The sequence below is a fragment of the Mycobacterium neumannii genome (assembly GCF_002245615.1).
In the GTDB taxonomy this organism is placed as follows: domain Bacteria; phylum Actinomycetota; class Actinomycetes; order Mycobacteriales; family Mycobacteriaceae; genus Mycobacterium; species Mycobacterium neumannii_A.
This window is the reverse complement of record NZ_NKCO01000029.1, coordinates 1-56,782: the sequence shown is the minus strand read 5'-3', so window position 1 is coordinate 56,782 and position 56,782 is coordinate 1. Positions and strand designations below refer to the sequence as shown.

Genomic DNA, 56,782 nt, shown 5'->3' with positions numbered 1-56,782 from the left:
CGGGAGCTGGCTGACGCGCAGCGTGTTCGCCGCGAAGTTCGCCGAGCGAAACTTCTTGTTCTCCAACGTGATCGGGGAGAACAGCAAGCTCCTGTTCAACCGCGACCCGGCCAAGCGGGTCGAGGCGGTGGCGCCGTGGCTGACCACCGACACCGCGGTCTACCCGGCCATCGTCAACGAGCGCATCGTCTGGATCGTCGATGGCTACACCACGCTGGACAACTACCCGTACTCGGAGTTGACGACCTTGTCCTCGGCCACCGTGGACTCCAACGAGGTGGCGCTGAACCGGCTGCAGCCCGACAAGCAGGTGTCCTACATCCGCAACTCGGTCAAGGCCACCGTCGACGCCTACGACGGCATGGTGTCGCTGTACGCGCAGGACGAAGACGATCCGGTGCTGCAGGCGTGGATGAAGGTGTTCCCGGGCACGGTCAAGCCCAAGAGCGAGATCTCCGATGAACTGCAGGAGCATCTGCGCTATCCGGAAGACCTGTTCAAGGTGCAGCGCGCACTGCTGGCGAAGTACCACGTCGACGACCCGATCACGTTCTTCTCGACGTCGGACTTCTGGGATGTTCCGCTGGATCCGAACCCGACCGCGAGCAGCTACCAGCCGCCGTATTACATCGTGGCCAAGGACCTTGCGGCCAACGACCGTGCGGCATCGTTCCAGTTGACCAGTGCGATGAACCGGTTCCGCCGCGACTTCCTGGCCGCGTTCATGAGTGCCAGTTCCGACCCGGACACATACGGCAAAATCACCGTGTTGACGATCCCGGGACAGGTCAACGGTCCCAAGCTGGCGTTCAACGCGATCAGCACGGATACCGCGGTGTCCCAAGACCTCGGTGTCATCGGCCGCGACAACCAGAACCGCATCCGGTGGGGCAACCTGCTGACGCTGCCGGTCGCCGAGGGTGGATTGCTGTATGTCGCACCGGTATACGCCTCACCCGGGGCCAGCGACGCCGCGTCGTCGTACCCGCGCCTGATCCGCGTGGCGATGATGTACAACGACAAGGTCGGCTACGGCCCGACGGTGCGCGACGCGCTCATCGAGTTGTTCGGGCCCGGCGCGGACGCCACGGCCACCGGCCCCGCGCCGATCGCGGGCACCGGCGGCGAGCAGCCCGCGGCGCAGCCACCGGCCGACGGTGAAGTTCCGACGGCTCGCCCGCCGGCCAACCAGCAGGGCCGGACGCCGCAGCCGCCGGCGGCGGCGGTGCCGCCGGGCGGGCCGGTCGAGCTGTCGGGTGCGAAAGCCGCTGCGCTGCAAGAGGTCAACACGGCGCTCGATGGGCTGCGCCAGGCACAGCAGGGCGGTAACTTCGCCGAGTTCGGCGAGGCGCTGCAACGCCTCGACGATGCGATGGAGAAATACCAGTCCGCGAACTGATGCACCAACAGCCGCGTGGGCCCACGCCAAGCCGCGAGCGTCCGTGTTTGCACCGCGACACGCCGACATAGTGCGTACATCTGCGGTCGCTCGCGGGGGGGCCAACGGCCATTCAATCGCAGGCGTGACGCGATTCACCACCATCGGTGACCGCGCGATTTGGAACTGCGCGAGCGCCTTCGGTAACGTTGCGTTCACCCGACGCGGGGTGGAGCAGCTCGGTAGCTCGCTGGGCTCATAACCCAGAGGTCGCAGGTTCGAATCCTGTCCCCGCTACTAGGTGGAACGGCCCTCGGAGGACACTCCGGGGGCCGTTCTCATTGGCTTCTCAATGGCTTCTCACTGGCTACGCCACCCCCGCAACCATCGGCCCGATGCTTGCCGCAGGAGAGCCCCGCACCGCACACTTCTCACGTGGACCCCACCGAAGGATGCTGCGATGGCGTTGGTCGTTGATCCGCTCGACGACATCGGGGTGATCCGCCTCTCCCGGTGGATCTTCAACTGCTACCTGATCCGTGGCGACCGCGGCGTTGTCGTGGTCGACGCGGGCATGCCCGGCAGCGCCGACGACGTCGCGGGCGTGCTGTCGGTCTACCGCGGCACCGTCGGCGCGGTCGCAGCCACCCACGGCCATAGCGACCACGTCGCCGGGGCGCCGCGACTGGCCGCCGAACACAGCGTGGCGCTACATCTTCCCGAGGTCACTCTCAGCTATCTGGACGGTACGCGGCAACCCCGCACCCCGGCGCTGAGCAAGATCGTCCAGATCTGGCCGACCCTGATCAGCCAGCCGATGGACCTGACCGGGCTGCGCGGCTTCGCCGACGGTCCGCGCATCGCCGGGTACGGCGGAAGCAAGGGGATGGTCGGTGACGCCCTTGGCGGGGCGCGACCGCTGGCAGACGGTCAGCCGCTGCCCGGCGCGCCGGGCTGGGAGGTGCTGCACGTGCCCGGCCACACCGACGACTCGACCGCGTTCTGGCATGCCGACAGTCGGACCCTGATCTCCGGCGACGCGGTGCTCAGCGCGGGCGGGCAAGCCTGGTTCACCCCCGAGACCGTCGACACCGCCACCGCGAAACGCAGCGAGCAGCGCATGCGCGCGCTGCCCGTCGAACACCTCCTGCCCGGCCACGGTCTGCCGGTGCACCGGGTCGACGTCTGGGCCGATACCCGCTGAAGCTGGCCTAGGAACGAAGCCTCCCACCCCGTAGGATCACCGCAAATTCCCGTAAGTTAGCTTAGGCGATATTTACTAGACGGAAAATCGCGAATTGAGCGGGTAAGTACTGCGAGGTTATCTATGAAATCGTTGGCTGCGACCTTTGCCGAGCGGTTGACCAGCTCCGATCACAGCCTCTACGTCTTCGACGACGGCACATGGACGCGCCACCCCTGGCCGGAAGTGCACGCCCGCGCGGAGAACGTCGCCGACTGGCTGCTCAACGAGGAAGTCGCCGCGCTCGGCCTGGCCAACGAGCCCACCGTCGAACTCATCGCGGCCATCCTCGGCGCCTTCCAGGCCGGCGTGCCGGTGACCATCGCGCCCGGCCCCGTCCGCGGCGCCGACGCCGACAAGTGGGCGCAATCCACGGTGGCCCGGTTCGCGGGCATGGGCGTCAGCCACGTGCTCAGCCGGGGGCGTCAGCTGGAGCAACTCGGCCTCGTGGACAGCGCTCCGATCGTCAAGGAACTGGATGCGGTCGCCCCGCTGACCCAATCGACGAACTTCCGGCGCTCCGACCGAGCCGCCGACATCGCGATCCTGCAGGGCACAGCAGGCTCCACAGGCGTGCCGCGCGCGGTGCAGCTGTCACCGGGCGCGGTGCTCGCCAACCTCGACGGTCTGAACACGCGGATCGGGGTCGGGCCGGGTGACGTCGGCTGTTCCTGGCTGCCGCTGTACCACGACATGGGTCTGAGCTTCGTGCTCGCCGGGGCGTTGGCCGGTATCGACGTGTGGCAGGCGCCGACCGCGGCGTTTCAGGCCTCGCCGTTTCGGTGGCTGAACTGGCTCACCGAGAGCCGCGCCACGATCACCGCTGCGCCGAACATGGCCTACGGCCTGATCGGGAAGTACTCGCGACGCGTCACCGACGTCGACCTTTCTGACCTGCGGTTCGCGCTCAACGGCGGCGAACCCGTCGACTGCGCGCTCACTGCGCGCTTCGCCGAGGAGATGGCCCGATTCGGATTCGACGCGGGCGCGCTCGCGCCCTCCTACGGCTTGGCCGAATCCACCTGTGCGGTAACGGTTCCCGAACCCGGTAGCGGGCTGATCGTCGACGACGCCGGTCATGCGCTGCTGGGCGAGCCGATACCCGGCATGGCGGTGCGCGTCGATGAGCGCAGGGACGGAAAGGTCGGCGAGATCCTGATCCGCGGTACCTCGATGATGTCGGGTTACCGCGGTGACGCACCGTTGCATCCCGACGACTGGTTCGCCACAGGCGATCTCGGCTACCTCGTCGACGGCAGCCTCGTGGTGTGCGGTCGTGCCAAGGAACTGATCACCGTCGCCGGCCGCAACATCTTCCCCGCAGAGGTCGAGCGGGTGGCCGCCGTTGCGTCCGGTGTGCGCGAGGGCGCCGTGGTGGCCATCGGGGTGGGGGAGCGGTCGATCCGTCCCGGTGTCGCGATCGTCGCCGAGTTCCGCGGACCCGACGAGGCGCGGTCGCGCGCCGACCTCATCGAGCGCGTCGCATCCGAATGCGGTGTGGTGCCCACCGAGGTCGTCTTCGTCAAACCCGGTACTCTGCCGCGAACCTCGTCGGGCAAGCTGCGCAGGCTCGAGGTGAAACGCGACCTGCTGCAGCAGCAGTGAGCTCGCCGACCACGTGACAGGATGACGCGCGTGGGTGAACGCGTCAGCTTCGCAAGCGCCAGTGGACCCGCACTGGCGGGCGTGATCGATCTTCCCGACGGTGACGTACGCGGCTGGGGCGTCTTCGCCCACGGGTTCACGCTCGGCAAGGACTCGCCGGCGGCCAGCCGGATCTGCAAGCAACTCGCCGCCGAGGGCATCGGCATGCTGCGGTTCGACAACCTCGGTCTTGGCGACTCGGAGGGCGACTGGAGCGACGGGTCGTTCTCGCACAAGGTCGCCGACACCGTGCGCGCCGTGGAGTTCATGAACGACGAGGGCCGCGAGGTGCGCCTGCTGGTCGGGCATTCCTTCGGCGGCTCGGCCGTCGTCGCCGCCGCCCACGACTGCCCGACGGTGAAGGCGGTCGCCACCATCGCGGCCCCCTACGAACCCGCCCACGTCGAACGGATTTACGACGCGGTCGTGGAGCGGATCGAGGAAGAGGGGGAGGCGCAGTTCCGCATCGGCGGCAAGGCGCTGACGCTGAAGCGGCACTTCGTCGAAGACGTCCGCAATGCCGACCTCCGCGAGCGCATCCACAACCTGCGCCGAGCCCTTCTGGTGATGCATTCGCCCACCGACAACACCGTCGGCATCGCCAACGCCAGCGAGATCTTCCAGTGCGCGCGACACCCGCGCAGCTTCGTCTCACTCGAAGGCGCCGATCACCTGCTCACCGAAAAGGATCAGGCAGCACGCGCGGCGCGGATCGTCAGCGCCTGGGCCGACCCTTACCTATAGTCACCGGACGGCGACGACGACCTTGCCCTTCGCCGAGCGATCCTCGAGCGCGGCGATCGCGTCGGCGGCCCGCTCTAATGGGAACACCTGCGGCTGCGGCGCCGACACCTTGCCCGACGCCAGAAGCGGTTCGAGTTCGGCCCACTGCTCGGCGAGGTAATTGGGATGAGTGAAAGTCCAAGCGCCCCAACCGACTCCGACCGCATCGACGTTGTTGAGCAGCAACCGGTTCACCTTGACGGTGGGAATCTCGCCGCCGGTGAAGCCGACGACGAGCAGCCGTCCACCCGGGGCAAGCGAGCGCAGCGAGTCGGTGAACCGATCCCCGCCGACCGGATCGACGACGATGTCCACACCGCGGCCCTCGGTCAGCTCCTTGACCTTGTCCTTGAATCCCTCGACCGGCACGACGTCCGTCGCGCCTGCCGCCGTGGCCACCGCACCCTTCTCCTCGGTGCTCACCACCGCGATCACCCGAGAGGCACCCCATGCCGGCGCCAACCGCAGCGTCGACGTGCCGATGCCGCCTGCGGCCCCGTGCACCAGCACGGTCTCGCCCTCGGCCAGCCGGCCGCGGGTACGCAACGCGTGGTGCATCGTGAGGTCGTTGAAGAGCAGGCCCGCACCGGCCTCGAAGGAGACGTTGTCGGGCAGCTTGAAGACGCGCTCGGCGGGCAGTGCGACGACCTCGGCCATCGCGCCGCACAGCATCGTCAACGCCGCGACGCGATCGCCGGCCTTCACATGTGCGCCGTCCGGCGCGCTGCGCACCACGCCGGCGACCTCACCGCCCGGCGTGTAGGGCATCTCCGGCTTGTACTGATAGAGCCCGCGCGACTGCAGCACATCGGGAAACGCGACCCCGGCCGCGTGCACTTCGATGACGACCGCGCCGTCGCCGTCCGGCTCGTCGACCTCGGCGAGTTTGGCGGCTTGTGGTCCGTCGAGGCTGGCAATCTGAATCGCGCGCATGCCCGCAATTTAACTCGACTCGACTGCCGGGCCCCCGCCGCGGCACCGATAGTCGCCAAAACGCGGCGGGGGGTGCCGCAGGAAGCGCACACTGTTAGATAAGCTCACTTATCCGGCAACGTTGCCGAGTTCGAACGGAGCGCACATGAGCAGTGGTCCCCGCAGCCGGTCGAGGGTTTCGGCCTTCGCCCCCGCTCAGTCCCTCCCGCCCGGACACGCCGTGGAGGTGCGCTCCAGGGATGGCATCCGCCTGCACGCCGAGGTCTTCGGCCGCGAGGACGGTTATCCGATCGTGTTGGCGCACGGCATCACCTGTGCGCTGCGGGTGTGGGCCCATCAGATCGCCGATCTGTCCCGGGACTACCGCGTGATTGCGTTCGACCACCGCGGCCACGGCCGCAGCGCGGTGCCGGTGCGCCGCGGCGCCTACAGCCTCGACCATCTGGCCGCCGACCTCGACTCCGTGCTGGATGCGACGCTGGCGCCCGGTGAACGGGCGGTCATCGCCGGCCATTCGATGGGTGGCATCGCCATCACCTCGTGGGCCGAGCGCTACGCCGAGCGGGTGACCGAACGCGCCGACGGCGTTGCGCTCATCAACACCACCACCGGCGACCTGCTGCGCAACGTCAAGTTGCTGCCCGTGCCCGCGCCGCTGGCCAACGTCCGCGTCCGCACCGCGGGGACCTTTCTGAAGACGTTCGGTGCGACGCCTCTGCCGCGCGCCATCTACGGACCGAATCAGCGCTTCGTCTCGATGCTGGCGGTCGGCCGCGACGCCGATCCCGCGATCGCCTCTTTCGTACATGAACTGTTCGCGGCGACCTCGCCGGTCGGCCGCGGCGGCTGGGCCCGCACGCTGGTCGACCATCTCGGACCGCAACACATCGGGCTGAACAACCTGGTCGTGCCGACGCTGGTGATCGGCAGCCGCAAGGACCGGCTGCTACCGCTGACGTCGTCTCGTCGGATCGCCGAGGTGGCGCCCAATCTGAGCGAGTTCGTCGAGTTGGCGGGCGGGCACTGCGCCATCCTGGAGCGTCCCGACGAGGTGAACATGCATCTGCGTGGCCTGATCGAGTCGGTGACCGCCGAACGCCGCGTCAGTTCCTGATCAACTACTCAGCGCGCGATGCACTTCGTCTGCGGCGCGCCTGCCGGACCGGACGGCGCCGTCCAGGAAACCCGTCCACGCGTCAGCGGTTTCGGTTCCCGCCCAATAGATCCCGTCGATCGGCTTGCGCAGCCACGGGCCGTATGTCGTCCACGAGCCGGGCGGAACGGCCGCCGTCGGCCCTCCCGGCGCGAAATCCTCTGCACCCCAACAGTGGTCGAGATAGTCGATCGGGTCCAGCGCGGCGTTGCCGAACAGCCCCGCGAACCCCGTAAGCGCCCGCTCCCGGCGCTGCTCTGCCGGTAGCGAGTCGAACGAGCGTGAGTCGACGAAACCCAGCAGGATGCCGGGTCCGCCCCCGTTGCCGGACCCATCGTCGGAGGGGCTGACGTCGAACGTGATGAACACCGGTCCTTCGTCGGAAAGCGCCTCTCCCGAAAGCCCTTTCGCGCGCCAGAACGGCTTCTCGTACGCGGCGTACGCCTTGCTCAGATTGCCCTGCGGCCAGTGCTGCGCCAGCTTGCCGTACTCGGCGGGCAGCTCGGGTGAGAATTCGATCGCCTGGCGGTGTTCGGGCGGGATGGCGACGACGACGGCCTTGGCGCGCACCGCACCCCGATCGGAGGTCACGGTGAGCGTGCCGTCGCTGTGGCGTTCGATGCTGCGCACCGCGGCGTCGAGTACGACGCGCGAGCCCAACTCCTCGGCCATCCGGATCGCGATCTGCTGGGTGCCGCCAGGGAACCGGCTCTGCTGGGCGCCGCCTTCGACGTCGAGCATGCGGTCGAGACCGCCTGCGGCCCTGACGTAGCGCACGGCGTGCAGCATCGACACCGCGTCGGGCTCACAACCCCAGGTCACCCGAGACATGATCGCCATCAGATCCCGCGTTCCGGCGCTCGCGTGCACCGACTTCAACCAGCCGTCGAGCGACAGAGAGTCCAGTGCGTGCGCGTGCGGGGCGGTCCACGGCGCCTCGACGGCCACCCGCCGACATGCGCGCTCGAAGCGCCACTGGATGCGCGACACGTCGAGCAGTTCGATGATCGACAGCCGGGGAATCGTGCTGCGATACGAGCGGACCCGCCCCCGCCACCGGATCAGGTTCTTACCACCGCTGAAGGTGGGCACCGTCTCACAGCCCAGTTCGGCAGCGAGTTCTTCGACGGCGTCCTGCGTGGGTCCGATGAAGGTACCGCCGAGGTCGACGGGCACGCCGGCGATCGTCGCCGTCGACGACCGCCCGCCGACCCGGTCGCGGCCTTCGAGGACGACGACGTCGTAGCCGAGCCGATCCAACTCGCGCGCCGCCGCCAAACCGGCGAATCCGGCGCCCACGACGACCGCGTCGGCACTGGCTTGGATGGTCACGCGATTAGGCTCTCACGCCGTGAAGGTCATGACAGCGTTGTTCGGTCCAACCGATGCGATCGAGCGGGCGCAAGCACTGCGCGACGCGGGGGCCAGCGGGGTGTTCACCTTCGAAGGACCCCACGACGTGTTCGCGCCGCTCACGTTGGCGTCGACGGTGGGCGGTCTGGACCTGATGACCAACGTCGCCATTGCGTTTCCGCGCAACCCGATTCAGCTCGCCCACCAGGCCTACGACCATCAGGTGCTGGCCGAGGGCCGCTTCACGCTGGGTCTCGGAACGCAGGTGCGCACGCAGGTCGAGAAGCGGTACGGCGCGGCGTTCGATCGCCCGGTCGCCCGCATGAAGGAGATGGTCGCCGCGCTGCGGGCGGTGTTCACCGCATGGGAGACCGGCGAACGTCTCGACTTTCGGGGCGAATACTTCCGGCACACGCTGATGACACCGACGTTCAACCCGGGCCCGAACCCGTATGGCCCTCCGCCGATCTATCTCGGCGCGCTCGGCCCGAAGCTGACCCGCGCCACCGCAGCGGTCGCCGATGGCCTGCTGGTCATGCCGTTCGGCTCGAAGCGATTCCTGCACGAGGCGACGATGCCCGAGGTGCGCGCAGGCCTGTCGGAGTCGGGGCGGTCCTTCGACGACTTCGCGCTGGTGCCCGAGATCATCGTGTCGGTCGGTACGCACGATGCCGACCACGACGCCGCGCGCCGGCTGTTGGCGTTCTACGGCTCCACTCCCGCCTACCGCCCGGTGCTCGACGTGCACGGCTGGGGCGAACTGCAGCCCGAGCTCAACGCGCTGTCCAAACAGGGCCGGTGGCAGGAGATGGGCACCCTGATCGACGACGAGATGCTGCACACCATCGCGGCGTGCGGCACCCCGGCCGAGATCGCCGCCCACATCCGCGACCGCGTCGGCGGGGTGTCCGACCGCGTCTGCCTCTACCAGCCCGGACCCATCGCGATCGATGCGTTGGCCGAGATCGTCGACGCACTGACAGGTTGACTCCTATGGTGGTACTCAGCGGGACCAAAGGAGGTTGCGGATGAGTGCCAATGGGCGCGAAGAGCGTGTTGACGACTACTCCGATGTGCTGATCATCGGGGCGGGCATCTCGGGGATCGGCGCGGCCTACCGCCTGCAGGAGAAGAACCCGCACACGTCCTACAAGGTGCTGGAGCGGCGGGCACGCATCGGCGGCACCTGGGATCTGCACCGCTATCCAGGCATCCGGTCCGACAGCGACATCTTCACGCTGAGCTACCCGTTCGAGCCGTGGACCCGGCCGGAGAACGTGGCCGACGGACCTGACATCCGCGAGTACCTGGTCCAGACCGCCCGCAAGCACGACATCGACGAACACATCCGGTTCAACACCCACGTGTTGTCGGCCGACTGGGACTCATCCACCGATACGTGGACGGTGCACACCGAACAGGACGGGACACCCAAGACGTACCGGAGTCGCTTCCTGTTCTTCGGCACCGGTTACTACAACTACGACGAGCCCTACCGTCCGGATTTCCCCGGCCTCGATGAGTTCAGCGGCGGCGTCGTGCACCCGCAGCATTGGCCGGAGTCGCTGGACTACAGCGGCAAACGCATCGTGGTCATCGGCAGCGGCGCGACCGCGGTGAGCATGATCCCGTCGCTGACCGAGAAGGCAGGCCACGTGACCATGCTGCAGCGCTCGCCCACCTACATGCTAAGCGGACCGCGGATCAACCCGATCGTGCAGGCGCTGCGCAAAGTGCTGCCCGGCCGGGCGGGTTACTGGGGTGCGCGCATCTACAACACCATCTTCACGGTGTTCATCTATGCTTTCGCCAAGGCGGCGCCCAAGCTCAGCAGGCGCTATATCCGCAACTACGCCAAACGCAATCTGCCCAAGGGCTATCCGGTCGACAAGCACTTCAAGCCGCGTTACGACCCGTGGGACCAACGGTTGTGCGCGATGCTCGACAACGACTTCTACGACGCGATCAACACGGGCCGCCTCGACGTGGTGACCGACCGGATCGACCACATCGATGCGTCCGGCGTCGTGCTGCGGTCCGGACAGCGGATCGACGCCGACGTGCTCATCACCGCGACCGGCATCCAATTGCAGGCGCTGGGCGGGGTTTTGATCAGCATCGACGGTGAGGAGGTCAAACCGCAGGACCGGTTCGTCTACAAGGAGCACATGCTCGAGGACGTGCCCAACCTGGCCTGGTGCGTCGGCTACATCAACGCGTCGTGGACATTGCGCGCCGACCTGACCGCTCGGGCTTTCGCAAAGCTGATCTCCTACATGGACTCTCACGGCTATACGCACGCATACCCGCATCTCGGGGACAAGCCCATGGCGGAAAAGCCCGCCTGGAACATCAACGCCGGCTACGTACAACGTGCGGGACATGTGCTGCCGAAGTCGGGCACGCACCGGCCGTGGAACGTCCGGCACAACTATGTGCTCGACGCGATCGACCACCGCCTCGACCGGATCGAGGAGTCAATGGTGTTCGGCCGCGCGCCGGTGCGGGTGACACCGGTCGCCTGAGCGCACAGGCTAGTTCGGCACCCTGACCGCCACACCGGCTGCCAGAAGCGTCGAGGCGGACAGTCCGAACGTCGACCTGAAGCGGTCGGACAGATGCGAGGGGCTGGCGAAACCGGTCTGCATCGCGGCGTCGGTGAGGTTCATGCCGTCGGCCACGGCTCGGCCCGCATCCAGTAACCGCAGCCACAGCCGGTAACGGCGGACGGTGGTGCCCAATTCGTCGCGGAACAGATGAAGGAACCGCGACTCCGAAAGACCTATCTCCACTGCTAGTTCGCGCGAGGAGACCGATCCGGCCGGATCCTCACGAATTCGGTTGGCAGCGCCCATGATACGCGGATCGATACGCCGGTCCGCTGCGGGTGCGGCCACGTCGAGCCAGTGGGACGCACCGTCGTCGTCGAGCGGCACGAACTGCAGGCGCTCCTCGTCGACGTGTCCGGCGCCGACTTCTCCGTTGCCTTCGCCGACCTTCGCGCGACAACTCTGGGCGCGGTCCGACATGGGCTCGAGGTAGCACGACACCAGACCGGTGCCGTGGCAGGTCAGTCGGTGCGTGAGCCGCGGCGGGATGAGCACGCTGCGTGCGTCGACGCGCTCGCGGTGTTGGCTCTCGACGGTGAGCGGTCCACCGATACCGACCGCCAGACACCACACCGAGCCGGAATGCGGCGCGAGCTTGAGGCTCGGTCCGGCGTACAGGGCCTGGCCGGGCCACAACCACACCGTCGGACAGCAGGTTTGTGGAAGCGCGTCAGCCGCGTATGCGGTCATGCTGGCCTCCTGGTCGATTGACGGGAGGCTACCGTGGCAGACGCGGTCGTGGCGATGATCGCCGTGTTCTTCGCCGGGATGGGGATCTATGCGCTCGCCGCACCCGAGGCGCTTGTCCGGCCGTTCGGCACTACGCTCGGCGGCGCCGCGGCGCGGGCGGAGGTGCGCGCGGTCTACGGGGGTTTTGGAGTGGCCGTCGCCGGTGTCCTGGCGTATGCGGTGGTCGACGACGGGGCACTGCGCACGGGTGCGGTGTTCACGGTCGGGGCCGCGCTGGCCGGAATGGCGTTCGGTCGCCTGGTGTCGGCGGTCGTCGACCGCCGAACGTCGTTCTACCCGAACTGGTTCTACTTCTTGGTCGAGGCGCTCGCCGCGGCCGCCCTCATGGTGATTTCGGTGCGCTACTGATCCCGCAGCGACGGTGAGCGCACCGAACCGCTCAGTCGGCTCAGTCGGCCAGGGTCAACCAGTCCTTGAAGCCCGACGGGTCATGTCGGCCGAGTGCACCGTGTTCGAACAGGCCCCACCCTTCGCTGGTCTTGCCGCCTTCGGTGCACTCGGCGCGGCCGACGTGGTCGATGACGCCGAACATGGCGCGGCCGTTGACCGCCGGATCGGTCATGTCGTAGGTGAGGCGCTCGGTGAACTTGTCGCCCTTCCACACCCCGTGCAGCCAATCCGAGTCACCGCCGTATCCGCCGCCGATGTGGATTGGTACCGCCAGCTTCGACTCGACCTCGAACACCACCGGCGACCCGTCCGGGGTGGTCGCTTCGATGGTGGCGCCGTAGGGGATTCGGGTGCCGGAGGTGTAGTGGATCTTCACTCGCGGCCAGCCGAGCTGTTCGACGCGGCCGTCGCGCCAGATGCGGGTGCAGTCGTTGAGGCTGCGGAACCCGGTCGGATCCTCCTGGATGATCAGGCAGATCCCGAAGTCGTCGAACGCCATCGGCACGTAGAGCCACCACATGCCCTCGAACGGGGGATCGGCGGGGCGGCCGGCGGGTTCGGCCTCGCCGATGGGGCGGATGCCCCACGACCGGTCGCGGCTGCCGATCCACACCTCCGGGTCGACGGTGATGTCCTCTCCGTCGATCGAGATCACCCCGCTCCAGGACCCGACCTGCGCGAATCGCTGGGCGTCCAACGTGATTCGGGTGCCGGTGCGTAGGACGTGCCGCTGCTCCTGGATGGCGTCGAACAGACCGTTCCAGGTCAGGTCGACGGCGATGCCCTCGGTCTCCTCGAGCACGATCCGCAGTTTGCGCAGCGGTTCGGTGACCTCGACGCGGTAGCCGAGCACGTGCTGGTTGAGCCGGTCGGAGTCGATGCCGTCCGACAGATGCACGGCGGTCTGGGTGTCGCCGCGCCTGGCCAGGACGAAGGCGTCCTTCACACCCAGGTTCGGGTAGTACCCGATGCCGGTGATCACGAAGATGTCACCGGTGCGGTCATGGGCGTTGAAGTAGGACCGGTCGTAGAAGTTGCGGTCGGACGATCCCGGCCACGCTATCGGTTGGGGGATCTGGTGAATCGGGAATTCGTCGGTGGGACCGAGCATCAGGAGTCATCTCCAATGAGTCGTTTCAGCAGCGCGCCGTGATAGAACAGCGATTCGACGTCGTCGGGTTGTTCGATCTCGCCGAACCGCACTCGCCGCGCGCTGGTGCGCATGAACACACACGCCCAGATCACGCCGGAGTAGACGTAGAACCAGTTCAGGTCGCCGAGTTCGACCCCGGTCAGCGCCGCATAGGTCTTCTTGACGTCCTCCTCGCGCATGAAGTCGGGCAGCCCCGGCAATCCAGCAAGGCCGGCCAGCTCCTGGAAGACGTTGTGCGCGAATATCATCCACGCCGCATCCATCTCGCGCGGCCCGAGTGTGGCCATCTCCCAGTCGAGGACGGCCGCCGGCTGGTAGCCGGAGTACAGCACGTTGCCGACGCGGGAGTCGCCCCAGACCAGGACGGGATCGTTCGCTGCGGCGCCGGCGGGCCAGTTGGCCTCCAGCCAGTCGAGCGCGCGCTCGACCAGCGATGAGCGCCCGATGTCGGGGACTGCGAACTGGTACCAGTCCTGGAGCCAGTTGAGGTTGCGCCGCAACGCATTCTGATCGGATTCGTCGTCGAGAAATCCGAACACCGCCTCGGGTTCGGGAATCGAATGCAGTTTGGCGATCACGCCGACCGTGGCGTCCTGCAGTTCGCGGCGTTGTTCGGCGGGGGAGTCGGCGAACCAGTTCCCGCCGAACGTGTACGGCATGACATCGGGCGGCACCCGGCCGTCGACGTAGTCCATCAGGAAGAACGGCGTACCGAGCACGTCGCCGCTGTTCTCCAGCCAACGCACCTGTGGCACCGGAACGTCGGTCTTCTCCTGCACCAACCGGATCACGTCGAATTGGTGATCCATCCGGTACGACGAGAACACCGGAACGTCCTCGGTGGTGGGCGCCACCCGCGCCACCCATTTCTGGGCCTGCGGTTGCCCGTCGACGGACCATCGTCCGGTCAGGATGATCGTCTCCGAGGACATCCCATTGGCGTCGACGCCACTTTCCACGGTGATCTCCGGTGCCGCCCCGTCCGGCAGGACGGTCGACAGCCATCGGGACATCACACCGGGCAGGGTGGACAGATCGCGACTTGAATGTTCGAGGCGGCTGACGTCTTCGACAGCCGGTTCGTTGGCCACAGCCTCTTCTTTCGCCGATAATTACGATACGGTGGGTAGCGTTATGAAACCAGACGCGTCACCGGTTGACAAGACCCCGGGCGCCGGGCGGCCCCGGGATCCACGCATTGACGCTGCCATCTTGCGGGCGACGGCGGATCTCCTTGCGGAGATCGGATATTCGAATCTGACGATCGCCGCGGTGGCCGAGCGGGCGGGCACCACCAAGACCGCGCTGTACCGCCGGTGGTCGAGCAAGGCCGAGCTGGTGCACGAAGCGGCGTTCCCCGCCGCGCCGACCGCGATCGCCACCCCGCCGGGGGATATCGCCGCCGACATCCGCGCCATGCTCACCGCCACCCGCGATGTATTCGCCTCTCCGGTGGTGCGGGCGGCGTTGCCCGGTCTGATCGCCGACATGGTCGCCGACGATGAGCTCAACGTCCGTGTGATGGACCGGTTCACCGGTGTGTTCGCGGCCGTGCGCGACCGGGTGGCCGACGCGGTTCGGCGGGGTGAGGTCTATCCCGATGTCGACCCGGACCGGTTGGTCGAGGTGATCGGCGGGGCGACGCTGCTGCGGATGCTGCTGCGGCCGGGCGAGCCGCTCGGCGACGACTGGGTTGAGCAGACCACCGCCATCGTCGTGCACGGTGTGGTGGCATAGAGGGCGTGTTTGACGCGTTCCCCTCCGATTGGCGTTCCGCGTTGGTGCTGGTGCCGCACCCCGACGATCCGGAGTACGGGTGCGCCGCGGCGGTGGCGAAGTGGACTTCTGAGGGCAGGCGGGTCCATTACGCACTGGCGAGTCGCGGCGAAGCGGGCATCGCGGGGATGGCCCTCGAACAGGCCGGCCCGCTGCGAGAGCACGAACAGATGCGATCGGCAGCGGTCGTCGGTGTGGCCGACGTCCGGTTCTGGGAGTTTCCGGACGGCGAGATCCGCAACAGCCCCGAACTGCGGGCCAGGATCGTCCAGGCGATCAGTGAACTCCAGCCCGATGTGGTGATCAGCATCTACGGAGGTCCCGAGTGGTCGCCCGGCGCGCCCAACCAGCGCGATCACATCGAGTTCGCCGCGGCCGTCGTCGAGGCCTACGACAGCCTGCCCCACCCGCCGCGCTGGCTGTTTCAGAACGGGCCGCAGGCAACGCACGTCGAGGTGATCGACGACGGAGCCTTCGAGCGTGCGGTCACGTCACTTGCCGAGCACAGGGTTTACCTGTCGATGCTCGACCCGCACACCCCGATCACGGTGCACGCGCGCAAACAGCTGGAGTCGACGACGGCCCCGCGCCCCGAGCTCGGCGGCAGCCGCACAGTCGAATTCATCCTGCTGCGCCAACGCCGCTAACCCCCTGTTGTGCCCGTCGCGCCCGTCCCCCCTCTTGTGGCGCGAGCGTGCGGGTCTGCACACGACACGCCGCGAAAACTCGACACTTTGCGCACGTTCGACGCCCGCGAGCGTGCGAAAACCGTCGCAGAACGCCCGCGTGTCGTCAGCAGACACGCACATTCGCGGCACGGAAGGCACAGAAGGCACAGAAGGCGCAGAAGGTACAGAGGGTCAGCTGTCGATCTGGCGCTTGTTGCGCTCCGAGATGGCCTGGAACCGGTCGCCGAGGCCGGCGAAATCGCGGTGCTGGGCGAACGCGATCTTCTCCTCGGCGGCCAGCGCGGGATCGATCACCGCGGCCGCGCCCGTCGTGTAGATCTCCTTCAGGCCGAGCATGACTGACGCAGGCACCTCGGCGATCTGCACAGCCAGTTCGACGGCGCGGTCGACCAACCGGTCGTGGGCGACGACCTCGGTGATCAGGCCGATGCGCTCAGCGCGCGCGGCATCGACGACCTCGCCGGTCATCGACAGCCGCCGTGCCATCGCCAGCCCGACCACCTGGGGGAGTCGGGCCGTCATGCCGCCTCCGGGCAGGATGCCGACCCTGGCGTGCGTGTCGGCGAACACGGCGCGTTCGGAGGCGATGAGGAAATCGCAGCCCAGCGCCATCTCCAGCCCGCCGGTGAAGGTCGCGCCGTTGATGGCGCCGACGATCGGTGTGCGCATCTTGCCCGTCGCGGCGATGCAACTCTGCGACCGAAACTCCTCGAAATAGCTCAGGCCGTCGCGTTGTGCCTCCTTGAGGTCGACGCCGGCGCAGAACGCGGGGTCTGTGCCGGTGAGGACCACGGCGTTGACGGACTCGTCGGCGTCGGCCTCGGTGAGCGCGCTGTAAGTGGCCTTGATCAGTCCGCGACTCAAGGCGTTTCGAGCCTCCGGCCGGTTGAGGGTCAGCACCCGCACGGGACCACGGTCGTCGACGAGCACCAGCGGTTCGGTCATGGGAACCGAATCTAGCGTGCGGCCGGGTTATCACCTACAGTATTTACGAAACGGTGCCGTAACGGAAAGAGGGAGGCGATGGATTCCGACGTTCTCGTGGTCGGGGCAGGGCCGACAGGTCTGGCGGCCGCTTGTGGTCTGCTGCTGCAGGGTGTCCGTGTCCGGGTGATCGACGCGGCGGCCGCGCCCGCCACCACGTCGCGCGCCAACTTCCTGCACGCCCGCGGCTCCGAGGTGCTCGACCGTCTGGGTGCGCTCGGCGACCTTCCCGAACAGTCGGTGCGTGCGATGAGCATCCTGACCTACCTGGGCGACAAGCCGATCATGCGCATCCGCTTCGGCGACCCCGGTATGGACACCGCCGCACCACCGATGGTGATCTCCCAAGCGGCGGTCGAGGCCGCTCTCCGGGACCGGCTCACCGAACTGGGTGGTGAAATCAGTTGGGACACAGAGCTTACCGATGTCCACCAGCACGGCGGGACCGTCACGGCCGTCCTCGCCGGTGGGAACGACCTCACCGCCGATTGGCTGATCGGCTGCGACGGGGCGAGCAGCGCCACCCGCCGCGCCGCGGACATCGACTTCCCCGGAGTGCGCCTCACCGAACGCTTCCTGCTCGCCGACCTCCGCATCGACTGGAACCTCGACCGCTCAGGCACGACCGGCTGGCTACACCAGGACGGCATGCTCGGAGCGATGCCGATGCCAGACGGTCTGTGGCGCATCATCGCCTACGATCCGCATTCGGGGCAGCAAAAGCCCACGGACGATGAGATTCTCGCGCGGTTGAACCGGATCATTCCCGAGCGCACCGGCCGCTCTGCGCCGATCGAGCACGCGGAATGGCTGTCGATGTTCAGCGTGCACCGCCGATTGGCGACAACCTACCGGCGTGGCCGGGTGCTGATCGCAGGGGACGCGGCGCACACGCATGCGCCGTTCGGCGGACAGGGGATGCTGACGGGTCTCGGGGACGCCGAGAACCTTGCGTGGAAACTGGCGCTCGTCACGGCGGGCGCCGCCGACGAGAAGCTGCTCGACACATACGAGGCTGAACGACGTCCGCTCGCCACGGAGGTGTTGCGCAACACGAGCGCGGTCACCAAAGTCAATGTGGCGCAGAGCAGCATCGGCCGCTTCATTCGCGACCGTGTCGTGGTCCCGGTGATGAACCTGCCCGCAGTGCAGCGTTGGGTGACCTACCGCACCTCGCAGTTGTGGGTGACGTACCGCCGGGGTCCGTTGGCGGATCGGTCTTGCCGGTTGTCAGGCCTGCGTCCGGGGGACCGCGTGCCCGGGATTTCGGGCGACGAACTACACGGGTGCTGGGGGCTTTTGGGGGCCGACGACAATCTGGCGAGGATCGTGACCGAGCACCTCGGCGAGACCCGGGTCGCCGTCATCGATCGGCGCATCGATGGCGATCCCATGCTGGTGCGCCCCGACGGCCACCTCGCCTGGCGTGGAAGACAGCCAAAGGCGTTGCGCCGATGGTTGAGTCGTGCGCTGGCAACAGGCAGCGTGCGATGACGACGCCGGGTCCGGGCCGGCCACGCAGCAAGGACCTCGACACCGCCATCTTGCGGGCGGCGCTCGACATGTTCGTCGAACGCGGGATCGCGGGTATGAGCATCGAGCAGGTGGCCAAACGCGCCGGCGTCGGCAAACCCACGATCTACCGCCGTTGGTCGGGAAAGGAGCAACTCGTCGCGGATGCGATCGAAACGCATGTGAGCACGGACATACAGTGGCCCACCCGCGAGGAGATCACCGCCGGTGGCATCCATGATCTGGTGCGACACAACATATCCGGAGCCGCTCGCACGGCGACCGATGCTCGCTTCCGCGCATTGATCGCGCAGATCTACGGGTCGGCCGTCACGCATCCGGAGCTGTTGCGGACGTACTGGGACCGCTACATCCAGCCCCGCCGTAACCTTGCCTTCGCCATGCTCGAGCAAGCGCAGCGCGACGGCGAGGTCGACGAGGACGCCGACCTCGACGTTCTCGTGGACATGCTGGCCGGCGCGGTGACCTATCGGGTTCTGCAACCGAATCCGCTGACCGAGCGGCAGATGCGGCGCTACCTCGAATCCGCCTACCGTCAGGTCGGCCTGCTGTCCCGCGACTAACGCAGGAACTGGTCGGCGTTGTTGGCCAGATCCAGAAGCGGTTGCGGCAGCGCGCCCAGTGCGAACGTGACCGCCGCGGTCACCGTCACGACCGTCGTGCTGAGCGCACTCGGCACCACCAGCGTCGGGGGGTTCTCGGGCGGATCGGTGAAGAACATCAACACGATCACCCGCACATAGAAGTATGCGGCGATCGCGCTTGCGAGGACGCCGACAACCACCAGCGGCATCGCTCCGCCCTCGCCGGCTGCCTTGAACACCGCGAACTTCGCCACGAAGCCGCTGGTCAGCGGGATCCCGGCGAACGCGAGGAGGAACAGCGAAAACACCACGCCCACAATGGGGTATCGCCGCCCGAGGCCGGCCCACCGGGCCATCGCGGTATCCTCCTCGCCGACACCGTCGCGAACCAGGCCGACCACGGCGAACGCTCCCACGGTGCTGAAGCCGTATGCGAACAGATAGAACAGCGTCGACGACAGTCCCGCCTCGTTCGCGGCAATCACACCGGTGAGGATGAAACCGGTGTGCGACACCGCCGAATACGCCAGCATCCGCTTGACGTCGGCCTGGGTCACCGCTGCCACGGTGCCGACCACCATCGTCAGGATCGCGATCGCCCACAGCACGGGTCGCCAGTCGTCGCGCAGTTCGGGCAGCGCGACGTAGAACACGCGCAGCAACGCGCCGAATGCGGCGATCTTCGTCGCCGCAGCCATGAACGCCGTGATCGGAGTCGGCGCGCCCTGATACACGTCGGGAACCCAGCTGTGGAACGGGACGGCACCGACTTTGAACAGCACGCCGACCAGTACCAGTCCGATCCCGATCAGGGCCAGCGATGTCTTACCCGATCCTGCGGCGACAGCCTCCGCGATACCGACCAGATCCAACGTACCGGCGTATCCGTACAGCATGGCCACGCCGTAGAGGAAGAACGCCGACGAGAATGCACCCAGCAGAAAGTATTTCAGCGCTGCTTCTTGGGATAGCAGGCGACGCTTGCGCGCCAGACCGCACAACAGGTACAGCGGCAGCGACAGGATCTCCAGCGCGATGAACATGGTCAGTAGGTCATCGGATGCCGGGAACAGCAGCATGCCGCCGATGGCGAACATCGTCAGCGGGAAGACCTCAGTCTGGATCACGCCGGCCTTGGTGGCCACTTGTTCGGCGACGCTGCCGGGTACGGCCGACGCCTGGGGGGTGAATCCGTCCAGGCCGCGGCGACCACCGTCGGCGACCTCGGTGCCGACCTGTCGCTCAGCGATCAGCAGGACCCCGAGCACACCGACGAGCAGGATGGTGCCCTGCAGGAACAGCGCGGGGGAGTCGATGACGACCGCACCCATCACGGCCGAGCGGCCGATGGAGCCGTGCAGGGTACGTGCGAGCACCACCACGGCGACCAGGGCGGCCGCCAGGCCCCCGAAGCAGAGCACCAGTTGGCTCGCGTACCGGTGCTTCCGCGGCAGGAACGCCTCGACGAGGACGCCCGCGATGGCGACCCCGAACACGATGAGCATCGGGCAGACCAGACCGTATTCGACGGTCGGCGGGGTGAGGGTCATGGTCTCGGCCCTTCCGCGACTCTGGGTACGGGATCAGGTTGGTCGATGGTCGTCAGGGTGTGATCGACCGCGGGGTTGATGACGTCGAGTGCGGGTTTCGGATACACCCCCAGCACGATCAGCAGGGCGATCAGCGGTGCGACGACGACGAGTTCGCGCGGCACCAGGTCGCGCACCCGCTCGTTGCCCTCGGTGACGGCTCCGGTCATCATCCGCTGGTACATCCACAGGATGTAGATCGCCGACAGCACCAGCGCCGTGGCCGCGAACACCGCCAGCACCGGGTACCGCGTGAATGTGCCGATGAGCACCAGGAATTCGCTGATGAACGGCGCCAGACCGGGCAGCGACAGCGTCGCCAGTCCGGCGACGAGGAACGTGCCCGCCATCACCGGTGCCACCTTCTGGACGCCACCGAACGCCCGGATCAGTCGAGTGCCCCTGCGCGACACCAGGAACCCGGCGATCAGGAACAGGGCGGCCGTCGACAGACCGTGGTTGATCATGTACAGCGTCGAACCGGACTGGCCCTGGCTGGTCATCACGAAGATGCCCAGGATGATGAACCCGAAGTGGGAGATCGACGTGTAGGCGATCAACCGCATCACGTCGGTCTGGCCGATCGCGAGGATCGCGCCGTAGACGATGCCGATCACCGCCAGCGTGACCACCAGGGGCTGGAAATACGTTGACGCGTCGGGGAACAACTGCAGGCAGTACCGCAGCATGCCGAAGGTCCCGACCTTGTCCATGACCGCCATCATCAGCACCGCGCTGGCCGGGGTGGCCTCGACGGCCGCATCGGGCAGCCAGCGGTGGAACGGCCACAATGGCGCCTTGACCGCGAACGCGAACATGAAGCCGAGGAACAGCAGGTTCATCACGGCGGGGTTGACGGCGAACTCGCCGCTGGACACCGCGGTGACGATCTCGCGGAAGTCGAATGTGCCCGCGGCGAACGCGTCGCTCGAGGCCGTCACCACGTACAGCCCGATCACCGCGGCCAGCATGATCAGGCCGCCGAACAGGTTGTACAGCAGGAACTTCACCGCTGCCTTGCTCCGGTTTTCGCCGCCGAAGCCGCCGATGAGGAAGTACATCGGAATCAGCATCGCTTCGAAGAACACGTAGAACAGCAGGATGTCCAGCGACACCAGCGACATCAGGACCATGCCCTCGACGGCCAGCGTCAACGCGAGGTAGGTCTGCACCGACCGACCGCGCAGGCCGGTCTGGGCGTCGGCGTCGTTCCAGCCCGCGATGATCAGCAGCGGCACCAGGACCGCGGTGAGCACCACGATCGCCAGCGCGATGCCGTCGACACCGAGGATGTAGCCGGTGCCGAATGACGGGATCCAGCGGTGGGATTCGACGAACTGGTACTGCTCGCCACCGGGTTGGAAGCCGACTGCGACAACGGCGGTGATCGCCAGGACCGCGATCGAGACGGCCAACGCGAACCACTTGGCCAGCACCCGCTGGGCGGCAGGCAGCAGGATCGTCAGGGCGGCGCCGACGGTGGGCGTCGCCCACAGCACCGTGAGCCAGGGGAAGTTGTTCACCAGAGTTGCACCGCCAGGATCGCCGCGACCACCAGAACCGCACCTGAAAGCATCGAAAGCGCATAGGAGCGGGCATAACCCGTCTGTAGGCGCCGCAGACCCGTCGACAGGCGGCTGACCAGCCCTGCCAACCCGGTGGCCGCGCCGTCGACCGCCTCCTCGTCGATCTCGACGAGCCCGCGGGTCAGCAGTTGGCCGGGCCGCATCAGCGCCGCCTCGTTGAACGCGTCGCCGTACAGATCGTTGCGCGCCGCGACGGAGAGCGCCGAACCGTCCGGGACGTCCTCTGGCACAGGCTTTCTTCCGTACATGCGGTAGGCGATGAGGATGCCGACGGCGACGACGGTCAGGATCACCGTCGTCACCACCCAGACGGGTGCGACGTGGTGTACCTCGTGCGCACCGACGACCGGTTCGAGCCAGTGCTCCAGCGTGCCACCGATCGCGAACGCCGCTCCCGAGCCCACGGAGCCGATGGCCAGCAGGATCATCGGCCAGGTCATCACCGCCGGCGCTTCGTGCGGATGCGCATTGGGAGCCCAACGCTTCTCGCCGAAGAACGTCATCAACATCACCCTGGTCATGTAGAACGCGGTGATGCCTGCGCCCAGGATCGTCACGCCGCCCAGGATCAAGCCCTTCACGCCGCCGGCGCCGAGCGCCGCTTCGATGATCCCGTCTTTGGAGAAGAACCCGGCAAGCGGCGGCACCCCGATGATCGCGAGGTAACCCAGGCCGAATGTGACGAACGTGATCGGCAGCGCTTTACGCAGGCCGCCGTAGCGTCGCATGTTGACCTCGTCGTCCATCGCATGCATCACCGAACCGGCGCCCAGGAACAGGCCGGCCTTGAAGAAGCCGTGGGTCAGCAGGTGCATGATCGCGAACGCGTAGCCGACCGGCCCGAGTCCGGCGGCCAGCACCATGTAGCCGATCTGCGACATCGTCGACGCCGCAAGCGCTTTCTTGATGTCGTCCTTCGCGCAGCCGATGATCGCGCCGAACAACAGGGTGACGGCGCCGACGATGACGACGCCCAGTTGCGCGGTGGGTGCGAGGTCGAACACCGGTCCGGAGCGCACGATGAGGTACACACCCGCGGTGACCATGGTGGCGGCGTGGATCAACGCCGAAACCGGTGTCGGACCCTCCATCGCGTCGCCCAGCCAGGACTGCAGCGGCACCTGCGCCGACTTACCGCACGCAGCCAGCAGGAGCAGCAGGCCGATCGCGGTCAGCACGCCCTCGCCGGCGTTCGGCGCGGCGGCGAAGACGCCCGCATAGGAAATGGAGCCGATATAGGCGAACATCACCATCATCGCGATGGCCAGGCCCATGTCGCCGACGCGGTTGACGACGAACGCCTTCTTTGCCGCCGTCGCGGCCGACGGTTTGTGCGCCCAGAAACCGATCAGTAGGTAGGACGCCAGACCGACGCCCTCCCAGCCGACGTAGAGGCCGAGGTAGTTGTCGGCGAGCACCAGAAGCAGCATCGCCGACAGGAACAGGTTCAGGTACGCGAAAAACCGTCGCCGCCCGGGGTCTTCGGCCATGTAGCCGATCGAGTAGATGTGGATCAACGAGCCGACACCGGTGATCAGCAACACGAAACACATCGACAGCGGATCGAGTTGCATCCCGAAGTCCACCTGCAGCCCGCCGACCGGAACCCAGGAGAACAACGCCTCGTGGATCGCGCGCTGTTCGGCGTCACGGCCCAGCATGTCGACGAAGAGCACGGCGCCGACCACGAACGACCCGATGGCCGCGGCACAGCCCAACAGGTGGCCCCAGGCGTCGGTCCGTCGTCCCCCGAGGAGCAGGATCGCCGCGCCGGCCAGCGGCAGCGCGATGGTCAGCCAGACAGGAATCGTCATCGCGCCTCTAGTTCTTCAGAAGGCTTGCGTCGTCGACCGAAGCCGACCGGCGGGTACGGAAGATGCTCATGATGATCGCCAGCCCGACCACCACCTCGCAGGCGGCGACCACCATGGTGAAGAACGCGACCACTTGGCCGTTGAGGTGGCCGTGCATGCGGGAGAACGAGACGAACGCGAGGTTGGCCGCGTTCAACATCAGCTCGACGCACATGAACACCACGATCGCGTTGCGGCGCAACAACACTCCTGCCGCGCCTATCGTGAACAACAGCGCCGACAGATAGAGATAGTTGTCGGGATTCACTCCCCGCCTCCTCGGCCGTTCGTCACGGTGACGGTCCGCTTCTGCAGGATGGGGCTGACGGACAGGTCCGAATTGGAACCGTCAGGTAGGCGGGCGGCGATGTCGACGGCGTTGTTGCGCGCGAAGACACCGGGATTGGGCAACGTCGTCGGATAGCCGCCCGGTTTGAACCGTTCTTCGGCGAGTTCGCGCTGGGTCTTGCGGCGTCCGAAGCGTTCCCGGTGTGCCAGCACCATCGCGCCGAGCGCGGCGGTGATCAGCAGTGCGCTGGTCAACTCGAACGCCCACAGGTAGCGCACGAAGATGAGCGCCGCCAAGCCCTCGACGTTGCCACCCGCGTTCGCCTGGGCCAGGCCGGTGAAGCCGCCGACCGAGACGTTGCCGATGCCCGCGATGAGCAGCAGACCGAAACCGACACCGATGACGACACCGGCAACCCGTTGCCCGCGAATCGTTTCCACGAGCGAGTCCGACGAGTCGACACCGATGAGCATCAGCACGAACAGGAAGATCATCATGACGGCACCGGTGTATACCACCACCTGGACCACACCGAGGAACAGCGCACCCTGGGCGATGTAGAACACCGCCAACACGATCATCGTCATGGCCAGAAACATCGCGGAGTACACCGCTTTCGGTGCGGCGATCACCCCGAGCGCACCGACGACCGCCACGATCCCCAACACCCAGAACAGCACGGCCTCGGTGGTCGTGGTCTGCCCTGGGTTGTCGGCGGCCACGGCCGCGAGCAGGTCGAGCCTCATCGAACGTCCCCGGTGACCTTCTGGGTTTCCTGCTCGACGGGTCCGATGTTGCCCAGGTAGTAGTCCTCGTCGGTGGCGCCGGGGGCCATCGGATGCGGCGGCGGCAGCATGCCGGACCGCAACGGCGCCAACAACTTGTCCTTACCCCAGATCAGGTCGGCGCGGTTGTCGTCGGCCATCTCGTAGTCGTTGGTCATCGTCAACGCCCGGGTGGGGCAGGCCTCGATGCACAGGCCGCAGCCGATGCAGCGCAGATAGTTGATCTGATAGACGCGCCCGTAGCGCTCACCGGGGGAATACCGTTCGTCCTCGGTGTTGTCGTCGCCCTCGACATAGATGGCGTCGGCGGGGCAGGCCCAGGCGCACAGTTCGCAGCCGATGCATTTCTCCAGACCGTCCGGGTACCGGTTCAGTTGGTGCCGGCCGTGATAGCGCTTGGCGACGGGCCCCGGCTTTTCCGGATACTCCTCGGTGATCGGCTTTTTGAACATGGTTCCGAAGGTGACCCCGAAACCTTTCAGCGCGTCGAGGAACTTAGGCATCGGCTGGCTCCTTGGTTGCGGTCTGCGTGCTGCTCGGCAGGGGCGGGGTGGGGAAGATCTCCGGATCCAGGTTCTGGCGTGGGATGGCGCGAACGTTGCGTCGGCGCGCCGACCGCCACAGCGCCACGGCGATCAGCAGGACCGCGATGGCGCCGAGCGAGGCGAGCGTCGTCGTCACCTGACTGAAGCCCTCGTTGCGGAGCGCGCGCGCCGTGGCGACGATCATGATCCAAGCCAACGAGAACGGGATGAGCGCTTTCCATCCCAGCCCCATGAACTGGTCGTAGCGCATTCGGGGCAACGTGGCGCGCAGCCAGAAGAACAGGAACATGAACCCCCACACCTTGGCAACGAACCACAGCAGTGGCCACCACCCGGTATTGGCGCCATCCCACATGTTGATTGGCCACGGGGCGTGCCAGCCGCCCAGGAACATCGTGGTCGCCAGCGCGGAGACGGTGGTCATGTTGACGTACTCGGCGAGCATGAACATCGCGAACTTGATCGACGAGTACTCGGTGTGGAAACCGCCTACCAGTTCACCCTCGGCTTCGGGGAGATCGAAAGGCGCACGGTTCGTTTCGCCCACCATCGAAACCAGGTAAACCAGGAACGACGGCAGCAGCAGGAAGATGAACCAGGTGCCGTCCTGGGCGGCGACGATGCCGGAGGTCGACATCGTACCCGCGTAGATGAACACCGCCACGAACGACAGTGCCATGGCGATCTCATACGAAATCACCTGCGCGCTCGAGCGAATGCCGCCCAGCAGCGGATACGTCGACCCCGAGGCCCACCCGGCCAGCACGATCCCGTACACGCCGATGGAGGTCGCCGCCAGGATGTACAGGACGGCGACGGGCATGTCCGTCAGCTGCAATGCGGTGCGGTGGCCGAAGATCGAGACCTCGCCGCCCATCGGGATGACGGCGAAGGCGATGAAGGCGGGCACCGCGGCGATCACCGGTGCCGCAAGGTAGACGAACTTGTCGACTCCCGCCGGGACCAGACCCTCCTTGAGCGCGAGCTTGACGCCGTCCACCAGCGACTGCAGCAGTCCCCTGGGGCCCACACGGTTAGGTCCGAACCGCATCTGCATGCGGCCCAGCAGTTTGCGCTCGATCAGGATCGCCGAGAGCACCGACAGCATCAGGAACGCGAAGATCGCGAGCGCCTTCGCGAGGATCAGCCACCACGGGTCATGACCGAACAGGGTGGGATCGGGATGGATCACGGTTCGGCCCGTCCGATCGACACGACATCACCGGTGGACACCCCGAGGCTTCGATGCACCGCCGAACCCGGCGAATTCAGGGGGAGCCAGATCACGCGGTCACCCATGTCGGTGATGGCCAACGGCAGCGTGATCGTTCCTCGCGGTGTCCTCGCGGTGACCAGATCGCCCTCCGCGGCGCCGATTTCGGCCGCGGTGGCGGCGGAAAGCCGTGCCACCGGGGCACGGGCGGTGCCCGCCAGATGCGGTTCGCCGTCTTGTAGCCGGCCTTCGTCGAGCAGCATCCGCCACCCCGCGAGCACGGCTTGCCCCTCGGCCGGCGGCATCCGCTTCGGCGCAGCAACGTTCGGTGCCTCGGGCCGTCGACCCGCCCACATGCCCAAGCGCGATATCTCGTCTCCGGCGGCCGCTGCGGTCGGCAGGTTCAACGCGACACCGATCTCGTCGGCCAGGAAGGTCAACACCCGCAGATCGGGGATGGCGTTGGTCTCCAGTGACGGCTGGAACGGACGAAGTCGGCCCTCCCAGTTCAGGAATGAACCGGCTTTCTCCACCACGGGCGCGATGGGGAAGACGACGTCGGCGACCGCTGTCACCGCGCTCTCCCGCAGTTCGAGGCTGACGACGAACGGTGTGGACTCGATCGCGGCCAGTGCCGCTTCGGGATCGGGTAGGTCATCGACCTCGATGCCACCGACGAGCAGGGCGCCCAGTTCGCCACTGCGCGCTGCCTCCAATATCGCGGTGGTGTCGCGACCAGGATCGGTGGGCAGCTCGCTGACGTGCCATGCCGCCGCGGTCTGCTCGACGGCCACGCTGTCGGCGATCGGCCTGCCACCGGGCAGCAGGTTCGGTAACGCGCCGGCCTCAGCCGCGCCTCGTTCGCCTGCCCGTCTCGGCACCCACGACAGCCGGGCGCCGGTCGCTTCTGCCAATCTGCTTGCCGCAGAGAGCGCTCCGGGCGAGGTAGCCAGACGCTCGCCGACCATGATGATCGCGCCCGGCAGCCGCAGCTGCGGGTCGTCGGCCAGCGCGTCCAGGACGGCGGCCTCGTCGCCCGGGACCGCGGTGACCAGGCGGCCTCGCAGCTTGGTCAGGGCGCGGGTGGCGAAGGGGGCGACGGAGATGACCTGCAGCCCCTTGTTGCGCGCGGCCTTGCGCAGCCGCAGGAACACGATCGGGGATTCCTCTTCCGGCTCGAACCCCGCCAGCAGCACCGCCGGCGCATTTTCCAGATCGGTGTAGGTCACCGTCATCGGCTGTCCCGCGACATGGGCGGCCAGGAAGTCGGCCTCCTCGGCGCTGTGCGACCGGGCCCGGAAGTCGATGTCGTTGGTGTTGAGCACGATCCGGGCGAACTTGGAGTAGGCGTAGGCGTCCTCGACGGTCATCCGGCCGCCGACCAGCACGCCCGCGCTTCCGGCGGCGGCCGCCAGCCCGGTGCCGGCGACCACGAGAGCCTCCGACCACGAGGCGGGGCGCAACTTGCCGTCCTCGTCGCGGATCATCGGGGTGGTGATGCGGTCGCCCTGGGTGGTGTAGGTGAAGGCCCAGCGACCCTTGTCGCAGTTCCATTCCTCGTTGACCTGGGGTTCGTCACCGGCCAAGCGGCGCATGACCTTTCCGCGCCGATGGTCGGTGCGCTGGGCGCATCCCGATGCGCAGTGCTCGCACACGCTGGGGCTCGACACCAGGTCGAACGGCCGGGCCCGGAAGCGGTAGGCCGCCCCGGTCAGCGCGCCAACCGGGCAGATCTGCACGGTGTTGCCAGAGAAGTAGGACTCGAACGGTTCATCCGTCGCGATGCCGACCTGTTGCAGCGCACCGCGCTCGAGCAATTCGATGAACGGATCGCCGGCGATCTGCTCGGAGAAGCGGGTGCAGCGCGCGCACAGCACACAGCGCTCGCGGTCCAGCAGCACTTGCGAGGAGATGTTGATCGGCTTCGGGAAGGTGCGTTTGACGTCTTCGAAGCGAGTTTCGGCGCGGCCGTTGGACATCGCCTGGTTCTGCAGCGGGCATTCGCCACCCTTGTCGCACACCGGGCAGTCCAGCGGATGGTTGATCAGCAGGAACTCCATGATGCCCTGCTGCGCCTTATCGGCCTCCGGTGAGGTGTACTGCGTGCGCACCACCATGTCCGGGGTGCAGGTCGTCGTGCACGACGCCATCGGTTTGCGCTGGCCCTCGACCTCGACCAGGCACTGCCGGCAGGCCCCCACCGGGTCGAGCAGTGGATGGTCGCAGAATCGCGGGATCTGGATGCCGATCAGTTCTGCGGCCCGAATCACCAACGTGCCCTTCGGAACGCTGACGTCGAAGCCGTCGATGGACAACTGGACCATCTCGACTCCGGTGTCTTCCCCGGTGTCAGCGGTCTGCGTCATTGCGCCCCCTTTTCGCCGCGAACGTGCGGCCACTGCAGACAATCGCCCCCATCAGACCCCGACCCCTTCCGCCGCCATCAGCGTGGAGGCGTGCGGATCGAACGGGCACCCGCCGTCGAGGTGGGCGATGTACTCGTCGCGGAAGAACTTGATCGACGACATGATGGGTGCCGCCGCGCCGTCACCCAAAGCGCAGAACGCTTTTCCGAAGATGTTGTCGGAGATGTCGAGCAGCTTGTCGATGTCGGCCTCGGTGCCCGCGCCCGTCTCCAGGCGCTCGTAGATCTGTGCCAGCCAGTAGGTGCCCTCGCGGCACGGCGTGCACTTGCCGCACGACTCGTGGGCGTAGAAGTCGGTCCAGCGGCGCACGGCGCGCACCACGCAGGTGGTCTCGTCGAAGATCTGCAGCGCCTTGGTGCCGAGCATGGTGCCGACGCCGGCCATGCCCTCGTAATCCAGTGGTACGTCAAGGTGTTCATCGGTCAGCAGGGGAGTGGAGGAGCCGCCGGGTGTCCAGAACTTCAACCGGTGCCCGGAACGGACTCCGCCCGCATACTCCAGCAGTTCGCGCAGCGTGATGCCCAGCGGCGCCTCGTACTGTCCTGGGTTGGTCACGTGACCCGACAGCGAATACAGCGTGAAGCCCGGAGACTTCTCCGAACCCATCGACCGGAACCAGTCGATGCCGTTGAGCAGGATGGGCGGAACGCTGGCGATCGACTCGACATTGTTGACCACGGTCGGACAGGCGTACAGCCCTGCGACGGCGGGGAACGGCGGCCGCAACCTCGGTTGTCCGCGTCGGCCTTCGAGCGAGTCCAGCAGCGCGGTCTCCTCACCGCAGATGTAGGCGCCCGCCCCGGCGTGCACGATCAGTTCCAGGTCGAAGCCCGACCCTTGGATGTCGTTGCCGAGGAAACCGGCCTCGTGCGCTTCGGCGACCGCGGCGTGCAGCCTGCGCAGCACCGGCACCACCTCGCCGCGCAGGTAGATGAAGGCGTGATGCGCCCGGATCGCGTAGGCCGCGATGATTGCACCCTCGATGAGGAAGTGCGGGGTCGTCAGCATCAGCGGAATGTCTTTGCACGTACCGGGTTCCGACTCATCGGCGTTGACCACCAGGTAGTGCGGCTTGGCTCCGGCGCCGGTGTCGCTCTGCGGGATGAACGACCACTTCGTGCCGGTGGGAAAGCCCGCGCCGCCGCGACCCCGCAGGCCGGACTCCTTCACCAGGTTGATGAGCTCGTCCGGGTCCATCGCCAGGGCCTTCTCCAGGGCGCGGTAGCCGCCGTGGCGGCGGTAGGTGTCCATCGACCATGGTTCCGGCTCGTCCCAGAACCGGCTGAACACGGGTGTCAGGTCTGTCATGCGCGGGAATCCGTTGTGTCTGGGTCGGTTTCGACGGTTTCTGACTTCGGCGGGACGGTCGCCGACGGGCCGGGCGCGGACGCGTTCCTGGTGGCCTTGACACCCGCCGTTTGGTCGTCGAGCGTCTCGGTGGAAGCGGCGGAGGCGTCGGCGTCGGGCGCCTGCATGCCGCGTTCACGCGCGACCCGCAGCCCCGCCAACGTGGCGCCGCCGACGTTGTTGCCGCCCGAGCGTGGGTCGGGCAGACCCGCGAGCGTGCGCGCGGTCTCCCGGAATGTGCACAGCGGCGTTCCCCGCGTGGGTTCGGGAGGTTGACCCTCGCGGAGCGCGTCGACGAGGTCGCGCGCCGAGGACGTCGTCTGGTTGTCGAAGAACTCCCAGTTGACCATCACCACCGGCGCGTAATCACACGCCGCGTTGCACTCGATGTGTTCGAGGGTGACGCGTCCATCCGGAGTCGTCTCACCGGCATGGACGCCCAGATGTTCCTGCAGCGCTTCGAGAATCGCGTCGCCACCCATCACCGCGCACAGGGTGTTGGTGCACACGCCGACGAGGTACTCGCCGGTCGGCGTCCGCCGGTACATCGAGTAGAAGGTCGCCACCGCGGTGACCTCGGCGTCGGTCAGGCCCAACTGCCTGGCGCAGAACGTGATACCGGCGGGGGTCAGGCATCCGTCCTCCGACTGCACGAGGTGCAGCAACGGCAGCAGCGCCGAACGCGACTGCGGGTAGCGCGAGATGATCATCTCGGCGTCGGCGGTGAGCCGGGCCACGACGTCGTCTGAATATGACACCGGCCCGTTGATCGGCGGGCCGGGTTCCTCGGGTCGCTGACCGAGCTCGAGGAATACGCTCACCTGTCCACGCCTCCCATCACCGGGTCGATCGACGCCACCGCGGTGATCAGATCGGCGACCATGCCGCCTTCACACATCGCGGCGACGGCCTGCAGGTTGTTGAACGACGGGTCCCGGTAATGCACCCGGTAGGGGCGGGTGCCGCCGTCGGAGACCATGTGCACGCCGAGTTCGCCGCGCGGAGACTCGACCGCGACATAGACCTGCCCTGGGGGCACCCGGATTCCCTCGGTGACGAGCTTGAAGTGGTGGATCAGCCCCTCCATCGAATGACCCATGATCCTGGCGATGTGCTCGGGTGAGTTACCCAGCCCGTCCGGGCCGACCTTCAGGTCGGCCGGCCAACCCAGCTTCTTGTCCTCGATCATCACGGGCCCGGGCCGCAGTCGGTCCAGACACTGCTCGACGATCTTCAGCGACTCGTGCATCTCCTTGACCCGGATCAGATACCGGCCGTAGGAGTCACAACCCTCGTCGGTGATCACGTCGAAGTCGTATGTCTCGTAACCGCAATACGGTTGGGTCTTGCGCAGGTCGTGCGGCAGCCCGGTGGAACGCAGGCAGGGCCCGGTGATCCCGAGCGCCATGCACCCGGTCAGATCGAGATAACCGACGCCGACCGTGCGGCCCTTCCAGATGTAGTTCTCGTTGAGCAGGTCCTCGAGGTCCTTGAGCCGCTTGGGCATAAGCTCGAGCACCTCACGGATCTGCGGCACTGCCTCGTCGGGAAGGTCCACCGCCACCCCGCCCGGACGAACGTACGCGCTGTTCATCCGCAGGCCCGTCACCGTCTCGAACACCGACAGGATCTGCTCGCGCTCACGGAATCCGTAAAACATCGCGCTCATCGCGCCCAGTTCCATCCCGCCGGTCGCCAGCGCGACAAGATGCGAGGAGATCCGGTTGAGCTCCATCATCATCACGCGGATGACGCTGGCGCGCTCGGGGATCGCGTCGGTGACGCCCAGCAGTTTCTCGACGCCCAGACAGTAGGCCGTCTCGTTGAAGAACGGCGACAGATAGTCCATCCGCGTGACGAACGTGACGCCCTGCGTCCAGTTGCGGAACTCGAGGTTCTTCTCGATTCCGGTGTGCAGGTAGCCGATTCCGCAGCGGGCGGAGATGACCGTCTCACCCTCGATCTCAAGGACCAGCCGGAGCACACCGTGGGTGGAGGGGTGCTGCGGACCCATGTTCACGACGATGCGTTCGCCTGCGTGGGCCGCGGCCGCATCCTTGGCGGCCTGGACCACTTGGTCCCAATCCTGGCCGCCGACAACGACTACCGTCTCGTTGTTGTCCGACGCGGCCGAGGATGAAGCGCCGCCCTGCGTGGGCGGGACGTGCGAAATGCTCATCAGCTGTAGGCCCTCCGTTGATCGGGCGGAGGAATCTCGGCGCCGTGATACTCCACCGGGATGCCGCCCAACGGGTAGTCCTTGCGCTGCGGGTGCCCCACCCAGTCGTCCGGCATCTCGATCCGGGTCAGGGCGGGATGCCCGTCGAAGATGATGCCGAAGAAGTCGTAGGTCTCGCGTTCGTGCCAGTCGGTGGTGGGATAGACCTCGAACAGCGACGGGATGTGCGGGTCATCGTCGGGTGCGGCGACCTCGATCAGGATCCGCCGGTTGTGGGTGATGGACATCAGCGGATACACCGCGTGCAGTTCGCGCCCGACTTTGTCGGGGTAGTGCACCCCACTGACCCCGAGGCACAACTCGAAACGCAACTGCGGATCGTCCCGCAGCGCACGGGCCACGATAGGCAGCTGATCACGCTGCACCTCGAGGGTCAGCTCGTCGCGGTGCACCACGACCCGCTCGATCGATGCCGCGTAACCGTCCTCGCCGAGCACCTCGGCGAGCCGATCGACGACCTCGTCGAAATAGCGGCCGTAGGGACGTGGCGAGCTGCCGGGCAGCGCGACGGGCCGCACCAGGCGCCCGTAGCCGGAGGTGTCGCCCGATCCCTTAACCCCGAACATTCCGCGGCGGACACTGATGATCTTCGGTGCGTCCGCTTCGGCGCCGTTGCCGTTCGTCGCGTTCTGCTCTTCACCCGGGCCGCTGGTCATCGCAGCAGCCCCTTGAGCTCGATGGTCGGCGTGACGGCCAGCGCGGCCTGCTCGGCCTCGCGGATCGCCTCTTCGCGGTGCACGCCGAGCGGCATCTCCTGAATCTTGTCGTGCAGCTTCAGGATCGCGTGCAGCAGCATCTCGGGGCGCGGCGGGCAACCGGGCAGGTAGATGTCCACCGGGACGACGTGATCGACACCTTGGACGATCGCGTAGTTGTTGAACATCCCGCCCGAGGACGCGCACACCCCCATTGCCAAAACCCACTTCGGCTCGGCCATCTGGTCGTAGATCTGCCGCAGCACCGGCGCCATCTTCTGGCTGACCCGCCCCGCGACGATCATCAGGTCGGCCTGGCGGGGCGTGGCCGAGAACCGCTCCATGCCGAACCGGGAGATGTCGAACCGCGGGCCTGCCGTGGCCATCATCTCGATCGCGCAGCACGCCAGCCCGAACGTCGCAGGCCACAGCGAGCCCTTGCGGATGTAACCCGCCACTTTCTCGACCGTGGACAGCAGGATCCCGCCCGGCAACTTCTCCTCTAGTCCCATGCCAGACCTCCCCGTCGCCACACATAGGCGTAGGCCACGAACACCGTCGCCATGAACAGCAGCATCTCTATCAGCGCAAACAGTCCGAGATTGTCGAAAGCAACCGCCCACGGGTACAGGAAGACGATCTCGATGTCGAAGATGATGAACAACATCGCGGTCAGGTAGTACTTGATCGGAAACCGCTGGCCGGTCGGCTGACCGGACGCGCCCCCGTGCGGCACCGGCTCGATGCCGCATTCGTAGGCCTCGAGCTTGGCCCTGTTGTAGCGACGCGGACCGACCAGCAGAGCAATGGCAACCGAGCCGACCGCGAACGCCGCCGCAATAGCGCCAAGCACCAGGATTGGCGTGTACAAATCCATACCGAGCAAACGCTCCCTCGTGGGCTGTTCGATGTGAGCTTACCCACACCCTAGCGCCCTTTGGGATGCGCGCCACACCTTTTGGTTAGTATCGCTATTGGCAACGCGTGGCTATGTCGTCATGCCTCGAATAGGCAAGTGCGACAGGGGTTTACGTGTTTTCTGGCTATTGCACCAGGGTGCGCAGCAGCGAGGCCACGGCGTCGCCGAGTCGGATCGGATCGATCGGGTGGGGAACCGCGGCTTCCGCGCGCGACCAGCGGGCCAGCCACGCGTCATCGGGACGGCCGGTGAGCACCAGGATCGGCGGGCAATCCTCGATCTCGTCCTTGAGCTGCTTGGCGATTCCCATCCCGCCGACGGGGGTGGCCTCGCCGTCGAGGATCACCAGATCGAACCCGCCTTCATCCATCTGGCGGATGACCATGGGGCCCGTCGCCACCTCGACGTAGGTCAGCTCTGGCAACTCCGGATGCACCCGCTTACCGAGCGCGAGTTGTACCTCTTCTCGGGTCCTGGGGTTATCGCTGTAGACGAGGACCCGCAGCGGACGCGATGACTCGGCCATGTCGTGATCGTACGGCTAGCGGGTGTGCCGGAACACCAAGTCGCCGGAGATCGTCGACTTGTCACCGATCATGCCCACCAGGTTGCCGTCGACGCCGAAGTCTCGCCGGTTGACGGTGGCCTCGGTGACCAGCCGCATCCCGCCGTCGCCGACCGGTGTGACCTTGGTTCGCAGCGTCAGGGGTTTGGTCGTGCCCTTGATGGTCAGTTCGGCGCGCAGGTCGATGGTGTCGCCGTCGATCGCGTCGGCCCCGGTGATGAGCACGCTGATTTCCGGATGGGTTTCTGCGCCAAAGAAATCGGCGGAGTGCAGATGTTCGTCGCGCTTGCGGATACCGGTGCGCAGCGACGCGGCGTTGATCTCGATGTGTCCGGAAACCGTTTGCGGAGCCGATAATTGGCCGTCACCGCTGAACTCGGTGAACCGTCCCTTGACGGGTACCAGGCCCCACATCGACTTGCTGCGCACCCCGATCGTGGACTGAGCCGGGTCCAGCTTCCACGTTCCTGTCGAGGCGGGATCGCTGAAAAGTTCGCTCAGGCTTACCATGTCGTCTCCTAGCTCGGTTTGTCGGATCGCTTGTGGCCGGTGTGGCCGGCCGGGTCACGTGGTGGGCTCGAGCAACGGAGCGATCTCCGTTGGGTCGAAGTACTCGTCGATCCGGCTGATCAGCCCGTCGGCGCCCAGCTTGATGATGATGCCCACGCGCATCGCGATGACGCCGCCGTTGTGTCCTGTCGCGTGCAGGATGTGCTGCTGGACCAGCCCTCCGTCGAACAGCTGACGATCGATGACCTCGTATCGGCGTTGTGAGGTGGTGTCGATGAACCAGTGCAGGACTCGAAGCGCCCGGTCCTTGTCACGGTCGCGGTCGGCGACCTTCCAGACCACGACGTCGTCGTGCCACAGCCGCGAAATGGCGTCGCGGTCGCCGGTCTCGATCGCCGCGAACAAGCGATCCGCCACGTCGGTGACAACGTCGTGGGCAACGGTCACGTGATCCTCCTTGACCTCAACACCGATTGAGGTTGAACACTGGCGGGCATGGATGTGACACCTACTCTCTCGCTATTCGACGACGCCTACAAGAGCGGAACCGCACCGTGGGTGATCGGCGAGCCGCAGCCGGCGATCGTCGGCCTGGAACGCGCGGGCCTGATCAGGGGCGCGGTGCTCGACGTCGGCTGTGGCGCCGGTGAGCACACGGTCCTGCTCGCCGGCCTGGGCTACGACGTGCTCGGCGTCGACTACGCACCCTCGGCGGTCGAGCATGCCCGCAGAAACGCCGAGGCCAAGGGCGTCGACGCGCGGTTCGAGGTCGCCGACGCGATGGATCTCGGGGAGGCCGCCTACGACACCATCGTCGACAGCGCGCTGTTCCACATCTTCGACGACACCGACCGCGCCAGGTACGTGCGCAGTCTGCACGCGGCGTGCCGGCCGGGCGGGCTGGTCCACGTGCTCGCGCTCTCCGACCGCGGTCGCGGGTTCGGCCCTCAGGTCAGCGAATCCGACATCCGCGGCGCGTTCGGAGACGGGTGGGTCCTCGAGTCGCTGGGGGAGACCACCTACCGCGGCATCGTTCAGCCGGCTCAGGCCGACGCGATCGGATCGGCGCCCGGAACTCTCGTCGACGAACCGGCGTGGCTGGCCCGAATCCGCCGCCCCTGATGCGATTTGTGCACGATCGGGAGCGCTCACCGCTCCTCGATGTGCACAAATCGCGTCAGTAGCCGGGGTGGTTGACGTCGAGGCGGTGCCGGACGATCGTCCGCAGCACCGGCAACAGCTCTGCGGCGCGGCCGTCGAGCTCACCCGAGCGGATCGCCGCGGCCAGTTCGGGTTCGTCGTGGTAACCGATCTCGCGCAGAGCGTCGGTGACCTCCCCGGACGACGTGTCGAGTAGTTCGCGTTCGACGATGCGCAACACATTGGCCGCGACGCGGGCGTGGAAGTTGACCTGGCCGGCATCGGCCACCCCGCTGTCGGGGCCGGTGATGTTGCGGACGTCGTTCTCGAGGAAGCCGGCGACGGCGGCGACCAGTTCAGCCGCCGTCGGGCGGCCGTACAGCCAGGTCATCGCGGTCCTCCTCCTTCGAGCAGATCCAAAACGTCCCATTCGGTTTCGCTGACGCGCCGTCCGATCGCGGCCAGCTCGACCGACTCGGTCTGCCCCGACAGATGGCGTTCGGCCTGGTACCGGCAGATGACGCCCCACCGCAGCGTGGCAACGGTCAACCACCACCGGAACGCCTCCCGGTCGAGCGTCGTGTTCGCGGCGGACTCATAGGCGGCCAAAAAGTCCTCGACGCTGCCCAACCCGCCGGCACCGTGATGCTCCGGCGCGCCGAAACGCCATGCCCGGATACAGAACCAGGCCAGGTCTTCGTAGATCTCGCCGACGTGCACGAGCTCCCAGTCCAGCACCGCGGCCAGCCCGTTGTCGTCGACGATCAGGTTGCCCATCCGGAAGTCGCCGTGCACCAGCACGTGCGGGGACGGAGCCGGCCGGTTGGCCTCAAGCCAACGGAAGGCCCACTCGAACGTCGCTGTGGTGTCGCCCATTTCGTCGAGCCGGGCCCGCCACTCAGACAGCTGGTCCGAGGGAGGCACGTCGATGCCCTGATAGTCCGCACGGTGAATGGCGGCCAGCGCCTCGGCGCACTGATGCAGCAACCGTTGGCGGCCGGAGTCGTCGAGTGAGCGATAGATTCTGCGCACGATGGTCTCGCCACCGATGGCGTCGCAGATCAGGTACGGATTGCCCAGAGCGGCAGGGGAGTTGTCGGCGGCGAGAATGTGGGGCACCGGCGCCCCCGCGGCGGCCGCCCGCTGCTGAACGGCGGCTTCCAATTCCATGCTCGCGTGGACGTCGTCGGGCGGGCCCGTACGCAGGATCAGGGCGCGACGCGTATCGGTGACCGCATCGAACGCCCACGTCGTGCGGCTCGCGCCGCCGGTCAGCGCGTGCAGATTCTCGACGGTCACGGCCTCGCCGAGCACCGGCCCGAGGACGCCGGTGAGGCCTTCGGCGAGTAAGCGGTTCAACGCTTGCCGAACCCGAACAGCCGCTGTGCCACCCGCCGGATCTGAATCTCCTCGGCTCCCTCGGTGATCCGGTAGCGCCGGTGATGCCGGTAGATGTGTTCGAACGGTTCGTGTCTGCTGTAGCCGACGCCGCCGAACACCTGCATCGCGCGGTCGGCGGCTTCGCAGACCAGCCGGTTGGCGCGGTAGTTGGCCATCGACACCTTGTCCGAAACCTCCATGTGGTGGTTGCGGTCCAACTCCGTTGCCGCGTAATACACCAGCAAACGCACCATCTGGGCCTCGGTCTGCAACTCCACCAGCGGCCACTGCACGGCCTGGTTCACCGCCAGCGGTTTGCCGAAGACCTTGCGGTCGTTCGCGTATTGCACGGCGCGGTCGATGCAGTACTGCGCGGCGCCGAGGCTGCTGGCGGCCTGGCGAATCCTGTTCTCGTGCAGGAAGGTCTGACCCACCTCCAGCCCGCGGTCGATCTCACCGAGCACCGCGTCGGCGGGCACCCGGACGTCCTTCAGCTCGACCTCGCCGTGGTCGGTCGGCATGTTGAACGACCACCAGTAGTACGGCACGGTGAATCCGGGGGCGTCGGTGGGCACGAGGAATGCGGTGATGCCGCGGGCCTGGCCGGCTTCGCCGGAGGTGCGGGCGAACACCAGATCGTGGGTGGCGCGGTGCACGCCGGTGTTGAATCGTTTGGCGCCGTTGATGACCCACTCATCACCGTCGCGCACCGCGGTGGTTTCCATCCAGGTGGCGTCCGAACCGTGTGCGGGTTCGGTGAGGCCGAAGGCCATCGACCGTTTTCCGGTGATCAACGCCTCGGTCCACTCGGCCTTCTGCGCGTCGGTGCCGAACCGGTCCATCATGATGACCTGCGGGAAGTTGCCGACGATCGACGACTCGTTCTGCAGGTCGTTGTGCAGCCCGAGACCCTTGTGCGCCAGATGTTCGCGGATGACGGCCATGTCGATGTTGCTGCCGTCGCGGCCACCGAACCGAGACGGCAGCCCATAGCGCAGCCAGCCCGCCGCGTCCGCGCGCCTGCGCATCTCGTCGAGCAGGTCCTCCCATTCCCGGCGGGGGATCCCGTCGTTGTCCCAATCCGTACGGGCATGTTCGCGACGCTTGTCGAAGTACTGGATGTTCTCGCGTTCCAGCGGTTTGATCTCCGTCTCGATGAAGGCGTCCATCTCGGCGAGGAGTGAAGGCAGATGGTCGGGCAGGGCGAAATCCACGGTGATTTCCTTTCCGGGGTTCAGAAACCGTACAGCGTCTTCTTCCAGATCCTCGACAGCGTCGCGATCGCATCCTCGTCGGTCAGCTCGATGCCGAGGCCCGACGTTCCGACGAAGACGGTGGTGAAGTTCTCGAACAGCAGCGCGATGGCCGCCGCGGTGTGCTCGGGGTTGAGCTCGGCACCGTAGCCCTGCTCCTGTGCGCGCCGCACCGACGCGGCCACCACATCCATCCCCAACCGGCGAAACTCGTTCTGCACGGCGCCGAACCGCGGTTGGGTCGTGGCCAGCTGCGCGACGGCGATCATGATCCCGATGTTCTGTTTGAACATGTTCCAGTAGCCGGTGACCACGGTGCGGAAGAACGCGTCGTCATCCGGCGATTCGGGTAGGTCGAGTGCTCCGCCGGACGGTGCTACCACCTCGCGCAGGAACGACTGTGCGAGCACCGCCAACAGGTCTTCCTTGTCCGCGAAGTAGCGGTAGAACGAAGCGGGTGACTTACCGGCCGCCGAGGTGATGTCGCCGAGCGTCGTACCGTGGAAACCGCGTTCTGCGAACAGTTTCCGCGCGGCCTTCTCGATGGCCTCGCGGGTCTGGCGGCCCTTGGCGCTCAGTGTCGGCGACGGTCCGGTGGGCACGGTTGCTCAGTTCAGGATTCGGTCGCCGGCGCGCAACAGCGAACTCGGAAGATCGTGGCCGACCAGGCGCTGCGCCACACCGGCCGCCTCGATCGCGGCGTCCAGGTCCACGTCGACCCCGATCCCGCTGTCGCGCAACAGGTATACCAGGTCCTCGGTGGCGATGTTGCCGCTCGCACCGGGCGCGAACGGGCAGCCGCCCAGCCCGCCCACCGATGCGTCCAGCCGGGTGATGCCTGCCGTGACCGCCGCATAAGCGCTGGCCAACCCGGCGCCGCGGGTGTTGTGGAAGTGGGCGCCCAGCGGGATCTCACCGACCAGCGGACGCAACGCCTCGATCGTCTCGGTCACCCGCCGGGGGGTGGCGGTGCCGATGGTATCGGCGATCGCCAACCGGTCGACCTCGCTCGACAACGCGGTCGTCATCACATCGACGACGCGCTGATGGGGCGTCGGGCCGTCGAACGGGCAGTCCCACGTGGTGGCGACGATGACCTCGACGCTGGCCCCGCTGTCGTGCGCGATCGAGATGATCTCCGGAATCAACGCCGTCGCCTCTGCGGAGGTGCGGCCCACATTGGCCTGGCTGTGACCGTCGGCGGCCGAGACCACGTACTCGATCGACGACAACCCCGCCGCGATCGCGCGTTTGGCCCCGTTCGGGCTGGCCACCAGCGCGGAGAACTCGATGCCGTGTGAGTCGCGGTACTCCTGCAGATGCGTGGCGAGGTCGGCGGCGTCGGCCAGGGCGGGCACCTTCGACGGCGAGACGAACGCCGTCGCCTCCATCTCGCGGACCCCGGTGGCGGCAACGGCGGCCAACAGTTCGAGCTTGGCCGACAACGGAATCGGGTCCTCGATCTGCAGTCCGTCACGCAGCGAAACATCCCGTATCTGCACGTGTTCCTGGTTCACAGCACTCCTTCCGCCCTCAGCGCGTCGAGTTCGGCGGAGCTCCTGCCGAGCAGGCCGCAGTAGACCTCGTCGTTGTGTTGACCGGGTGCGGCGGGCCCGGCGTAGCGCACGGTCCCGGGCGTCTCCGAGAGCACCGGCACGACGCCGGGACCCAGGACGGACCGTCCGACCCGCTCGTCCCAGTGCTCGACCAACATGTCTCGGGCCCGAAGCTGCGGATCTTCGACGACTTCGGCGACGGTGTTGATCGGCCCGGCGATCACGCCTGCGGCACTGAGGGTTTCGATGATCTCATCGGGTTGGCGTTCGGCGGCCCAGTCACCGATGATCTTGTCCAGTTCGTCCTGGTTACGGCCGCGCGCAAGGTGATTTTCGAACCGGTCGTCGGTGGCAAGGTCGGGACGACCCATCGCCTCACACAGCCGGCGAAAGACGGTGTCCTGGTTGGCCGCGATCACCACCCAGCTGCCGTCGGCGCTGCGGTAGATGTTCGACGGGGCGATGCCCTCCAGTCGCGTCCCCGACGGGCCGCGCACCACACCGCCGACGTCGTAGTCGGGGATGGTGGATTCCTGGACCGCCAGGCACGCCTCGGTGAGCGCCGCGTCGACGACCTGGCCGTCGCCGGTCACCGAGCGGCGGTACAGCGCCGCCAATGCGCCCTGCGCGGCGAACATGCCCGCGAGGCTGTCGCCCAGCGACAGCGCCAGCCGAGGCGGCGGGCCGCCGGGAAAGCCGTTCATATGCCGCAGGCCACTGGCCGCCTCGGCGACCGAGGCATATCCGGCCTTGTGCGCCTCGGGTCCGGTCTGCCCGTAACCGGACACGCGGACCAGGATGATGCCCCGATTGCGTTCGCGCAGCACGTCGTAGCCCAGGCTCCACTTCTCCAGCGTGCCCGGCCGGAAGTTCTCGACGATGATGTCGGAGTGCTCGACGAGGTCGAGGAACAGGGCGCGGCCAGCTTCGGTCCGCAGGTTCAGCGTGACGGCTTTCTTGTTGCGCGCGTGCACGGTCCAGAAGAAGTGATGCCCGTCGAGCTCGGCCTGGCCCCACGTGCGCAGCGGATCCGGGGCGCCCGGCGGCTCGATCTTGATCACTTCGGCGCCCATGTCGCCGAGCAGGCGTCCGGCGAACGGCCCCGAGATCAGCGTGCCGACCTCGATGACGCGGATGCCGTCCAGCGGACCCGTCACGCTCATAGCGAGAAGCCGTGCCTGTGCAGCCAGTCGGTGACGACGCCGACGGCTTCGCGCAGTTTGTCGCGCTGGTCGGGGCCGGCGTAATAGTGGTTTGCGCCCGGAATCTCGTGCATCTCCTTGTCATGACGCCCGATCGCCTCGTACAGCCTGCGCGTGTGGCTCGGTGTGCATGCGTTGTCGGCGAGGTTGCCGATAACCAGGGTCGGCACCGCGATGTCCGGGCCGCACGCCACGGCGTCGCCGTTGGCGTCGTCGTAGCTCCACTGCGACAGCCAGCTGCGCAGTGTGCAGAACCGGGCCAGCCCGACCGGGCTGTTGTTCACCACCTGAGGGTCACCCAGGTAGCAGGTCCCGGGGGTGCGTTCGTTCGGGTCGACGGCGGGGTCGAGCCAGCGGGGGTCGGCCATCGTGCCGTGCACGACGAACGCGAACTCGTCCTCGGGCCGCCCCGCGGCCTTCAGCTCGTCCAGTTTTCCCTTGACCCACTTGGTGATTCGTCGGTTGCGGTCGATCTGCGCCTTGCGGTAGCGGTCGAGGAACTCCTGCGAGTAGGGCGGCTGGTTCGGATTGTCCGGGTTGTACAGATCCAGTTCCGGATCGCGCTTGGTGGGATCGGACTCGTCGAGGATCGACGCGTCGAGCCACTCGGTCAGGGTGCCGTGGCGGCTGATGTGGGCGGCCAGCAGCATCAACCCGTCGGCGGGTATGAGGTCGAGCTTGGTCAGATCCGGCCCGTCACCCGACGGGCTGGCGGTGATCGTGGGGTGCTGGGCCTGCTGCTGGTAGAACGCCGACAGTGAGCCACCGCCGCTCCATCCGGCCAGCACCACCTTCGAATAGCCCAAGCGGTTCTTGGCGTCCTTGATGCATTCGCCGAGGTCCTCGACGACCTTCTCCATCAGCAGCGCGGAGTCGGTGCCGCGAAATCGACTGTTGCAGTAGATGACATGGTGTCCCGCCCGTGCGAGCCCGTTCATCATCGGCAGGTACGCGCCGCCGCCGATCGGATGCATGAACACCAGCACGGTATCGGAGGGTTTGTCCTTCGGGCGCAGCAGGTGGCTTTCGAGCACCACCAATTCGGCCACCCCGCCGTACACGTCGCGCACACCCGAAGTGTTCTGGTAGGCAACGAGATAGGGGATGCGGTCGTATTCGTAGCACACCGGCGCTTCGGTCGTCCGGGTCATGCGTGCTGGCCCAGATCGTTGGCGAGCACCTCTGCCGAGGGTGTCAGCCGCCGGGTCGTGTCGACGGAGATGACGTACCAACCGACGCGGTCCTGTTCGTCGAACTTGCGCCGCGCACGCTCGCGGGCCTTCTCCGGTGCGCCGTGGTGTACACCCTGCGGGGCGTGGCTGACCAACCCGGGCGGCATCGGGATACCGAACAGGTCGCCGCCGTGGAAGAAGGAGACCTCGTCGAAGTCGACGTTGCGGTGGTACCACGGCGGACGCTCGGTGCCGGGGACGCTCTCGGCGGGCCGGGGCAGGAAGTTCATCACCGCCACACCCGTCGCCTCCATGAACAAATGCACGGTCGGCGGCAGGTGCACGCTCTCGCTGGCGATCACGTTGTAATCGGCGATGTTGAAGGTGAACGGGAAGTTGTCGCCGCGCCATCCTTCGACGTCGATCGGATTGTGTTGGTAGAACAGCGATGTCGGCCCACCCTCGTGGACGAGGCGGACTTCGTATTCTCCGTCGACCTGTGGGCCGTGGCCGTCGTCGAGCGGCTGGGGTTCGGGCACCGTCGTCTGTGACGGGTCGAACGGGAAGTGCCTGCCGAGCGGCCCGGGCGGTGGGACGCGGAACTCGGCGGTGGCCTCGATCATCAGCAACGTCGTTTCCTCGTCGGGAACCTGGCGCCACGTCGTCGCCTTCGGCACGTAGACCCAGTCGCCCTCTCGGTAGCGCAGCGGTCCGAACTCCGTCTCGAGCCGACCAGAACCCCGGTGCACGAACGACAACAGGTCCCCGTCGACGTGCCGCACGTAGAACGGCATCTCCTCGCTGCGCCGGCTCAACGAGATGCGGCAGTCGGGGTTGCTGAACAACAGCAGCGGCGTGCCCGCGGCGTCGGTGGCGTCGCTGGGCTTGAGCTCGCTGGTCATCACATCGACCGGACGCAGCGGTCCCGACGCCCGGTATGCGGTGGGGTCGTGGCGGCGGTAGATGTTGGCGGTGCGGCCGACGAATCCGCCACGGCCGAGTTCGTCGTCCTTGAGGCCGTCGAGGTCGGCGTGCAAGCGCTTGGGAGTGCGGCCTTTGCGCAGGTGGACAAACGATTCCATGATTGGCTCCATCGACGATGACGGCGGGGCGCGGGGGACACCCGCGACCAAGAACTAAAACTGACTTTAGTTTTACTTACGCCGCCAGTCAATCCTCGAGATCGACGCGGATGGTGAGCAGGTTGGTGCCGAAGGTCCGCACGCCGAAGCTGTTGAACTGCGGCAGCGAGCGCAACCGCTCACGCGCGTCATCGTCGGCCACGATGTGTGCGGTTCCCTTGTGCCACTTGCCGTTCAAGCGAACCCGCACGGCGGGATCGGCCTGAATGTTCTTGACGTATTGCGACTTCTCGCCAAACTCGGAGACGAACCAGAACTCATTGCCCACCCGCCGCCCACCCAGCGGAGTGCGACGAGGTTGGCCGCTCTTGCGACCCGTCGTCTCCAGCAACGTCTGGAACGGCAGGAGCCGCATCATCGGGTTCATGACGTTCTTCTGGAACATCTTGGTGACTTGGTCGCGCAAGTCCTCGGCCATGGGTTCCCCTCCGATCACACCATCGCGGTTCGTGACACTTTCATTCCCAATCTCAGGGCTCCTGCGAGCTCTCGGCTCGTGTCGTAGTCGAAGACCACGTGCCCGGCCACCACGTCGACGTCGCGCTTGATCCGTTGCAGCGGGTTGTCGACGAAATGCGCGCTGGCACCCGACGCCTCGAGCAACAGCCCGATCACGTGTCGCGACTCGTGGACGATGTGCGCCGCGGCCATCCGGGCCGCCCCGCGCACCGGTCTCGGTACCGGATCGCCGGTCGCGACGATGGCCTCGATCTCTGCGATGGTGTCGGCCAGAAGGCCGCGCAGCGCCCGCAGACGCACCTCGGCCTCTCCGAGGCGGGCCTGCGCGATCGGCTTGTCTTTCTGCATGACGCCCTCATACGCCAGCACCCGTTCCGACAACCGCTCGGCGTAGATCTCGGCGACACGTTCGGCGCCGCCCAGCGCCGGCATCGCCGCCAACAGCGCCAAGGCGGGCACCATCGGCCAGCGGTAGGTGTCGGCATCGTGCAGCGCCGCGCCGGGCGCGGTACCGGTGTAGATGTCGACGACGCGGACCAATCGGTGTTCCGGGACGAACGCGTCGATGATCACGACGTCGTTGGAGCCGGTGGCGCGCATGCCGTCGGTGTGCCACACGTCCTCGATCGCGACGTCTTCGATGGGCAGCAGCGCGAGCGCCGGGAAGATCGCGTCGTCGGGGCCACACAGCGCACCGACCATGATCCAGTTGCCGTGCATCACGCCAGTGGCCCACGACCAGCGGCCGCTCAGTCGGATCCCGCCGTCGGTGGGCAGCCCTCGACCGGTCGGCGCCAGGGGAGCTGGGGCGAGAAGCGGTCGGTCCGCGAAGGCCTCTTCCTGGGCCCGCTCGTCGAACAACGCCAAAATCCAGTTGTGCAGGACATAGAAGCCGATGGTCCACGCGCTCGACGCGCAGCCGTGTGCCATTCGTCGGACCGGATCGAGGATCGCCGGCAGCGGCGCCTGCATGCCCCCGTATCGCGCGGGCACCAGCAGGTCGGTGAGCCCCGATGCGGTCAGTTCATCGACCGTCGCGACCGGCAACTGGCGCAGCCGCTCGGCCTCCGGTGCCCGCTCGGCGAGCCGACCGACGAACCCGGCGTCGACAAGGGGGAGAGCCGGAGCGGCCGTCATGGTCCGAACGTTACCATACTTTTTTGTATGGAACGCAGGCCCCCGCCCTCGACCGGCCGAGCGGGCATGTCTGCACCCGACACGCCGCCGAATACCGACGTCATGCGCACGCTCGTCGTGCACCGAGCGTGCGCGCGAACTACCGCGTGAGCATGATGTCGAGGAACCGTTCCCGCCGCGCCGCAGCCTTGCTGCTGGTTCTCGCGCCGGACAGATGCAAGAAACCGATCCCCGCCGCGAAGGTGGCGTTCGCGCGCAGATCGGCCTCATCGGGGTCGAAGCCGTCGTCGACGAACGCCTCGCGCACGGCCTCGAGAACCCGCCGATCCGACGCCCGCACCCCCGCGGCGACCTCTTCGTCGGTTCGCGCCCACTCCCGCATCGCCCGTTCCAGCGTCCGATGCCGGGCATCCACCAGCGCACTCATCATCTGCGAGAGCCGCTCGCGCGGCGGCAGGTCGCTCAGCGCCGCGAAATGGCGCCGGTCGTCGTCGCGCACCTCGCCCCACGCCCGAACCAGCGTGGATCGATAGCCGGCCATATCGGGGAAGTGCCAGTAAAAGCTGCCCTTGGTCGCGCCGACACGCTCGCACAGCGCATCCAGCTTGAGCGCCTTGATGCCCTGCTCGGCGAGAATCTCGTATCCGGCCTGAATCCAGTCGTCGACCGACAGTCGCGGCGTGCGGGCCGGTGCCATGACCGCAGCCTACGGGTGCCGCGATCCGCCCATCGATGCCCGGTCGTAGCCATTTCCGACCGTCGAATCAGTGGTAATTTGCTCGCAAAATCCGGCGCGCCACACGGCCCTGGGTTTCTCCTGCGCTGATCATCATGTTTTACTGCACACGCGACAACTGAAATTTTCTCGGTCCGCTCGACGGCCCCGGGCTCAGTCGAGCGGGCATGACAACGCAGTGCACACATTGCTGCGGTGTCGATGGCGATCGCTCGATCGCAGACGGAACGGCCTCCAAAGTGGCAAACCGGAAGATGGATGGACTTGCAGTATGAGCTTGATTGACAAGATTCGCGGCCCATGGGCGCGGCGCTTCGCGGTGGCGGCCATTGCGGCGGCCCTGCTACCGGGATTCGTGAGCCTGGCCGGCCAGTCAGCCACCGCTGGGGCGTTCTCCCGGCCCGGCCTGCCGGTCGAGTACCTGATGGTGCCGTCCCCGTCGATGGGACGCGACATCAAGGTGCAGTTCCAGAAGGGCACCGGCTCCAAGGCGGTGTACCTGCTCGACGGACTGCGTGCTCGCGACGACTACAACGGCTGGGACCTGGAGACCCAGGCGTTCGAGTGGTTCTACGAGACGCCGCTGTCGCTGGTCCTGCCGGTCGGCGGCCAGTCGAGCTTCTACTCCGACTGGTATGCGCCGGCGTGCGGTAAGGCCGGCTGCCAGACCTACAAATGGGAGACGTTCCTGACCAGCGAGCTGCCGCAGTGGCTGTCCGCCAACAGGGGCGTGTCGACGACGGGCAACGCCGCCGTCGGCCTGTCGATGTCCGGCAACTCCGCGATGATCCTCTCGGTCTACCACCCCGACCAGTTCGTTTATGCCGGGGCACTGTCGGCGTTCCTCAACCCGTCCGAGGGCCAGTGGCCGTTCCTGATCAACATGGCCATGGGCGACGCGGGCGGTTTCGACGCCAACGACATGTGGGGCCGCACCGAGGACCCGAACAGCGCGTGGAAGCGCAACGACCCGATGGTTCAGATCCCGGCACTGGTGGCCAATGGCACCAGGCTCTGGGTCTACTGCGGTAACGGCACGCCCAACGAGCTCGGTGGCGCGAACCTGCCCGCCGAGTTCCTCGAGGGCCTGACCATCCGCACGAACATCACGTTCCGTGACAATTACATCGCCGCGGGCGGCAACAACGGTGTGTTCAACTTCCCGCCCTACGGCACGCACAGCTGGGAGTACTGGGGTGCTCAGTTGCAGGAGATGAAGCCTGACCTGATCTCGCATCTCGGTTCGTAAGACACGTCAGGAGTCCCCGGACGCGACCCGCGTCCGGGGACTCCTGCGTTCCCCGGCTTGCGCGTGGGCCCAGGTGAACAATGGGCGTCATGAGCGCAGTCAACGCCGTGGTCGCACATCAAGACGCCGAAGGAGAAATCACCCTGCGGCACGAAGTCGTCGACGATACTTTCCTGCCGGAGGGTGACGTCACGGTCTCCGTCGAGTACTCGGGGATCAACTACAAGGACGCCCTCGCCGTGACGCCCAAAGGCGGTGTGGCCCGGTCGTATCCGCTCATCCCGGGCATCGACGCGGCCGGCACGGTCACGGCATCGTCGTCATCGGAGTTCGCCGTCGGTGACCGGGTCGTCGCCCACGGCTACGACATCGGCACCGGCAGGCACGGCGGATACGCCGACACCGCTCGGTTGCCGGCCGACTACCTGGTCAAGCTCGAAAGGTTGACGACGGCGGAGGCCGCCGCGATCGGCACAGCCGGCTTCACCGCGGCCATGAGCGTCAACGCAATTCGCGACCACGGCGTGCGACCGCAGGACGGGCCCGTACTGGTCACCGGTGCGACCGGAGGCGTCGGCAGCATCAGTGTCGACCTGCTGGCCGGTCTGGGCTACGAAGTGATCGCATCCACCGGGAAGGCCGAGGCGCACGACTATCTCATGGGCCTGGGCGCCTACCAGGTGATCGGACGCCTACCCGAGGAAGGGGAGAAGGTCCGCCCGCTGAGTGAGTCGAAATGGGCCGGCGTCGTCGACAGCGTCGGGGGCGACACCCTCGCATACGCGCTGAGCACCCTCATTTACGCGGGTGTCGCGGCGATCTCGGGGTTGGCCAGGTCGGCCGACCTTCCCACAACCGTGATGCCGTTCATCCTGCGCGGCGTCACCCTGGCGGGCATCGACTCCGTACAGCTCGCGATCGGGCCGCGTCGCGAGATCTGGAAGCAGATCGAGGGCGAGCTCAAGCCGAAGCATCTCACCGACATCACCAGGGACGTCCCGGTGCTCGAGGCGCCGCACACCTTGCGCACGATCATCGGCGGCGGCGTCACCGGCCGCACCCGTGTGGTCGTGCACGACGGGTTCTAGAGAGTTCTAGCCGTTCATGCGCCAATTGTGAAATCAGCGACGCTTTTTCGGGATTTCCGTCGCCAGATTCACAAACGGTGGGCCAGCCGCCTACTTGAGCTCGGCCGACGACAAGCCGAGCAGTCGGCGCGCCACCACCAACAGCTGAATCTGCTGGGTGCCCTCGAAGATGTCGAGGATCTTGCTGTCGCGGGCCCACTTCTCCAGCAGGGTGACCTCCGAGTACCCGACCGTGCCGGCCAGTTCGACCGCCTTCAGCGTGACGTCGCTGGCCACCCGGCCGGCCTTCGCCTTGCCCATCGACGCTTCCTTCGAGTTCGGAATGTCGTTGTCGGCCTGCCACGCCGAGCGCACCATCAGCAGATACGCGGCCTCCCAATCGGATTCCATGCGCAGGAACTCCGCGGCGGGTGCGCTCTGTGCGTGCGACGGCTTGTCGTAGGAGATCTCGATGCCGGCCTCGGTGAGGATCTTGCGCAGCTCCTCGAGGGCGGCGCGGGCAATGCCGACGGCCATCGCGGCGACCACGGGCCGAGTGTTGTCGAAGGTCTCCATGACCCCGGCAAAACCCTTCTCCACGTGGATCTCCGGGCTACCCAACAGGTTGTCCTTGGGGATCCGGGCATTGTCGAATCGGATCACCGCGGTGTCGGAGGCCTTGATGCCGAGCTTGTCCTCGAGTCGCTCGACCGTCACCCCGGGATGTTCGCGCGGAACGATGAACGACTTGATCGCCGCGCGGCCCAGCGACTTGTCCAGCGTCGCCCACACCACGATGTGGGTGGCGCGGGATCCGGCCGTGACGAAGATCTTCTCGCCGTTGATCACGTACTCGTCGCCGTCCAGCCTCGCCGTCGTCGACACCGCCGCTGAATCGGAGCCGAAGTCCGATTCGGTGATCGCCATCGCGGCCCACACGTCCTTGCCCAGCCGCTCGAGCTGTTCGGGCGTAGCCACGCTGGAGATCGCCGCGTTACCGAGCCCTTGGCGCGGCACCGACAGCATCAAAGCCACGTCGCCCCAACTGATCTCCATCACGTTGAGTACGGCCGACATGTTCGCGCCGTTGTGGTTGGCGTCCCTGGGCTCGTCACCGCCCGCGAACGCCTCGGCGCCTGCGAACGCGAACGCCTTCGCGTCCTGAATGCCCTCGAACAGGGTGGCCAGGGTGTCCAGCTCCACCGGGTACTCGTGCTCGCGCAGATCCCACTTGCGAGAGATCGGACGCAGCATCTCCGCTGCCCCCTGATGGGCCTTCTCGATGACCGCCTCGAGCTTGCGCGGCAGCTCCAAATTGATTGCCATGATTCGACTTCCGCTCGTGAGACTAGATAACTACAACACCCTCGGCGACGCCGATGGCGCGCAGATCGCGATACCACCGCTCGACGGGATGTTCCTTGGTGTAGCCGTGGCCGCCGAGCAGCTGCACACCGTCCAGGCCGATCTGCATGCCCTTGTCGGTGCCCAGCCGTTTGGCCAGCGCGGCCTCGCGGGCGAACGGCAGACCCTGATCGGCTCGCGACGCGCCGCGCCACGTGATCAAGCGCAGACCGTCGAACTCGATCGCCATGTTGGCGCACATGAACGCGACCGCCTGACGGTGCGCGATCGGTTCACCGAAGGCCTTCCGTTCCTTGACATATGGGACGACGTAGTCGAGCACCGCGTGAGCGGTGCCGACGGCGAGTGCCGCCCAGCCGAGCCGCGACAGCGCGAGCGCCTCCGAGTAGTCCTCGTCGGTTGCGCCGTCCTCGCCGAGGCGCGCCGACAGCGTCACCGTGACCCCGTCGAGCGCGACCTGGCCGGTCGCCGCTCCGCGGATACCCATACCCGGGTCGGGCGTGATGCTCAGACCCTTCGACGACGACTCGACGATGAACAGCGCGGGCTTGCCGTTGAGTTGCGCTCCGACGATGAACAGTTCGGCATTGGCGGCGGCCGGCACAAGCGACTTGACCCCGTCGAGGCGGTACCCGCTCGGGGTGCGGACCGCGGTGGTCTTCAACGCGGTGGGATCGAACAGCGCTCGCGGTTCGGCGATCGCCACGCAGGACTGCGGAACATTCTCGCCCGCAAACTCTTTCAGATAGGTGGCCTGCTGATCGGCGCTGCCCCAGTGCGTGAGCGCCGACGCGACCCCCGCGGGGGCCAGGATGGGCAACGCGAGGCCCATGTCGCCGTACGCCAGTGCCTCGGCCACCAACACGTTGGTGACGGCTGCGCGGTGCGCGGCGATGCCCTCGAAGTCCTCGGGCACGTTGATCGCGGTGATGCCGAGTTCGGATGCCTTCGCCACGAGGTCGACGGGGTAGTCGGCTGACTCGTCGGCCTCGCGCGCCGCGGGACGGATGACCTCCTCGGCGAACTCGCTGACCGTCTCGACGATCATCTGCTGTTCGTCGTCGGGCGTGAGGTCGAAGTAATCCGAACCGCTCTTCTTCAGCCGCGTCGGTCCGCTCTGGTTACCCGACACCCGCTTGAACTGCCTGGTGGCCGCGCCCGCGAACGAGAACACCTGCTTGACGCCATACTTCAATCCACGGTTGAGCGGATCGCGCAGGTTGTAGCGGTCCAGGAACTCCTGGCCGACCAGGGGAGTGACCAGCGCCAGACCGAGATCGGTCGCCGACCGCTTGTGCTTCTTCAGGCCGACTGCGCTTTCTTTGTCGCTTCGCTTCGACTTGGATCCGTTTTTCGACGGCAGGGCTTTACTCATTTCGACTGCCTCGCTTCGATTTGTGACGTCCGAACTCGTCGAACTGACTCCAGAGTAAGGTATCGGAACTGACTCATCGGTAAGTTGTTGTCGAACTCACAGCTCAGGTGCCGACAAGCTGCGCAGCACGGCGTCGTGCAGCAGCCCGTTGGTCGCGACCGCGCTGCCGCCGTGCGGACCGGACTCACCTGCGAGGTTGGTGAAGCGGCCGCCCGCCTCGCGCACCAGGACGTCGAGCGGCGCCAGGTCCCACGTCGAGACTTCGGGCTCCATCGCGATGTCGACGGCCCCCTCGGCGACCAGGCAGTAGTTGTAGAAGTCGCCGTAGCCGCGCACCCGCCACACCGCGTCGGTCAGCGCGACGAACCGGTCGCGGATGCCGCGGTCGGCCCACCCGGAGAGGCTGGAGAACGCCAGGCTCGCCGAGCCGAGGTCCTGAACCTTCGACACGCTCAGCCGTCGCTGCGGCTGCCCGGACACCTGCGCGTACGCACCCCGTCCGGACACCGCCCACCACCGTCGGTGCAGCGCGGGTGCACTCACCACGCCGAGCACGGGTACGCCGTCGCGAAGCAACGCGATCAGCGTCGCCCACACCGGTACCCCGCGGACGAAGTTCTTGGTGCCGTCGATCGGGTCGACGACCCACTGCCTGCCCACGAACTCCTTCGTGCCGCCGAACTCCTCGCCGAACACCGAATCGGCCGGGCGCTGCTCGCCAAGTCGCTCCCGGATCATCGATTCGACTTCGAGGTCGGCGTCGGTGGCCGGGGTCAGGTCGGGTTTGGTCTCGACGACGAGGTCGACCGCGCCGAAGCGGGCCATCGTCCTGGCGTCCGATTCATCGGCTAGAGCGAGCGCCAATGCCAGATCGTCCGCCTCGGGATCCATGCCTGTCGTCCTACCATGTCGGGATGTGGGAATTCGCGGTGATACTGCTGATCGTCGGTGCGCTGGTGCTGCTGGCCCGACCGATGCTGATGCGCCGTCGCGGCACACCGACTGACTGGCCCTCGGGTCAACTGCTGGTCACCGGCGTCAGCCCGCGACCAGCCGAGGTCACCGGGCCGCAGTACGTCACGATCACCGGCGTCATTAACGGGCCCACGGTCAACGAGCATGTCGTCTACCAACGGCTCGAGGTCGACGTCGACGACTGGCCGACGATGGGCCAACTGTTTCCCGTCGTCTACTCGCCGAAGAACCCGGACAACTGGCGATTCGCGCCGCAGGCCCCGCCACCCGAGGCGCCGCCACCGCCCTACTCCTGAGGCTTCAAGCGTGGTGCACGACGAGCCGATGCTCAGCCGTGCCCGATCCTCAACATCGCGGCCACGGTGGTCAGCTTCACGCGCGGGCGCCCGTGCGGTTCGCCTGCTGACCGCTCGTACTCGTCGATCAGCCGCCAGTGGTCATCGGTGATCACCTTCGGCTGCCGTTCGACCAACCATTCGGCCAGCCGCCGCGAATGGTCCTCGGCGAAGTCGGCGAGTTGTGCGGCCGACAGGTCGGTGATCAGCGTGTCGACGGTCTCCTGCGAATCGCTCTTGTTGCTGCCGATGACACCCGTCGGCCCGCGCTTGATCCAGCCGACCACGTACTCGTTGCGGCTGCCTTCCACGCGCCCGTGGGTGTGCGGGATCGTGCCGCTGCGCTCGTCGAACGGCAGGCCGGGCGTCGGAACCCCGCGATAGCCGACCGCGCGCACCACAAGCTGGGCCGGCACCTCCTCGCGTTCACCGGTGTCCTTGGCCACGATGCGGCCGTTCTCCTCGACCAGCTCGTTGCGGCCGAGCACGATCGATTCGACGCGACCGTCCCCCTTGATCTCGATTGGGGAGGTGCGGAAACGGAAGACGATGCGCCGCTTGGCGTTCTTCGGTGTCTGTTCCCCATAGCCGCGCAGCACCTTGATGTTGTTGCGTACGGTCTTGCCCGCCGCTTCGAGGTCGTCGTCGGTGATGTCGGCGAAGTCGGCGGGATCGATGATGACGTCGACGTCGCCGAGCCCCTCGAGGTGCCCGAGTTCGCGCAGCTCCAACGTGGTGAACGGCGCCTGCAACGGCCCCCGTCTCCCGATGACGAGTACCTCCTCCACCCCGCGGTCGTGCAGTGACTTCAACGCGTGGTCGGCGATGTCCGTCGCGGCCAGCACGTCGGGATCGGTGACGAGAATCCGCGCCACGTCCAAGGCGACGTTGCCGTTGCCGATCACCACGGCGCGACCGCTGGAGATGTCGGGTGCGATCTCCTCGAAATGCGGGTGGGCGTTGTACCAGCCGACGAAATCGACGGCGGCGACGCTGCCGGGCAGGTCCTCACCGGGAATCCCCAGCGCCCGGTCGGATTGGGCACCGACGGCGTAGATCACCGCGTCGTACTGTTCGGCCAACTCGGCGGGGTGCACGTGCTCGCCGACCGCGACGTTGCCAAAGAAGCGAAATCGCGGATCCAACGCAGTCTTTTCGAACTGGGCGCTGATCGACTTGATCTTCGGATGGTCGGGTGCCACACCCGAGCGCACCAGCCCCCACGGGGTCGGCAACATCTCGAGCATGTCGACGCGCACGTCGGCGTCGTCCCGGGAATCGGCGAACTTGAGTAACGACGCCGCGGCAAAGTAACCCGAAGGCCCTGAGCCGACGATCGCCACGTGGTAGGGGCGCATGGACACCTTTTGTCGAAGCTTCCTTCTCGCTGCCCGGCCTCGCGCAAGGGGCTGTCGCGTCGGGGCCGGCTGGTTACGCATCCGATGCTAGAACGCGGACGGGCCTCGTTGCCGCCAGTCGCGAGAACCGGCGCGTGTCGGCTCACAGGTAACCTGAACTCCCGTGGATCCTGACCGTCAAGCCGACCTCGCTGCCCTCGACTCCACCCTGACCACGGTGGAGCGGGTGCTCGACGTCGAAGGCCTCCGCGGTCGCATCGAGAAGCTCGAGCACGAGGCCTCCGACCCGAACCTGTGGGACGACCAGACGCGCGCTCAGAAGGTCACCAGTGAGCTGTCGCACACCCAGGGGGAGCTTCGGCGCGTCGAGGAACTCCGGCAGCGCCTCGACGACCTGCCGGTGATGTACGAGCTGGCCGCCGAAGACGGCAGCGAGGAGGAACTCGCAGAGGCCGACGCCGAGCGGGCCAAGCTGCGCGAGGACATCGAGGCGATGGAGGTGCGCACCCTGCTGTCCGGCGAGTACGACGAGCGCGAGGCCGTCGTCACGATCCGCTCGGGCGCCGGCGGGGTGGACGCCGCGGACTGGGCCGAGATGCTGATGCGCATGTACATCCGCTGGGCCGAACAGCACGACTATCCCGTGGAAGTCTTTGACATCTCCTACGCCGAAGAGGCGGGGATCAAGAGCGCGACGTTCGCGGTGCACGCACCGTTCGCCTACGGCACCCTGTCGGTCGAGCAGGGCACCCATCGCCTCGTGCGCATCAGCCCGTTCGACAACCAGAGCCGCAGGCAGACGTCGTTCGCCGACGTCGAAGTGCTGCCGGTGGTGGAGACCACCGACCACATCGACATCCCGGAAAGCGATGTGCGCGTTGATGTCTACCGCTCCAGCGGCCCCGGTGGCCAGTCGGTCAACACCACCGACTCGGCGGTCCGGCTGACCCACATCCCGACAGGCATCGTGGTGACCTGTCAAAACGAGAAGTCGCAGTTGCAGAACAAGGTTTCGGCGATGCGGGTCTTGCAGGCAAAGTTGTTGGAACGCAAGCGCTTAGAAGAGCGCGCCGAGATGGATGCCCTCAAGGGCGACGGTGGCAGCTCGTGGGGCAACCAGATGCGGTCCTACGTGCTGCACCCCTACCAGATGGTCAAGGATCTGCGCACCGAGTACGAGGTCGGCAACCCCGCCGCGGTGCTCGACGGCGACCTCGACGGGTTCCTCGAGGCGGGCATTCGTTGGCGCAAGAGTCAAGACGATGGATAACAGTCTGATCGCACTGTCCCTGGGGGAGCGCTGGGAAGGGTTCTGGAAGGGCAACATCGGCAACTGGATTCTCGACCGCGGTGTGACGATCGCACTGCTGTTGATCGGCGGACTGCTCGCCGCGCGGTTCATCAACTGGGCGGCACAGCGGATCGTGAGCCGCATCGACGCCGAATACCTGGAAAGCGATCAGCTGGTGCGTTCGGAGAGCGCCAAGCACCGGCAGGCCGTCGCTTCGGTGATCTCGTGGGTCACGGTCGCCTTGTTGTTCATCATCGTGGCGGTGCAGATCACCGACACGCTCGCGATCCCGATCGGGTCGCTGGTCGCGCCCGCCGCGGTGCTGGGCGCCGCGCTGGGCTTCGGTGCGCAGAAAGTGGTCCAGGACCTGCTGGCCGGTTTCTTCATCATCACCGAAAAGCAGTACGGCTTCGGCGATCTGGTGCAGCTCAGCATGGTCGGTGCACCCGAGGAGTCGCTCGGAACGGTCGAAGAGGTGACGTTGCGGGTCACCAAACTGCGCACCGCCGAAGGTGAGATGTACACCATCCCCAACGGCAACATCGTTCGATCGCTGAACCTGTCGAAGGACTGGGCGCGCGCGGTCATCGACATTCCGGTGCCGACGGGGTCCGACCTCAACGAGGTCAACGAGCTCCTGCACACCGTCGCGCGCAAAGCAACAGACGATCCGCAACTCAGCGCACTCATGCTCGACGCGCCCCAGCTGATGGGTGTCGAGAGCATCGGGCTCGAGACGGTGAACCTGCGGATGGTCGCGCGCACACTTCCCGGTAAGCAGTTCGAAGTCGGCCGGCGCATTCGCGTGTTGGTGGTCGCCGAGCTACGCCGCGCCGGGATCGTGTCGCCGACCGACAGTGTGACACCGACGGTGGGCGCCATCGTCCACCCGGCGACAGACGGCGGCGCCGGCAATGAGACGCAGGGCTCCGCGGAGCAGAAGAAGTGAGGAACTGGCTGAGCGCCCGTTTCGGCCGGATGCGGGTGTCGACGGTCGTGCTCATCGCGGCGTTCGTGGCGCTGTTCTGGGTGAACCAGACGTTCGAGCCCAAGCCGCCCGAACCGCCCCCGCCC

At 66.9% G+C, this 56,782-nt stretch carries 56 protein-coding genes, 1 tRNA gene and 1 pseudogene (1 of these 58 cut by a window edge); 19 read left to right on the top strand and 39 right to left on the bottom strand.

What is annotated here, in order from left to right:
* The 5 genes from CEX88_RS23495 to CEX88_RS23475 form a co-directional block, all read left to right on the top strand.
* Positions 1-1,399 carry the 3' end of a UPF0182 family protein gene (locus tag CEX88_RS23495; RefSeq protein ID WP_094295335.1) on the top strand. Its footprint begins 1,613 nt before the window's first position, so 1,399 of the gene's 3,012 nt are visible here — the last part of the coding sequence; the start codon falls outside the window, past its left edge; its stop codon occupies positions 1,397-1,399.
* A gap of 202 nt (positions 1,400-1,601) precedes the next feature.
* Positions 1,602-1,675: transfer RNA gene (locus CEX88_RS23490), tRNA-Met, on the top strand.
* A gap of 163 nt (positions 1,676-1,838) precedes the next feature.
* Positions 1,839-2,582, top strand: coding sequence for an MBL fold metallo-hydrolase (locus CEX88_RS23485; protein WP_094295334.1), 744 nt, complete (start codon positions 1,839-1,841; stop codon positions 2,580-2,582).
* Positions 2,583-2,705: 123 nt separating this feature from the next.
* On the top strand, positions 2,706-4,226 hold the full coding sequence (mbtM, locus tag CEX88_RS23480) for a long-chain-fatty acid--ACP ligase MbtM (protein WP_094295333.1): 1,521 nt from the start codon (positions 2,706-2,708) through the stop codon (positions 4,224-4,226).
* A gap of 30 nt (positions 4,227-4,256) precedes the next feature.
* Positions 4,257-5,009: an alpha/beta hydrolase family protein gene (locus CEX88_RS23475; RefSeq protein ID WP_066850062.1), complete on the top strand. Its 753-nt coding sequence runs from the start codon at positions 4,257-4,259 to the stop codon at positions 5,007-5,009.
* Here the strand turns inward: CEX88_RS23475 and CEX88_RS23470 are convergent, their stop codons facing one another.
* A complete protein-coding gene (locus tag CEX88_RS23470; protein WP_094295332.1) occupies positions 5,010-5,981 on the bottom strand; it encodes an NADPH:quinone oxidoreductase family protein in 972 nt (323 codons plus the stop codon).
* 145 nt (positions 5,982-6,126) lie between these two features.
* On the opposite strand from CEX88_RS23470, the gene CEX88_RS23465 reads away from it, so the two are divergent.
* On the top strand, positions 6,127-7,095 hold the full coding sequence (locus CEX88_RS23465) for an alpha/beta fold hydrolase (protein WP_066850027.1): 969 nt from the start codon (positions 6,127-6,129) through the stop codon (positions 7,093-7,095).
* On the opposite strand, the gene CEX88_RS23460 is transcribed toward CEX88_RS23465, so the two are convergent.
* A complete protein-coding gene (locus tag CEX88_RS23460; protein WP_066850024.1) occupies positions 7,096-8,466 on the bottom strand; it encodes a flavin monoamine oxidase family protein in 1,371 nt (456 codons plus the stop codon).
* 28 nt (positions 8,467-8,494) lie between these two features.
* Between CEX88_RS23460 and CEX88_RS23455 the strand changes: the two genes are divergently transcribed.
* On the top strand, positions 8,495-9,475 hold the full coding sequence (locus tag CEX88_RS23455; protein ID WP_202931625.1) for a TIGR03617 family F420-dependent LLM class oxidoreductase: 981 nt from the start codon (positions 8,495-8,497) through the stop codon (positions 9,473-9,475).
* Positions 9,476-9,515: 40 nt separating this feature from the next.
* Entirely contained in the window at positions 9,516-11,012 is a 1,497-nt protein-coding gene (locus tag CEX88_RS23450) for a flavin-containing monooxygenase (protein WP_066850018.1), read from the top strand.
* A gap of 9 nt (positions 11,013-11,021) precedes the next feature.
* On the opposite strand, the gene CEX88_RS23445 is transcribed toward CEX88_RS23450, so the two are convergent.
* Positions 11,022-11,786: a helix-turn-helix domain-containing protein gene (locus tag CEX88_RS23445; RefSeq protein ID WP_094295330.1), complete on the bottom strand. Its 765-nt coding sequence runs from the start codon at positions 11,784-11,786 to the stop codon at positions 11,022-11,024.
* Positions 11,787-11,819: 33 nt separating this feature from the next.
* Between CEX88_RS23445 and CEX88_RS23440 the strand changes: the two genes are divergently transcribed.
* A complete protein-coding gene (locus CEX88_RS23440; protein WP_197696873.1) occupies positions 11,820-12,194 on the top strand; it encodes a DUF4345 family protein in 375 nt (124 codons plus the stop codon).
* 40 nt (positions 12,195-12,234) lie between these two features.
* Here the strand turns inward: CEX88_RS23440 and CEX88_RS23435 are convergent, their stop codons facing one another.
* Together CEX88_RS23435 and CEX88_RS23430 are read right to left on the bottom strand one after the other, a co-directional pair.
* On the bottom strand, positions 12,235-13,347 hold the full coding sequence (locus CEX88_RS23435) for an Rv3169 family protein (RefSeq protein WP_066850011.1): 1,113 nt from the start codon (positions 13,345-13,347) through the stop codon (positions 12,235-12,237).
* Entirely contained in the window at positions 13,347-14,480 is a 1,134-nt protein-coding gene (locus CEX88_RS23430) for a phosphotransferase family protein (RefSeq protein WP_094295329.1), read from the bottom strand. The genes CEX88_RS23435 and CEX88_RS23430 overlap by 1 nt, the downstream gene beginning before the upstream one ends.
* A gap of 43 nt (positions 14,481-14,523) precedes the next feature.
* On the opposite strand from CEX88_RS23430, the gene CEX88_RS23425 reads away from it, so the two are divergent.
* Together CEX88_RS23425 and CEX88_RS23420 are read left to right on the top strand one after the other, a co-directional pair.
* Positions 14,524-15,126: a TetR/AcrR family transcriptional regulator gene (locus tag CEX88_RS23425; protein ID WP_066850005.1), complete on the top strand. Its 603-nt coding sequence runs from the start codon at positions 14,524-14,526 to the stop codon at positions 15,124-15,126.
* Between the two features lie 5 nt (positions 15,127-15,131).
* The gene (locus CEX88_RS23420) at positions 15,132-15,812 is read left to right on the top strand and encodes a PIG-L deacetylase family protein (protein WP_094295328.1); all 681 of its coding nucleotides are present in this window, start codon (positions 15,132-15,134) and stop codon (positions 15,810-15,812) included.
* Between the two features lie 213 nt (positions 15,813-16,025).
* On the opposite strand, the gene CEX88_RS23415 is transcribed toward CEX88_RS23420, so the two are convergent.
* Positions 16,026-16,799, bottom strand: a complete 774-nt coding sequence (locus tag CEX88_RS23415; protein ID WP_094295327.1) for an enoyl-CoA hydratase — start codon at positions 16,797-16,799, stop codon at positions 16,026-16,028.
* Between the two features lie 78 nt (positions 16,800-16,877).
* Here CEX88_RS23415 and CEX88_RS23410 point away from each other — a divergent pair, with 78 nt between their 5' ends.
* Together CEX88_RS23410 and CEX88_RS23405 are read left to right on the top strand one after the other, a co-directional pair.
* The gene (locus CEX88_RS23410; RefSeq protein ID WP_094295326.1) at positions 16,878-18,332 is read left to right on the top strand and encodes an FAD-dependent oxidoreductase; all 1,455 of its coding nucleotides are present in this window, start codon (positions 16,878-16,880) and stop codon (positions 18,330-18,332) included.
* Positions 18,329-18,934 carry a TetR/AcrR family transcriptional regulator gene (locus CEX88_RS23405; RefSeq protein WP_094295325.1) on the top strand — a complete coding sequence of 202 codons (606 nt, stop codon included), beginning with the start codon at positions 18,329-18,331 and terminating at the stop codon, positions 18,932-18,934. Before CEX88_RS23410 ends, CEX88_RS23405 begins: the two co-directional genes overlap by 4 nt.
* On the opposite strand, the gene nuoN is transcribed toward CEX88_RS23405, so the two are convergent.
* From nuoN to CEX88_RS23320, 17 genes are all read right to left on the bottom strand, one after another.
* On the bottom strand, positions 18,931-20,505 hold the full coding sequence (gene nuoN / locus CEX88_RS23400; protein ID WP_094295324.1) for an NADH-quinone oxidoreductase subunit NuoN: 1,575 nt from the start codon (positions 20,503-20,505) through the stop codon (positions 18,931-18,933). The two genes, CEX88_RS23405 and nuoN, sit on opposite strands and share 4 nt — an antisense overlap.
* Positions 20,502-22,067 carry an NADH-quinone oxidoreductase subunit M gene (locus tag CEX88_RS23395; protein WP_420799244.1) on the bottom strand — a complete coding sequence of 522 codons (1,566 nt, stop codon included), beginning with the start codon at positions 22,065-22,067 and terminating at the stop codon, positions 20,502-20,504. Before CEX88_RS23395 ends, nuoN begins: the two co-directional genes overlap by 4 nt.
* Positions 22,064-23,944: an NADH-quinone oxidoreductase subunit L gene (nuoL, locus tag CEX88_RS23390; protein ID WP_094295323.1), complete on the bottom strand. Its 1,881-nt coding sequence runs from the start codon at positions 23,942-23,944 to the stop codon at positions 22,064-22,066. The genes CEX88_RS23395 and nuoL overlap by 4 nt, the downstream gene beginning before the upstream one ends.
* Positions 23,945-23,951: 7 nt before the next feature.
* The gene (gene nuoK / locus CEX88_RS23385; protein WP_064394367.1) at positions 23,952-24,251 is read right to left on the bottom strand and encodes an NADH-quinone oxidoreductase subunit NuoK; all 300 of its coding nucleotides are present in this window, start codon (positions 24,249-24,251) and stop codon (positions 23,952-23,954) included.
* On the bottom strand, positions 24,248-25,018 hold the full coding sequence (locus CEX88_RS23380; protein ID WP_094295322.1) for an NADH-quinone oxidoreductase subunit J: 771 nt from the start codon (positions 25,016-25,018) through the stop codon (positions 24,248-24,250). The genes nuoK and CEX88_RS23380 overlap by 4 nt, the downstream gene beginning before the upstream one ends.
* Entirely contained in the window at positions 25,015-25,560 is a 546-nt protein-coding gene (nuoI, locus tag CEX88_RS23375; RefSeq protein WP_066849980.1) for an NADH-quinone oxidoreductase subunit NuoI, read from the bottom strand. Before nuoI ends, CEX88_RS23380 begins: the two co-directional genes overlap by 4 nt.
* Entirely contained in the window at positions 25,553-26,794 is a 1,242-nt protein-coding gene (gene nuoH, locus CEX88_RS23370) for an NADH-quinone oxidoreductase subunit NuoH (protein ID WP_094295321.1), read from the bottom strand. Before nuoH ends, nuoI begins: the two co-directional genes overlap by 8 nt.
* Positions 26,791-29,181, bottom strand: coding sequence for an NADH-quinone oxidoreductase subunit G (locus tag CEX88_RS23365; RefSeq protein ID WP_094295320.1), 2,391 nt, complete (start codon positions 29,179-29,181; stop codon positions 26,791-26,793). The genes nuoH and CEX88_RS23365 overlap by 4 nt, the downstream gene beginning before the upstream one ends.
* Before the next feature lie 51 nt (positions 29,182-29,232).
* Entirely contained in the window at positions 29,233-30,549 is a 1,317-nt protein-coding gene (nuoF, locus tag CEX88_RS23360) for an NADH-quinone oxidoreductase subunit NuoF (RefSeq protein ID WP_094295319.1), read from the bottom strand.
* Positions 30,546-31,409 carry an NADH-quinone oxidoreductase subunit NuoE gene (gene nuoE, locus CEX88_RS23355; protein ID WP_094295318.1) on the bottom strand — a complete coding sequence of 288 codons (864 nt, stop codon included), beginning with the start codon at positions 31,407-31,409 and terminating at the stop codon, positions 30,546-30,548. Before nuoE ends, nuoF begins: the two co-directional genes overlap by 4 nt.
* Positions 31,406-32,767 (bottom strand): NADH dehydrogenase (quinone) subunit D, encoded by a 1,362-nt coding sequence (gene nuoD / locus CEX88_RS23350; RefSeq protein ID WP_238382173.1) that lies wholly within the window; start codon positions 32,765-32,767, stop codon positions 31,406-31,408. Before nuoD ends, nuoE begins: the two co-directional genes overlap by 4 nt.
* On the bottom strand, positions 32,767-33,483 hold the full coding sequence (locus CEX88_RS23345; protein ID WP_066849968.1) for an NADH-quinone oxidoreductase subunit C: 717 nt from the start codon (positions 33,481-33,483) through the stop codon (positions 32,767-32,769). Before CEX88_RS23345 ends, nuoD begins: the two co-directional genes overlap by 1 nt.
* On the bottom strand, positions 33,480-34,034 hold the full coding sequence (locus CEX88_RS23340; protein WP_015305533.1) for a NuoB/complex I 20 kDa subunit family protein: 555 nt from the start codon (positions 34,032-34,034) through the stop codon (positions 33,480-33,482). Before CEX88_RS23340 ends, CEX88_RS23345 begins: the two co-directional genes overlap by 4 nt.
* A complete protein-coding gene (locus CEX88_RS23335; protein WP_064394376.1) occupies positions 34,025-34,399 on the bottom strand; it encodes an NADH-quinone oxidoreductase subunit A in 375 nt (124 codons plus the stop codon). Before CEX88_RS23335 ends, CEX88_RS23340 begins: the two co-directional genes overlap by 10 nt.
* 166 nt (positions 34,400-34,565) lie before the next feature.
* Positions 34,566-34,967 (bottom strand): Rv3143 family two-component system response regulator, encoded by a 402-nt coding sequence (locus CEX88_RS23330; protein ID WP_064394377.1) that lies wholly within the window; start codon positions 34,965-34,967, stop codon positions 34,566-34,568.
* 15 nt (positions 34,968-34,982) lie between these two features.
* Positions 34,983-35,516, bottom strand: a complete 534-nt coding sequence (locus CEX88_RS23325; protein ID WP_094295317.1) for a YceI family protein — start codon at positions 35,514-35,516, stop codon at positions 34,983-34,985.
* Between the two features lie 54 nt (positions 35,517-35,570).
* Positions 35,571-35,963 (bottom strand): nuclear transport factor 2 family protein, encoded by a 393-nt coding sequence (locus tag CEX88_RS23320; RefSeq protein WP_066849958.1) that lies wholly within the window; start codon positions 35,961-35,963, stop codon positions 35,571-35,573.
* Positions 35,964-36,011: 48 nt separating this feature from the next.
* Between CEX88_RS23320 and CEX88_RS23315 the strand changes: the two genes are divergently transcribed.
* Entirely contained in the window at positions 36,012-36,638 is a 627-nt protein-coding gene (locus CEX88_RS23315; RefSeq protein ID WP_094295316.1) for a class I SAM-dependent methyltransferase, read from the top strand.
* Positions 36,639-36,693: 55 nt separating this feature from the next.
* Here CEX88_RS23315 and CEX88_RS23310 read toward each other — a convergent pair whose 3' ends face one another.
* The 11 genes from CEX88_RS23310 to CEX88_RS23260 all read right to left on the bottom strand — a co-directional run bounded on the left by CEX88_RS23310 (position 36,694) and on the right by CEX88_RS23260 (position 46,654).
* On the bottom strand, positions 36,694-37,047 hold the full coding sequence (locus CEX88_RS23310) for a DUF6285 domain-containing protein (protein ID WP_094295315.1): 354 nt from the start codon (positions 37,045-37,047) through the stop codon (positions 36,694-36,696).
* The gene (locus CEX88_RS23305) at positions 37,044-38,015 is read right to left on the bottom strand and encodes a phosphotransferase family protein (protein ID WP_094295314.1); all 972 of its coding nucleotides are present in this window, start codon (positions 38,013-38,015) and stop codon (positions 37,044-37,046) included. Before CEX88_RS23305 ends, CEX88_RS23310 begins: the two co-directional genes overlap by 4 nt.
* Positions 38,012-39,250, bottom strand: coding sequence for an acyl-CoA dehydrogenase family protein (locus tag CEX88_RS23300; protein ID WP_094295313.1), 1,239 nt, complete (start codon positions 39,248-39,250; stop codon positions 38,012-38,014). Before CEX88_RS23300 ends, CEX88_RS23305 begins: the two co-directional genes overlap by 4 nt.
* A gap of 20 nt (positions 39,251-39,270) precedes the next feature.
* The gene (locus tag CEX88_RS23295; protein ID WP_094295312.1) at positions 39,271-39,891 is read right to left on the bottom strand and encodes a TetR/AcrR family transcriptional regulator; all 621 of its coding nucleotides are present in this window, start codon (positions 39,889-39,891) and stop codon (positions 39,271-39,273) included.
* Positions 39,892-39,897: 6 nt separating this feature from the next.
* Positions 39,898-40,806, bottom strand: a complete 909-nt coding sequence (locus tag CEX88_RS23290) for a hydroxymethylglutaryl-CoA lyase (RefSeq protein WP_094295311.1) — start codon at positions 40,804-40,806, stop codon at positions 39,898-39,900.
* Positions 40,803-42,008, bottom strand: coding sequence for a CaiB/BaiF CoA transferase family protein (locus CEX88_RS23285; RefSeq protein ID WP_094295310.1), 1,206 nt, complete (start codon positions 42,006-42,008; stop codon positions 40,803-40,805). The genes CEX88_RS23290 and CEX88_RS23285 overlap by 4 nt, the downstream gene beginning before the upstream one ends.
* Entirely contained in the window at positions 42,005-43,198 is a 1,194-nt protein-coding gene (locus CEX88_RS23280) for an alpha/beta hydrolase family protein (protein WP_094295309.1), read from the bottom strand. Before CEX88_RS23280 ends, CEX88_RS23285 begins: the two co-directional genes overlap by 4 nt.
* Entirely contained in the window at positions 43,195-44,301 is a 1,107-nt protein-coding gene (locus tag CEX88_RS23275) for a homogentisate 1,2-dioxygenase (protein ID WP_066849931.1), read from the bottom strand. Before CEX88_RS23275 ends, CEX88_RS23280 begins: the two co-directional genes overlap by 4 nt.
* A gap of 88 nt (positions 44,302-44,389) precedes the next feature.
* Entirely contained in the window at positions 44,390-44,779 is a 390-nt protein-coding gene (locus tag CEX88_RS23270) for a nitroreductase/quinone reductase family protein (RefSeq protein ID WP_064394389.1), read from the bottom strand.
* A gap of 14 nt (positions 44,780-44,793) precedes the next feature.
* Positions 44,794-45,957, bottom strand: coding sequence for an acyl-CoA dehydrogenase family protein (locus CEX88_RS23265; protein WP_094295308.1), 1,164 nt, complete (start codon positions 45,955-45,957; stop codon positions 44,794-44,796).
* Between the two features lie 139 nt (positions 45,958-46,096).
* A complete protein-coding gene (locus CEX88_RS23260; RefSeq protein ID WP_094295307.1) occupies positions 46,097-46,654 on the bottom strand; it encodes a TetR/AcrR family transcriptional regulator in 558 nt (185 codons plus the stop codon).
* 310 nt (positions 46,655-46,964) lie between these two features.
* Here CEX88_RS23260 and CEX88_RS23255 point away from each other — a divergent pair, with 310 nt between their 5' ends.
* The gene (locus CEX88_RS23255) at positions 46,965-47,942 is read left to right on the top strand and encodes an esterase family protein (RefSeq protein WP_066849921.1); all 978 of its coding nucleotides are present in this window, start codon (positions 46,965-46,967) and stop codon (positions 47,940-47,942) included.
* 89 nt (positions 47,943-48,031) lie between these two features.
* Entirely contained in the window at positions 48,032-49,030 is a 999-nt protein-coding gene (locus CEX88_RS23250) for an MDR family oxidoreductase (RefSeq protein WP_094295337.1), read from the top strand.
* A gap of 90 nt (positions 49,031-49,120) precedes the next feature.
* Here CEX88_RS23250 and CEX88_RS23245 read toward each other — a convergent pair whose 3' ends face one another.
* From CEX88_RS23245 to hisN, 3 genes are all read right to left on the bottom strand, one after another.
* Positions 49,121-50,335 carry an acyl-CoA dehydrogenase family protein gene (locus CEX88_RS23245; RefSeq protein WP_094295306.1) on the bottom strand — a complete coding sequence of 405 codons (1,215 nt, stop codon included), beginning with the start codon at positions 50,333-50,335 and terminating at the stop codon, positions 49,121-49,123.
* A gap of 22 nt (positions 50,336-50,357) precedes the next feature.
* On the bottom strand, positions 50,358-51,749 hold the full coding sequence (locus CEX88_RS23240) for an acyl-CoA dehydrogenase family protein (protein ID WP_094295305.1): 1,392 nt from the start codon (positions 51,747-51,749) through the stop codon (positions 50,358-50,360).
* Positions 51,750-51,845: 96 nt separating this feature from the next.
* On the bottom strand, positions 51,846-52,640 hold the full coding sequence (hisN, locus tag CEX88_RS23235) for a histidinol-phosphatase (RefSeq protein WP_094295304.1): 795 nt from the start codon (positions 52,638-52,640) through the stop codon (positions 51,846-51,848).
* A 23-nt stretch (positions 52,641-52,663) separates the two neighbouring features.
* Here hisN and CEX88_RS23230 point away from each other — a divergent pair, with 23 nt between their 5' ends.
* On the top strand, positions 52,664-53,020 hold the full coding sequence (locus CEX88_RS23230) for a hypothetical protein (RefSeq protein ID WP_066849909.1): 357 nt from the start codon (positions 52,664-52,666) through the stop codon (positions 53,018-53,020).
* 32 nt (positions 53,021-53,052) lie between these two features.
* On the opposite strand, the gene CEX88_RS23225 is transcribed toward CEX88_RS23230, so the two are convergent.
* A complete protein-coding gene (locus CEX88_RS23225; protein ID WP_094295303.1) occupies positions 53,053-54,417 on the bottom strand; it encodes an FAD-dependent oxidoreductase in 1,365 nt (454 codons plus the stop codon).
* Positions 54,418-54,580: 163 nt separating this feature from the next.
* Here CEX88_RS23225 and prfB point away from each other — a divergent pair, with 163 nt between their 5' ends.
* The gene (gene prfB / locus CEX88_RS23220) at positions 54,581-55,687 is read left to right on the top strand and encodes a peptide chain release factor 2 (RefSeq protein WP_066849904.1); all 1,107 of its coding nucleotides are present in this window, start codon (positions 54,581-54,583) and stop codon (positions 55,685-55,687) included.
* Here prfB and CEX88_RS26635 read toward each other — a convergent pair.
* Positions 55,667-55,744, bottom strand: a pseudogene (locus tag CEX88_RS26635) (hypothetical protein); the annotation flags it as partial. The gene prfB and the pseudogene CEX88_RS26635 overlap by 21 nt on opposite strands.
* On the opposite strand from CEX88_RS26635, the gene CEX88_RS23215 reads away from it, so the two are divergent.
* A complete protein-coding gene (locus CEX88_RS23215) occupies positions 55,707-56,657 on the top strand; it encodes a mechanosensitive ion channel family protein (RefSeq protein ID WP_369829815.1) in 951 nt (316 codons plus the stop codon). The pseudogene CEX88_RS26635 and the gene CEX88_RS23215 sit on opposite strands and share 38 nt — an antisense overlap.
* The last annotated feature ends 125 nt before the right edge of the window (positions 56,658-56,782 follow it).

Bases quoted from the DNA above. Each gene is read 5' to 3' on its own strand.
- CEX88_RS23485 (WP_094295334.1), top strand. From the start codon at position 1,839: ATGGCGTTGGTCGTTGATCCGCTCGACGACATCGGGGTGATCCGCCTC.
- mbtM (WP_094295333.1), top strand. From the start codon at position 2,706: ATGAAATCGTTGGCTGCGACCTTTGCCGAGCGGTTGACCAGCTCCGAT.
- CEX88_RS23470 (WP_094295332.1), bottom strand. From the start codon at position 5,981: ATGCGCGCGATTCAGATTGCCAGCCTCGACGGACCACAAGCCGCCAAA.
- CEX88_RS23465 (WP_066850027.1), top strand. From the start codon at position 6,127: ATGAGCAGTGGTCCCCGCAGCCGGTCGAGGGTTTCGGCCTTCGCCCCC.
- CEX88_RS23455 (WP_202931625.1), top strand. From the start codon at position 8,495: ATGACAGCGTTGTTCGGTCCAACCGATGCGATCGAGCGGGCGCAAGCA.
- CEX88_RS23450 (WP_066850018.1), top strand. From the start codon at position 9,516: ATGAGTGCCAATGGGCGCGAAGAGCGTGTTGACGACTACTCCGATGTG.
- CEX88_RS23445 (WP_094295330.1), bottom strand. From the start codon at position 11,786: ATGACCGCATACGCGGCTGACGCGCTTCCACAAACCTGCTGTCCGACG.
- CEX88_RS23435 (WP_066850011.1), bottom strand. From the start codon at position 13,347: ATGCTCGGTCCCACCGACGAATTCCCGATTCACCAGATCCCCCAACCG.
- CEX88_RS23425 (WP_066850005.1), top strand. From the start codon at position 14,524: ATGAAACCAGACGCGTCACCGGTTGACAAGACCCCGGGCGCCGGGCGG.
- CEX88_RS23415 (WP_094295327.1), bottom strand. From the start codon at position 16,799: ATGACCGAACCGCTGGTGCTCGTCGACGACCGTGGTCCCGTGCGGGTG.
- CEX88_RS23410 (WP_094295326.1), top strand. From the start codon at position 16,878: ATGGATTCCGACGTTCTCGTGGTCGGGGCAGGGCCGACAGGTCTGGCG.
- CEX88_RS23405 (WP_094295325.1), top strand. From the start codon at position 18,329: ATGACGACGCCGGGTCCGGGCCGGCCACGCAGCAAGGACCTCGACACC.
- nuoN (WP_094295324.1), bottom strand. From the start codon at position 20,505: ATGACCCTCACCCCGCCGACCGTCGAATACGGTCTGGTCTGCCCGATG.
- nuoL (WP_094295323.1), bottom strand. From the start codon at position 23,944: ATGACGATTCCTGTCTGGCTGACCATCGCGCTGCCGCTGGCCGGCGCG.
- CEX88_RS23380 (WP_094295322.1), bottom strand. From the start codon at position 25,018: ATGAGGCTCGACCTGCTCGCGGCCGTGGCCGCCGACAACCCAGGGCAG.
- nuoI (WP_066849980.1), bottom strand. From the start codon at position 25,560: ATGCCTAAGTTCCTCGACGCGCTGAAAGGTTTCGGGGTCACCTTCGGA.
- CEX88_RS23365 (WP_094295320.1), bottom strand. From the start codon at position 29,181: ATGACGCAGACCGCTGACACCGGGGAAGACACCGGAGTCGAGATGGTC.
- nuoF (WP_094295319.1), bottom strand. From the start codon at position 30,549: ATGACAGACCTGACACCCGTGTTCAGCCGGTTCTGGGACGAGCCGGAA.
- nuoD (WP_238382173.1), bottom strand. From the start codon at position 32,767: ATGAGCATTTCGCACGTCCCGCCCACGCAGGGCGGCGCTTCATCCTCG.
- CEX88_RS23345 (WP_066849968.1), bottom strand. From the start codon at position 33,483: ATGACCAGCGGCCCGGGTGAAGAGCAGAACGCGACGAACGGCAACGGC.
- CEX88_RS23340 (WP_015305533.1), bottom strand. From the start codon at position 34,034: ATGGGACTAGAGGAGAAGTTGCCGGGCGGGATCCTGCTGTCCACGGTC.
- CEX88_RS23335 (WP_064394376.1), bottom strand. From the start codon at position 34,399: ATGGATTTGTACACGCCAATCCTGGTGCTTGGCGCTATTGCGGCGGCG.
- CEX88_RS23330 (WP_064394377.1), bottom strand. From the start codon at position 34,967: ATGGCCGAGTCATCGCGTCCGCTGCGGGTCCTCGTCTACAGCGATAAC.
- CEX88_RS23325 (WP_094295317.1), bottom strand. From the start codon at position 35,516: ATGGTAAGCCTGAGCGAACTTTTCAGCGATCCCGCCTCGACAGGAACG.
- CEX88_RS23315 (WP_094295316.1), top strand. From the start codon at position 36,012: ATGGATGTGACACCTACTCTCTCGCTATTCGACGACGCCTACAAGAGC.
- CEX88_RS23310 (WP_094295315.1), bottom strand. From the start codon at position 37,047: ATGACCTGGCTGTACGGCCGCCCGACGGCGGCTGAACTGGTCGCCGCC.
- CEX88_RS23285 (WP_094295310.1), bottom strand. From the start codon at position 42,008: ATGAGCGTGACGGGTCCGCTGGACGGCATCCGCGTCATCGAGGTCGGC.
- CEX88_RS23280 (WP_094295309.1), bottom strand. From the start codon at position 43,198: ATGACCCGGACGACCGAAGCGCCGGTGTGCTACGAATACGACCGCATC.
- CEX88_RS23275 (WP_066849931.1), bottom strand. From the start codon at position 44,301: ATGGAATCGTTTGTCCACCTGCGCAAAGGCCGCACTCCCAAGCGCTTG.
- CEX88_RS23270 (WP_064394389.1), bottom strand. From the start codon at position 44,779: ATGGCCGAGGACTTGCGCGACCAAGTCACCAAGATGTTCCAGAAGAAC.
- CEX88_RS23265 (WP_094295308.1), bottom strand. From the start codon at position 45,957: ATGACGGCCGCTCCGGCTCTCCCCCTTGTCGACGCCGGGTTCGTCGGT.
- CEX88_RS23260 (WP_094295307.1), bottom strand. From the start codon at position 46,654: ATGGCACCGGCCCGCACGCCGCGACTGTCGGTCGACGACTGGATTCAG.
- CEX88_RS23255 (WP_066849921.1), top strand. From the start codon at position 46,965: ATGAGCTTGATTGACAAGATTCGCGGCCCATGGGCGCGGCGCTTCGCG.
- CEX88_RS23250 (WP_094295337.1), top strand. From the start codon at position 48,032: ATGAGCGCAGTCAACGCCGTGGTCGCACATCAAGACGCCGAAGGAGAA.
- CEX88_RS23245 (WP_094295306.1), bottom strand. From the start codon at position 50,335: ATGGCAATCAATTTGGAGCTGCCGCGCAAGCTCGAGGCGGTCATCGAG.
- CEX88_RS23240 (WP_094295305.1), bottom strand. From the start codon at position 51,749: ATGAGTAAAGCCCTGCCGTCGAAAAACGGATCCAAGTCGAAGCGAAGC.
- hisN (WP_094295304.1), bottom strand. From the start codon at position 52,640: ATGGATCCCGAGGCGGACGATCTGGCATTGGCGCTCGCTCTAGCCGAT.
- CEX88_RS23230 (WP_066849909.1), top strand. From the start codon at position 52,664: ATGTGGGAATTCGCGGTGATACTGCTGATCGTCGGTGCGCTGGTGCTG.
- CEX88_RS23225 (WP_094295303.1), bottom strand. From the start codon at position 54,417: ATGCGCCCCTACCACGTGGCGATCGTCGGCTCAGGGCCTTCGGGTTAC.